The following is a 57,671-nucleotide window of genomic DNA, read 5'->3' on the forward strand; positions in this document are numbered from 1 at the left end:
GCCGCGAGGTCGGCGGAACCGAGGGTCGCGTTGGAATCGATGACCTGCGACATGAGCAGGACGGCAAGGACAGGAGCACCGAGCGAGCGACCTGCGAGAAGGAAGTTCCCGGCTTGTCCGCGGACCTTGCGGGTGGAGTAGAAGCCGGCCCCGAGAAGTACGACGAGGCACACGGCGACACCGGTGATGATCATGGCAGCTCCGTATGGAGAAGGTCAGACGGCAGGAGCGCTGCGTTGGGCTTCGCGTCCGAGCGAGTAGAGGGGGCGTGCATTGTCGGGAAGGGTGATCTCGCCCGCGGCGAGCCGCTTGCGGAGATAGGTGAAGCTCTGGGCCGTCTGGGCGAACAGGTGCTCGCCGGCAGTGACTCCGCCGTAGCGCGGTCCGTCGGCGTCGACGAACCTCTCCAGCGGCTCGACCCGGGTGTCGTGGTCGACGTTGAAGAACAAGGGGAACGAGTAACGTTCCTCGGCAACCTTACGCACCCGATGTGACGTCGCTGTAAATACTCCGTTGGTCCAGATCTCCAGCAGGTCACCGATATTCAGGACGAAGGCATCGTCGCGGTAGGGCACGTCGATCCAGTCGCCGTCGGCGTTGAGGACCTCGAGTCCCGGTGCCGTTGGGAGCAGAAGAGTGAACACCTCGTAGTCGGTGTGGGCACCGATGCCGGGACGGTCCGAGGCGTCGGGATCGTAGGGATAGTGGATCATTCGAAGTTGAGCAGGCGGCGTGGTCACATAGCGGTCGAACCGATCCGCCGACTCGCCGAGCGTTTCGGCGAAGGCGCGCAACAACACACGACCCAGAGCGAAGACGGCTTCGTAGTATGCATTCGCGGGCTTGTCGAAGTCCGGCAGGTCGGGCCACTGGTTCGGGCCGAGCAGCGGATTGCCGGCGACATATTCGGGATGATCGGAGGGAAGGTCGATCGACAGGTCGAACGCTTCCTTGTGGTCCGGCGTGGCACCGGCGAACACTTCCTCACCGGGCGGCACATAGCCGCGGTGGTTCGTGGAATTGCCGATGTACACATCCATTTTCGCTTTGTCGGGAAGAGCGAAGAAGCGTTCGGCCGCGTCCTTCAATCCGCCGACGAGGGTGGGATCGACACCGTGTCCGACGATCTGCGCGAAGCCGACTTCTCGTGCGGCGCGCCCGAGTTCGGCGACGACGGCGTCGCGTCCGATTTCATCGCCGGACACCAGTGCATGCACATCGACGACGGGAATGCTCGTGAACGTCATGCGTCGCTCCTCGGGGTCGGGTCGACCGAACGCCATCGCCGGGTGACGGGCGTTCCGTCGAATGCTGTGTCTCGGGTACGGATCTCGTGACCGAAGACTGGCTGGAGTTTGCTTCCGGCTCGGAACGGAAGGGTCGATGCGGCGATGGTCCACCGGTCGTCCTCGATGCGGCCCACCGCGATCTCGCAGTCCAGCAACGCTCGGGCATCCGACACCGTCGCTGCGCCGAGGATCTGCTCGACCAGCGGTTCGGATCCGATCGCACGATCGCGACCACGTCCGAACGCGAAGCACTCTCCGACCCGCACGAGCACTGCGGTAGCTCCGGTCTCGACGTCCTCGAGGAGATACTCCTCGATGTCGGGCGAGACATCCACGATGCGCCAGTGCTCGGTGTACTCCTCGAACACACCGTGTTCGACGAGCGTGTCGGCGTCGAGGGTCGCCAGGGTGCCGGCATCGGGCGTCGGTCCGAGCGGATGGAACGACACGGCCCGTTCCCATTCGACATGGTCGCTGCTGTCGAGCAGGCGGCCGGCGAATCCGTCCTGGCTCGCGAGAGCGACGAGGTCGTCGATCTCCATCTCGGCGAGGGCAGGAGCCGTCACCGTCGGTAGTGTCGCCGGTCGTCGCAGGTCGCAGTACAACCGCTCACCCTGCAGCCACGTGACGCGGGTGGTGGTGTCCGGGATGGCTCCCGGCCGAGCCAACAGTGTTCGCTCGAACTGGGTTCCCACCGGACGGATCCGTTCGGCGACCGTCATACGCCGTTCGCCTTCCACCGCGCGCGCTCCTGGCCGAAGGCGACGGACTGCGTCGCCTGGAACTCGCTGATCGAAGCAGCGTTGTCCGCGAGGAACTTCCGGTGCGCGGCGAGGGAGAAGGTGCCGTCGGTGATCTCCACTCCCCCACCGCGACCCGCGGCGAGATCTGCTCGCAGATCGAGCAGTTCGTCGGGGTCGACGGGGTACCAGGAGATGCGGTCGAAGAAGCGCAGCAGCCACGGGGTGCCGTCCTCGAACGGTCCGGCCGGCTGCGGGTGCCGGTGATTCCACACCTGGGTGGTGCGGCCGACGAACTGGTAGCCGCCGGGGCCCTCCATACCGTAGATGCACAGGTAGGCGCCGCCGATGCCCACGGCGTTCTCCGGTGTCCAGGTGCGGGCGGGGTTGTACTTGGTGGTGACGAGGCGGTGCCGCGGGTCGAGCGGCGTCGCGACCGGGGCGCCGAGGTAGACGTCGCCGAGACCGAGGACCATGTAGTCGGCGGCGAAAACGGTGTCGAACACGTCCGCGACGGTGTCGAGGCCGTTCATGCGGCGGATGAACTCGATGTTCCACGGGCACCACGGGGCGTCGGAACGCACACCGTGCATGTAGCGCTGGATGGCCTCGCGGGTGGCGGGGTCGTCCCAGGACAGTGGCAAGCGCACCTGTCGGCTGGGGACCTCGAGTTCGTCGCTGTCGCCGATGGTGTCCTCGACCTCGCCGAGCAGGCCGAGCAGGGTCGGCACGGACAGGACGTCGGGGTCGACCTTGACCTGCAGCGACCGGATACCCGGGGTGAGTTCGAGGAGACCGATGGGACGGTCTGCTTCGAGGCGCTGGTGCAGCGCGTGCACGCGGGCCCGCAGCGCCAGGTCGAGGGTCATGTCGCCGTACTCGACGAGGACGTTGTCGTCGCCGCTGCGGCGGTAGGTGACGGCGGTGTGGCCGTCGCGGCGGGTGAGCACCCCGTCGTCGCCGTCGCCGCCGGCCGAGGTGACCAGGGACAGTCCGGCGCGACGCGCGACACCCAGTTCGCGACGGGAGGCAGTGTGCTCGGACTTCACGGGCACGAACCGGACCGTGTTGCCAGGAGCGAGCTGGCCGAGCTTCCAGCGGTCGGCGGCCACGACGGTCACGGGGCACACGAACCCGCCGAGGCTGGGACCGTCGGGACCGAGCAGGATCGGTGTGTCGCCGGTGAAGTCGAGTGCGCCGACGGAATACGCGTTGTCGTGGATGTTCGACGGGTGCAGGCCCGCTTCGCCGCCGTCGGTGCGTGCCCATTCGGGCTTGGGGCCGATGAGCCGCACGCCGGTGCGGTCGGAGTTGAAGTGCACCTCGTAGTCGGTGGCGTAGAGGGCGTCGATGTCGGCGCGGGTGAAGAATTCCGGTGCGCCGTGCGGACCTTCGGTGACCGCGATCTCCCAGCGCGTGCTCAGTGCGGGCACGTGCTCGGACGGGACCGGCGCACTCGTACCGGGAGCGTTCTCCCCCACGACGAGGACGTCACCCTCGCGCAGCGTGCGGCCTTCGTGACCACCGAACGTGCCGAGTGTGAAGGTCGATGCGCTGCCGAGGAATTCAGGGACGTCGAGACCACCGCGAACGAGGACGTAGACGCGCAGGCCCGGCCCGGAGACCGCTCCGACGTCGAGCAGGCCCCCCGCCGGAACGGTGACGGGGCGCCACTGCGGGACGACGACTCCGTCGACGCGCACGGTGACGGGTGCGCCCGTCACGCACACCTCGGTCTTCTCCGTGAACCGCAGGGCGGGGCCGGCCATGGCGGTCTCGAGGCCGGGAGCGCCCTCGTCGTTGCCGAGGGCGACATTGCCGAGGCGGAACGACAGGTCGTCCATCGGGCCGGAGGGTGGCACGCCGATCTGCCAGTAACCGGTGCGTCCGGGATAGTCCTGGACGGTGGTGAGCATTCCGGGACGTTCGACGGTGATCTTGGTGGTCATGACTACCTCATTCCCCGCGGGTGACGATCATGCGGACCGGCGTGGGGTCGAAACCGTTGCACGGGTTGTTGATCTGGGGGCAGTTGGAGACGAGGACGAGCACGTCGCGCTCGGCGCGGATCGCGAGTCGCTTGCCGGGTGCGGACAGACCGTCGACGATGCCGAGGGTGCCGTCGGCCTCGACCGGCACGTTCATGAAGAAGTTGATGTTGGAGACGAGGTCGCGCTTGCCGAGTCCCCACTTGGCGCCCTCGATGAGGAAGTTCTCGACGCAGGCGTGCTGGTGCTTGGTGTGGTGGCCGTAGCGCAGAGTGTTGGACTCCTGCGAGCACGCACCGCCGACGGTGTCGTGGCTGCCCACCTCGTCGGCGACGAGCGTCATCAGCGGCTCACCGTCGGCATCGCGCAGAACCGAACCGGTGGAGATGAAGAGGTTCTGCTGGGCGGCGACGGTGGCTGCGGCGCTGTAGCGGCGGGTGTGGTCGGCGGCGTCGTAGACGAGGGTGTCGACGGCCTGGTTGCCGTGCAGGTCGACGATGGTGAGGATGTCGCCGGCGGCGACGACGGCCGACCAGGGGCCGCGGAGTCCGACGATCTCGTCGAGGACAACGCGACCGGGAACGAGGGCGAGGTCTGCGGTGTCGGCGGTGATGGTCATCGGCGGATCTCCGTTTCGGACGTGGCGGCGGCCCAGGCGTCGTCGGTGTTGAGCACGGCGCGCTGGTATTCGGGGTCGGTGTTCGGCAGCGAGTTCAGTTCGCCGGGCGCCCGCCAGGCGAGGACTTCGAGGCTGCCGGTGGTGAACTCGGGGTTCGGGTCGAGCGGGTGTGCGGTGTTGGCGATCAACGCGATGACCGGCAAGTGGATCAGCAGGTCGACGACGGCGCCCGGACCGGCGTTGCCGGTGCTGACGAGGCTGCCGTCCTTCTCGACGCGGACGCCGTGGAAGAAGGACAGCGAGGGCGGCAGGTCGCGCGGCTGCAGGTCGTGCTTGGCCGCGGCGACCGTGAACAGTTCACGACCCGCAGGAGAACTCGAATGGAGCGATCCCTCACCGTATTTCGCGGTGTTCCCCGCGAGGTGGGTCGTGCCGCACAGCGCGTCGTGGCGACCGGAGGTGTCGGCGACGATCGTGGCGAGCACGCGGCCCTGATCGGAGAGCAGTGGGTGCCCGACACCGAGATAGGCCTGCCACGGCACCTTCACCGTGTCGGCGACGTTGAGCCGCTCGTGCGGGGCGTCGGCGCGGAACAACAGGAGGTTGGCGCAGGCGGAGCCGTGGACGTCCCGCAGGCGCAGGCGGGTGCCGCGGGCGAGGACCTTGCTGGTGTAACGGCCACCGGGAACAGTCTCGGCCCAGGTCATCGACGCCGCGCGACCGCTGGGCGGAGCCGGCCACGAGGATGCCGGGACGATCGGCATGGCGTCGGTGACGGTTCCTGCCTGCGCTCGGGCATGGGCGCGAGCAGCGTGCGTGGTGGCGGTCGCGAGGGTCTCGGTCATGGTGCTCCGATCGGCGGTCGGGGAAACTGTCGATCGACAGTTTTCCGATCGCGCATCTTCGGGGAATGTCCACGGCGTAACGAGTCCGTGACGTGTGTTTCGTCCGTGTGACGAAAACTTCACGCCCGAAGACCGTGGTGCTGCAGCGTCTTTCGTCGTGTCACAGTGGAGGGGTGACCCATGCAGGACCAGGACGCCCCCGCCTCCACGCGCCGCGACGGCCCGGACCGACCGCGCGTGCCGAGATCCTCGACGCCGCCGCGGAGCTGTTCACCACCCGCGGGTTCTCCCCCACGTCGACACGCACGATCGCCGAGGCGGTGGGGATCCGACAGGCATCGCTGTACAACCACTTCGCGACGAAGAACGACATCCTCGTGGCATTGCTCGAGGACACCGTCGAACCGACCCTCGACTTCGACGACAATCTCGACGACGCGCTGCCGCCCGAGGTGCGCCTGTGCGCACTCGCCTGGTTCGACACGGCCCAATTATCCGCGGGCCGATGGAATCTCGGTGCCCTGTACCATCTTCCGGAGATTCGCACCGAGCCGTTCGACAGGTTCCGGGACGAGCGCCGGCAACTGATGGAGCGCTACCGAAGTCTCGCGACGCAGATCGTCGGCGACGGCGATCCCCGCGCGCACCTGCCGTTCCGGATCGTCGAATCGGTCATCGGCATGCGGGCCGACGACGGAGACGTCGATGCCGGGCTACCCGAGGCGCTCGCGACGGCGTCACTGACGGTTCTCGGTGTCAGCGACGTTGCGGCAGTGACGAGCGCTGCTCGGGCACTCGTGGTGGGGGTTCCCGGCGACCTGCTGGGCTCGATGGCCCCGTCGTCTCGGCCACCCGCGTGAAGCGCAGGGCGGGATCGTCGACCGGTCCGCGGCGCAGCCGTCTGCGGTCGAGATAGTAGTTCTGCTCCATCGACCACGGGCCGTCCTCCCCGGACGTGGGGAACACGTCGGCCGATCGCCGGAGATAGTTCGACGTGAGGTCCCAGAACGGTCCCCCACCAACGGTCGGATCGTCGCAGACCGGGGTGACGACGTCGTAGCCGTGGTCGTCCATGTGGTCGAGCAACCGGCACAGATAATGTCCGGTGAGGTCGACCTTGAGAGTCCACGAGTAGTTGGCGTAGCCGAAAGCGAAGACGAAGTTGGGTATGCCGGTGAGCATCGACGCCTTGTAGGTGATGCATTCGTGCCAGTCGACCGGGACGCCGTCGACGTCGAGTGCGACCCGCCCGAACGGCACCATCTTCAGCCCGGTCGCGGTGACGATGACGTCGACCTCGATCTCGCGCCCCGATTCGAGGGCGATCCCCGTGGGTGTGAACCGGACGATCCGATCGGTGACCACCGACGCCTCACCGGTGGCGATGGCATGGAAGAGATCGCTGTCGGTCGCGACGCACAGGCGTTGATCCCAGGGATCGTAGGACGGGTTGAAGTGCACGTCGACGGGATAGTCGTCGGGCAGCACACTGTTCATCCGCAGACGCAGCAGCCGACGGAAGAGGTTCGGCGCCCGTCGGCTCGTCCGGTACATCTCGTGCAGCAGACGGATGCTCAGGGAGCGGACGACGCGGTCGGCCGCCGATGTCGGGAGAGCACTTCGCAACGCGTTGGCGACCTTGTTCTCCTTCGGCCATCCCAGGACGTAGGACGGGGAACGCTGCAGCATCGTCACATGCTCGGCGACCCCGGCCAGCGCCGGAATGAGCGTCACCGCGGTGGCGCCGCTGCCGATGACGACGACGCGCTTGCCCGCACAGTCGAGATCCTCGGGCCAGTGCTGGGGATGGACGATCGTGCCGCGGAAGTCGTCGCTGCCCTCGAACTCCGGGCTGTACCCCTCGTCGTAGTCGTAGTAGCCGGTCGCGGAGAAGAAGAACGAGCAGGTCACCGTGAGCGTGGTGTCGTCGCTCGTGCGCAGGAGCGTGACCGTCCACCTGCCGGTATCGGACGAGAACGACGCGCCGACGACGCGGTGCCCGAGGTGCAGATAGGGACGCAGTCCGTGCTCGTCCACCGTCTCGTGGAGATAGCCGAGGATCTCGCTACCTCCGGCATACGCGTGCTTCTTCCGCCACGGCTTGAACTCGTACGCGAGGGTGTGCAGATCGGAGTCGGAGCGCACGCCGGGATATCGGAACAGGTCCCACGTGCCGCCGAGCGTGTCGCGCGCCTCGACGATCGCGAAGCTCGTCCCCGGTCTCTTCGTCTTCAGGTGGTAGGCCGTGCCGATGCCGGAGATACCGGCGCCGACGATCAGGACGTCCACCTCGGCGGGCAGGCTCCCGCCGGGTTCGATTCCGGTCATGTTCGCTCGGCTCCGTCCCTCGGCGGGTGCGTTCGATCGGCGGTTCTACACGTGTCGATCACTCACGCGGAAGGTCGCCCGGCGTGCGGTCGGCGCCCTCGAGCACATTCACCTCGTGCTTGTCGCTACCGGGACCCACGTGCGCCTCGGCTCGCATCCGCTCGACCATGTCGGGATAGTGCAGTTCGAAGGCGGGACGCTCCGAGCGGATCCGCGGCAGCTCGTAGAAGTTGTGCCGCGGCGGCGGGCAGGTCGTCGCCCATTCGAGCGAGTTGCCGTAGCCCCATGGATCGTCGACCGTGACGACCTGGCCGTAACGGTAGCTCTTGAAGACGTTCCACACGAACGGCAGCGTCGACGCGCCCACGACGAAGGCCCCGATCGACGAGATCGTGTTCAAGGTGGTGAACCCGTCGGACGGCAGGTAGTCGGCGTAACGACGCGGCATGCCTTCGTTACCGAGCCAGTGCTGCACCAGGAAGGTGGTGTGGAAGCCGATGAAGGTCAGCCAGAAGTGCCAGCGGCCGAGCTGCTCGTCCATCAACCTGCCGGTCATCTTCGGGAACCAGAAGTAGATGCCGGCGTAGGTCGCGAACACGATGGTGCCGAAAAGCACGTAGTGGAAGTGCGCCACCACGAAGTACGAGTCGTGCAGGTGGAAGTCCAGCGGCGGGCTCGCCAGGATGACACCGGTCAGACCACCGAAGAGGAAGGTCACGATGAAGCCCACCGCGAAGAGCATCGGCGTCTCGAAGGTGATCTGACCCTTCCACATCGTGCCGATCCAGTTGAAGAACTTCACACCGGTCGGCACCGCGATCAGGAAGGTCATGAAGGAGAAGTACGGCAGCAGCACGGCGCCGGTGGCGTACATGTGGTGCGCCCACACCGCGATGGACAGCGCCGCGATGGCGATGGTCGCGTAGACGAGGCCGCTGTATCCGAAGATCGGCTTGCGCGAGAAGACTGGGAAGATCTCCGAGACGATGCCGAAGAACGGCAGCGCGATGACGTACACCTCGGGGTGACCGAAGAACCAGAACAGGTGCTGGAACAGGATCACGCCGCCGGTGGCGGGATCGTAGATGTTCCCGCCGATCACCCGGTCGACGAAGGCGCCCATGAACGCCGCGGCGAGCAGGGGGAAGACGAGGAGCACGAGGAGCATCGTGATGAAGATGTTCCACGTGAAGATCGGCATCCGGAACATGGTCATGCCCGGTGCGCGCATACACACCACGGTGGTGATCATGTTGACGCCGCCGAGGATGGTGCCCAGACCCATGACGACCAGTCCGAGGAACCAGAGATTGCCGCCGATACCCGGGGAATGGATCTCGTCGGCGAGCGGCATGTAGGACGTCCAGCCGAAGTCGGCGGCACCACCCGGGGTGATGAACCCGAACGCCACGGTGAGTGCGCCGAAGAGGAACAGCCAGTAGCTGAAGGCGTTCAGACGGGGGAAGGCGACGTCGGGGGCGCCGATCTGCAGCGGCAGGATGTAGTTCGCGAAACCGAAGACGACCGGCGTCGCGTACATCAGCAGCATGATGCCGCCGTGGTTGGTGAACAGCTGGTTGTACTGCTCGTTCGACAGGAACTGCAGGCCGGGCACCGCCAGCTCCGCGCGCATCAGCAGAGCGAGCAGACCACCGAACAGGAAGAACGCGAACGATGTGAAGATGTACATCAGCCCGAGCTTCTTCGGATCCGTCGTGGTGATCAGGTCGTAGAGGACGGCACCCTTGGAGTGGAACCGCGGCGGATACGGCCGCGTGGGCTTGACGGGAGCGACAACCGCGTTCATCGGGCCTCCTCGAGCCGCCGTGAGGCGACAACGGTGCGGCGCGGACGGGATCGACGGCGCGCGGCGATCACCACCCGCGATGCTGCAGGTGAACTCAGAGTAGGCGTTCCACCTCACACGCGCACCGGGTTCGCGGACCGAATTGCGACGCGACGACGGGCGACCGGAACAACCCGTGTACACGGAAGAGAACGTGTTCTACATTGTGACCGTCGTCACTGCAGGAAATCGCTCCGAGCACCTGCATCGCAGCCTCGAAGGGACACCATGTCGGCACCTACCACCGCGGTCATCGGCGCCGGTATCAGCGGGTTGACCGCCGGAAAGATGCTGTGCGACTACGGGGTGCCCTACACCTGTTTCGAGAGCTCCGATCGCATCGGCGGCAACTGGGCGTTCGGCAATCCCAACGGCCACAGCAGCGCCTACCGATCGCTGCACATCGACACGTCGAAGCACCAGCTGTCGTTCAAGGACTACCCGATGCCGCAGTCCTATCCCGACTTCCCGCACCACACACAGATCAAGGAGTATCTCGACGGCTACACCGACGCCTTCGGTCTGCGGGGGAACATCGAGTTCCGCAACGGCGTCCGCCACGCGCGGCGACGGTCCGAAGGCGGGTGGGAGCTCGATCTCGAGGACGGCAGCACGCGCGCGTTCGAGTTCCTCGTCGTCGCCAACGGTCACCACTGGGATCCCCGTGTGCCGAAGTTCCCCGGGCACTTCGCCGGCGAGTCGCTCCACTCCCACCACTACATCGACCCGCGCACCCCGATGGACTTCGCGGGCAAGCGCATCCTCGTGGTGGGGCTCGGCAACAGCGCAGCCGACATCGCCGTGGAGCTGTCGTCCAAGGCGTTGCAGACCGAGGTGACGCTGTCGACCCGGTCGAGCGCGTGGATCGTTCCGAAGTACATCGCGGGCCGGCCGGCGGACAAGTTCTACCGCACCGTCCCCTACATACCGATGTCGTGGCAGCGGAAGATCGCGCAGTGGGGCCAGCCGCTGCTGTCGGGACGTCCCGAGCGGTACGGGCTGCCCACTCCGAACCACAAGTTCTTCGAGGCGCACCCCACGCAGTCGGTGGAACTGCCGCTCCGCCTCGGCTCGGGCGACATCGTCGCGAAACCCGACATCGAACGGTTCGACGACCACACGGTCCGCTTCGTGGACGGTACGTCGGCGGAGTTCGACGTTGTCATCTACGCGACCGGCTACAACATCACCTTCCCGTTCTTCGATCCGGAGTTCATCAGCGCTCCCGACAACCACATCGCGCTGTACAAGCGGATCTTCGCACCGGGCATCCCCGACCTCGCGTTCGCCGGTTTCGCTCAGGCCACGCCCACCCTGTTCCCGTTCGTCGAATGCCAGGCGCGACTGATCGCGGCCTATGCGATCGGCCGCTACGCACTTCCGCCCGAGGACGAGATGCACCGCATCATCGTCGAGGACCAGCGCAAGTTCACCGGGCACATGCTCGACCGTCCCCGCCACACGCAACAGCTCGACTATTTCGCCTACGAGTTCGACATCCGGACGCGCGAGATACCCGCCGGAATCGCCCGCGCCGGCCGGGCATCGAAGGAGGACGCCTCGTGCACCCGCGTTCACTGACCTTCCCCTCCGAGGGCGAGACGGTCCACGCCTGGCACTTCACTCCCGGCTCCGACGTTCTCGACAGCACCGACGGGGCACCGGTCGTGGTCATGGCCCACGGTCTGGGCGGGACGAAGGACTCCGGGCTCGTCCCGTTCGCCGAACGGCTCGCCGCCGCGGGCATGCACGTGCTCGCCTTCGACTACCGCGGATTCGGCGAGTCCGGAGGCTCCGACCGTCAACGCGTCGACGTCGCGGGACAGATCGCCGACTACCGCGCAGCCGTCGCGACCGCCCGGCGACTGGACGGCGCCGATGCCCGTCGCGCCGTGCTGTGGGGCGTGTCGTTGTCGGGCGGCCACGTCCTGTCCGTCGCGGCCCAGGACCGGGACGTCGCGGCCGTCGTGTCCATGACACCTCTCGTCGACGGACCGGCCGCGGGGGTTCTCGCCGCACGGCATCACGCGCCCTCTGCGCTCGCCCGCTCGACGGCGACAGGTCTCCGCAGCCGGGTGGGATCGATTGCGCGGCGCTCGTCGACCACCATCCCGATCGTGGGACCACCCGGCACGGTCGCCGCCCTGTCACTGGACGGCTACCACGAGGACTATCTCTCCCTGGCCGGCCCGACCTGGCGCAACGAGATCGACGCCGACGTCGTGCTGTCGCTCGGCACCTACCGTCCCGCGCGACACGCGTCGTCCGTCGCATGTCCCGTCCTCGTGCAGATCGCGGACTTCGATCGCAGCGCTCCCCCGCACGCCGCGGCGCGTGCAGCCTTCCGCGCTCGCGCCGAGGTGCGTCACTATCCGTGCGACCACTTCGACGTCTGGCCCGGCAAGGACTGGTTCGACCGGGCCGTCGAGCATCAGATCCACTTCCTGACCCGACATCTCGCTGCGCAGTAACCCCGAGGGATCCGTCTTCGCCGATCCCTTCCCTTCGCGAATCCGAGGTAGCCATGGCAGAGACCGTCCAGCAGTCACTCCGCGACCTGCTCGAGAACGACACCGCGGCCATCGTCCACGACACCGGCAGGTGGACCTGGCGCGAGCACCTGCAGGAGGCGTCCGCTCAGGCGGCGGCACTGCTGTCGCTGATGGACCGCGACCGGCCGGTGCACGTCGGTGCGCTGCTCGGCAACACCCCCGCCTTCCTCCATGCGATCGCAGGGGCCGGGCTCGCGGGGTTCCCGCTCGTCGGTATCAACAACACCCGACGCGGTGAGGGTCTGGCCCGCGACATCCTGCGGGCGGACTGCCAGATCCTGCTGACCGACGCCGAGCACGCCCCTCTGCTCGACGGCCTGGATCTCGGCGACGTCACCGTCTTCGACGTCGCGAGCCCCGAGTGGCGGGCGCTCGTCGACGGGGCCGGTCCGCTCGAGCCGTACCGGGAGGTCGGGCCGACCGATCCGTTCATGCTGATCTTCACCTCGGGAACGAGCGGAGATCCGAAGCCGGTGATGCTCGCCCACATGATGGTGTTGTTCTCGGGCAGCACGCTCGTCCCGCGGTTCTCGATCACAAGCGACGACGTCGTCTACCTGTCGATGCCGTTGTTCCACTCCAACGCCATTCTCGCCGGGTGGTGCGTGTCGCTGTGCAGCGGCGCGGCGATGGCACCGGCGTCGTTCTCCGCCTCGCACTTCCTCGACGACGTGCGCCGCTACGGCGCGACCTACATGAACTACGTCGGCAAGCCCCTCGCCTACATCCTCGCGACCGTCGAACGACCCGATGACGCCGACAACCCGCTCCGGGTGGCGTTCGGCAACGAGGCCACCGACCGCGACATCGAGGAGTTCGGCCGGCGCTTCGACTGCACCGTCTGGGACGGTTTCGGGTCGACCGAGGCTGCGGTGATCATCACCCGTGACCCGGGCACCCCACCCGGATCGATCGGCCGAGGACTGCCGGGTGTGGACGTCTACGATCCGGAAACCCTCACTCCGTGCGCCCACGCGGAGTTCGACGACAACGGCGCCTTGGTCAATGCCGACAAGGCCGTCGGTCAACTCGTGAACACGCAGGGCGCCGGATTCTTCACCGGTTACTACAACGACAAGGCAGCCACCGACGAGTGTCTGCGGGGTGGCATGTTCTGGTCGGGCGATCTCGCCTACAAGGACGCGGACGGCTGGATCTACCTCGCCGGCCGCACCGCCGACTGGATGCGCGTGGACGGTGAGAACCTCGCCGCCGCCCCCATCGAACGGATCCTCCAACGGCTGCCTCAGCTGAGTCGCGTCGCCGTCTACGGTGTGCCCGACGAACACGTGGGCGATCAGGTCATGACCGCGATCGTACTGCGCGACGAGACGTCGCTCGTCCCCGAGGAATTCGAGAAGTTCCTCTCGGAGCAGGCGGACCTCTCCCCCAAGGCGTGGCCGAGATACGTACGGATCGCGGCGGATCTGCCCACGACCGCCACCAACAAGATCCTCAAGCGCGCACTCGAGAAGGAAGGACCCACAGCGGGCGACGGCGTGCTGTGGGTCCGCGAGAACGAGAAGTACGTCGTGGCCTGACGCCGCGGAGCGCGAAACGGTCGTCGGCGCGGGATTTTTCGCGCTCCGACGACCGTTTCGCGCTCTGCTGTCTCAGCGCTCGTCGAAGTCGCTATCGGGAGTGCGTTCTCACCTGAGGATCTCGCTCCGCCAGAAGGTGTCGCCGTCGGGGACGGTCTCGTGGTCGTCGAAGAAGGTGACGAGCGCACGTGCGGCTGTCACGGCGTCCGGGAACCGGCGCCCCTCCATCGGTCCCCGGGTGATCTCGAGCGTCCCTGAGGCCGGATCGAGGCGCCCCTGCACGCGATACCCGCCGATGTCCGCCACCACTGCGCGCCGCTCGTCGACGACCTCGGGTTCCGCGACCGTACGTACGGCCGGACGTTCGGCGCGGACCCGCGCTGCCGGCACCGGCGCCGCGTCGTGGTCGGGATCCTTGACGGTGTCGAGACCGAGCAGATCCCAATGATCGTGACCGTGAACGACATTGCTGCGCTGGATGGGGTGGCTGCCGGTCGGGGTGCGGCCGGGCCGGTCGGCGAGCCAGAGCGCGACCTCCTCCTCGATCCCCGCTTCGATGTCGTCCGCGTCCACCACGTAGAACTCCGGTACCACGGGTGCGAGATCGACGAACACCCAGTGCGACACGCCTGCGCCGTCGGCGGCGGGAACTCCGTCGCGGCGTCGCGCGAGCCACGGATCGCTCGCCGTCGAGCACACCCGCACCACACGTTCGGATCCGTCCGCGCCCTGTACGCGAACGTCCCGCTGTCCGGGGATCGGCTCGGCCCGGCCGCCGCGCGCCAGAACCTCGGCCAGGAAGGCCACGACTCCCTGTCGAACGATGTCCCCCATATCGACTCCTCTTCTCGGTGCGCACATCGAGCAGCGAGTCGGGATCGACGCTCGGTGTGCCCACGCCTGCGCGGTCTCGTCGAGACCGGAGGCATGGTGCGACCATACGTTGCTAAAAGCAGAAGAAGAACCGTCTGTGACCGATCACCGGAAAGCATCACCCTTCGTGGTGAGCGCCTTGACCCGTTCGACGATGCGGTCCTGCAGCTTGGAGGGGGTACGCCAGCGCATCGCGAGTTTGTCGTAGTCCATGGCGTGCTCGGCGATGATGTCCTTGAGTTGTTCGACCCCGAGGGTCGACAGCTGCTCCCGCAGAGTCGCCTCCCCGCTCTCGCGGAACACCACGAACGGGTCGAAGGCCCCGGGTGCGCGACGGCTGCGACGCGCAGACGTCCGGGCCGCGGCGGGGCGCGCAGCAGGAGCGGGAGCGGCAACGGGTGTCGGGGCACTCGGGTCTGCGGTGACCGAGAGCGCTCCCGCGAGTGCCTTCGCGAAGCGGGGCGTGCGTGCGGCCTCGTCGGCGATCACCTGGACGAGAGCGACGAGCGCGCCGGCCGTGCCGGGTGCCGCCTCGTCGAGACGGAGCAACGCCGAGCTCGCCTCACCGATGCGCACCCGCAGACGCGCCTGTGCCATGTCGGTGTCGGTGCCGGGATTCGTCACAAGTACACCTGCGCATTCATCATGATCGTCTCGGTGAGGATTCGCAGTGCGTCGTACTGACCGGTGTTGCCGTACTTGCGCTTGAGCGTGCCGTAGGGCACGAACTCGGCGGACGCCGCGATCTGGTTGGCCTCGGGCACCCAGGCGGGAACGACGTTCGCGATCCGGGGGTCGCGCTGGAGCTGTTCGATGATCGTGCGGTGCAGGTTCGAGGCACTGCGGTACTTCGTGATGACGAGACCGATCTCCCGCACCGTGTGTCCGGTCCGCGTCGCGAATTCCTGGATCTTCGTCTGCAGCGGCGGAATTCCGTAGGTGGACAGGATGTCGGGAATCGTGGGGATGAGATAACCGTCGGCGAGACGCAAGCCGTTGAGGGTGAGGATCCCGAGATTCGGCGGGCAGTCGATCAGGATGTAGTCGTACCGGTCGGCGATGGGCCGGATAGCGGAGAGCAGCACTTCGACGGGACGGTGTGAGCCGGGATCGGCGTACTGCTGATGGGTGAGACCCTCCTGGATGTCCATGAGATCCAGGGACGACGCGAGCAGGTCGAGATCACGGACCGCACGCACGGGTGAGACGTTCTTCTGGACGGCTTTCTCGATGTCGAACGCGTCGGCGTCGGGCTTGATCGCCTTCTCGAAGAGCGTCGCAAGGGTCAGACCGAGCTCGTTCAGTTCTTCCCAGCGTTCCTCCCCCACCATCATGGTGGTGAGATTGGTCTGCGGGTCGAGATCGATCATGAGCACCCGCTGTCCGAACTCCGCCGCCATGAACTCGCCCAGAGCGGCCGTCGTCGTGGTCTTGCCGACACCACCCTTCAGGTTGATCGTCGCGATTACCCGTGCCACCCCACACCTCTTCGGGAAAGAAATTCACTACTCGTTGTTGCGAGCAAACTACCCGAAGGCGGACATACGGGGCAGCCGGGTGGCAGCTGCCGGGTCAGCGCCCCCTCGACTCGACCGCGAGACGAGGCATGCCGGCGAGTTCATCGGGGGTGACGTACGAATCGGAGGTCGCGAAACCGCTCAGGTACAGTGGCGGCTCACGGTCGGCGACCGCGCGCACGATCTGCCCTTCCGAGACGAAGACGATGAGCCCTTCGGCATCGGATCCCGGCATGTTCCGCCAGGTGGTTCCCGGGGTGTGCATCACGCGGTTGAGTTCGCTCATCAACACCGGGACACGGAAGTAGTACATCCGGTCCCACGACTCGACACCCGCTGCGGCCGCGACCTCCCCGAGTGTTCGGGACCGTCCGGAGACGAGCACCGATTCGAACTCCGCCTCGAGCCTCGGGTCGTCGACGACGGACACGCTCGTCGCCTCCGAGCAACCCGAGACCCCCAGCGCCGCAGCGACAGCCAGCGCAAAACCCGTACGCACGAACCGCGACGCCACCGCGTCCCCCTGTGTATCGACCCCCGACCGGACGCGAGGAAGCTACCACCGGTTCGGACAAATGCACCAGTGAAGCCGATCACTTTTCGCGAGTTCGGGGATCCGGCCCGAAGCGCAGCCGAATCGATGTGACCGATGACAGTAACTCCGAGTTACTCCTTCGCGGTGAGCTCGGCGATGTCCGTCCACAGAGCACTGCGGAGCGCGACCATCGGTTCGGCCGCAGCACCGAGCTGGTCGCCGACGAAATCGGTGTTCTCGGCAGACAACTCGCGCGCACCCGACCTGCCGATCAGATCGTCGATCCGCTGGTCGAGACTCGCGGTGCGCTGCGCGATGTGCGCGAGATGCAGATGGTCCTCCGCCCGCGTGAGCAGGTCGCCGATGCGTGCGAGCGCAGTGACACGCGCAAGGATCTGATCCCATACCGGTTCGAGAGCTGCCACACGGGATTCGAGACCGGACCGCGCCTCGGGCGCCGATCGGATCGCGGACTGCAGCTCGTCGAGCAGGTCGCGCAGGGCGACGGTGTCCACCGCGATCTGGGTGAGTTCCTCGGCGAGGTCGAGCTGGGCTCGTTGAACCTCGAAGTACTCCGAACGCCATGCCGCCGACGCCTCGATGCGGTCGTACAGGGACCCGGCGAGGAAGAGCAGGGTGTCGTAGCGGTCGACGAAGCGGTCGTCACCGGAGGTCACCTCGCGTCCGAGCCGCTCGGCGACGCGACGACCCGCGTCGGCGAGCGGAGTGCGCTCGGACCAGCGGCCCACTCGGTCGACGGCGACACCGAGCACCATCCCTCGGGCCTGCTCGACGGGCGCGACGGGCAGGGGCGCGGGGGTGCGTTGCAGCGCGGCGAACAGCGCCTCGCGTTGGTCGATCTCGAGGTGCAGTCCGTCGCGCCGGTCGCGGCGCACGGCGCGGACGCCCTGGGCGTAGTGCAGCGGGGAGTGCACGACGGTCTGCCGCGCCGCCCGGATGCGTTTGCCGAGCTCGTTGGCCCGGTACTCGAGTGCGAGTCGCGCGGCACCGGGGCGCAGACCGTCGATGCGGGCGCGGAGGCGGGCGTGCTCGTCGGACAGTCGGCGCAGCTCACCGAATCCGTCGAGCGCGGGCAGCCGGCGGCCGACCCGTCGGCGGTTCGCCAGCACCGCACGCGCCGATTCGTCGAGGTGGCCGGCGGCCAGCGCGACCGCTGCAGCATCCGACAGCGGAGCGTGCCTGCCCTCGATGCTGCCGGTCTCGCACCACCGGCGGACCTGCCCGGCGATACGTGTCCGCCGGTCCACCGACGGGATGTCCCGACCGGACGCGTCGTCGCGTCCCGGGAGGTGGGGTCGATCGGCTTCGGACACGGGGATCCTCCTCGCGGCTCGTCCGCAGGCATGTACTGTCCACTGTTCCAGATTCCGCGCGGGCTCGGAGAAATGCCCGGTAACGACCCGGATCCCGCACGCCCGACGGTCACGATCGGACACGTCGACGGCCACACTCCGGTTCGGTTGCGACCTTCACATTTTCGCGTGTCGTGACGGATGTCACAGCATGTCCGGGAGGGTTCGGAGCGATTTACCCGATCCCGGACCGGGCCCGATTCCGGGCGCACGAAAACCGGTGTGTACCAGCGGAAACGAGGAGCCTCCCGAGAGGGGCTCCGAACGCCTCGCAAAGTTACCGATCGGTGTTACTGCACAGTACCGGCGACGCCCGGAGCCGGAGAGCCCCGTCCCGACACCCGCTCCCGAACGAAAGCCCCTGCGTGCGAATATCAGTGAGAAAACTCGACCGGGAGAAGGCCGCCGATCGCTCCGCATGGAAGCAAAACGTGACAAACCCTCATGTTTCCTCCATGCTGTTATCCGAACGGAGCCTTCGCCCAGGGGGACGTGACCGTCACAACCGACGGCCGTAGCTGCGGAGACCTGTTCGAAACGGTCCTTCGGACACCGCGGATGTTGCCCGGTGGATCGACGACGAACACGCATGCCCATGCCAACCACGAGGAGCCGACCGCTACATGTTCCCGCTCGCGTCGCCAACACGAGACGTGGGACGTAGGACCGGTTGATTCGTCCTCCTCATTGGGGTGGAGCTTCGAGACGCGCGCCCGGTGCGTGCACAAACCATGGAGAACGGTGGCAACGAGTATGTTCAAGCGGATCGCAGTGGTCAATCGTGGTGAGGCGGCCGTACGCCTCATCCGGGCAGTCCGGGAGCTCAACTCCGAGCACGGTTACGACATCAGGACCATCGCTCTGCACACCGACGCCGAACGACGGGCGATGTTCGTCCGTCAGGCCGACGAAGGAGTGACCCTCCGTCCGTCGACGACGGCAGCGACCCCCTACCTCGATCATGCAGAACTCGAGCGCGCGCTTCTCGAGGCGAAGGCAGACGCCGTGTGGGTCGGCTGGGGCTTCGTCGCCGAGGACCCCGCCTTCGCCGAGTTGTGCGCCCGCCTCGGGATCACCTTCATCGGCCCCTCCGCCGACGCCATGCGTCTGCTCGGCGACAAGGTCGAGGCGAAGATCCTCGCCGAGAAGGTCGGCGTTCCCGTCGCACCGTGGTCCGGTGGACCGGTCGATTCCCGCGCCGACGCGCGCCGTCATGCGCAGGCCATCGGCTACCCGCTGATCATCAAGGCCCGCTCCGGTGGCGGTGGCCGCGGCATCCGCAAGGTCTACGCCGAGGACGAGCTCGAGCTCGCCCTCGAGCGCACCCAGGGTGAGGCCGAGCGTTCCTTCGGTGACCCCGTCGTGTTCATCGAGCGTCTCGTCACCGACGCGCGCCACGTCGAGGTCCAGGTCATCGCCGACAAGCACGGCAACGTGTGGGCCCCGGGTGTGCGCGACTGCTCGATCCAGCGCAAGAACCAGAAGGTCATCGAGGAGTCCGCCTCGCCGCTGCTCACCAAGGAGCAGTCCGACCACCTGCGCGCGGTCTCGGCCGATCTCGTCCGCGCCGCCGGCTACGCCGGTGCCGGCACCGTCGAGTACCTCTACCAGCCCGACCTGAAGATTTTCACCTTCCTCGAGGTCAACACGCGCCTCCAGGTCGAGCACCCCATCACCGAGGCCACGACCGGCATCGACCTCGTGAAGCTGCAGATCCTCGTCGCTTCCGGCGAGAAGCTGCCCGGCGAGTGCCCCTCCGAGTTCGGCCACGCCGTCGAGGCCCGCCTGAACGCCGAGGACGCCGCCAACGGCTTCGCACCCGCCCCCGGCACCGTGCAGCTGCTGAAGTTCCCGCTCGGGTCCGGTCTGCGTGTCGACACCGGCATCGCCCAGGGCGACGTCATCCCGCCCGACTACGATTCGATGGTCGCCAAGATCATCGCGTGGGGCCGCGACCGCGACGAGGCACTCGCCCGCCTGCGCACCGCTCTGCGCGAGACCACCGTCGTCCTCGACGGCGGCACGACGACCAAGTCGTTCCTGCTCGATCTGCTCGACCGCCCCGAGGTCGTCGACGCCTCCGCCGACACCGGCTGGCTCGACCGCACCGGCGCCGGCACCGAGACGGGTCCGTCCAAGGTCGCCGACGTCGCTCTCATCGCGACCGCCGTCGACGTCTACGACACCGACGAGGCCCGCGAGCGCTCCGCCTTCCTCGCCTCGGCCCGCGGCGGTCGCCCGCGTGCCGGACACGCCGTGGGACGCAAGATCGAGCTCAGCTACCAGGGCCAGGCCTACGAACTCGTCGTCGGCCAGGTCGGCCCGCACCGCTACCGGGTCGACACCGGATCCGCCGAGTTCGACGTCGACGTCGAGCGGCTGGGCGACTACGAGTCGCGCCTGACCCTCGGCGGACGCCGCCACAACGTGGTGTCGATCGCCGGTCCCGCCCACTTCCTCGTCGAGGTCGACGGCATCAGCCACCAGATCAGCCAGGACGAGGCCGGCGTGGTGCGCACGCCCGCCCCGGCCGTGGTCGTCGCGGTTCCCGTCGCCGTCGGTGACGAGGTCGAGGCCGGCCAGACGCTCGTCGTGCTCGAGTCGATGAAGATGGAGACCGCGGTCCGCGCTCCCTTCGCCGGCAAGGTCCGCGAGATCCTCGGCGTCGTCAACGCGCAGGTCGACGCGGGCGCCCCGCTCCTGCGGGTCGACCAGATCGTCGAAGAGGTCGTTACCGAGACCGTCGAGCGCGTCGAGTTCGCCGCACCGGCGCCCTCGGTCAGCGACGACGTCGCGGCCGACGCTCTCGCCCGCCTCGACTCGCTCGCCGCTCTGGTCACCGGATACGACGTGTCCGCCAAGCGCACCGCGGCGCTGCTCGCCGAGTACGAGCGTCTCTCCGGTTCCGTCGATTCGTGCGCACTCGTCCGCGCCGAACTCTCGCTGCTGACGACCTTCGCGGACGTGTGCGAACTGTCGCGCAACCGTCCGACCGAGGAGGAGAAGAACAGCGACGACCGGGTCCACAGCCCCCGCGAGTTCTTCCACGGCTACCTGCAGTCGCTCGACGTCGAGGTCGGGGGTCTGCCCGACAGCTTCCGCGCGCGCCTCGCCCGCGCCCTGCGGCACTACGACGTCCTCGAACTCGATCGCACCCCGGAGCTCGAGGAGGCCGTCTACCGGTTGTTCCTCGCGCTCGAGCGCATCGAGGCCCACGTCCCCGTGGTCACCTCGCTGCTCGACCGCTGGGTCGAGCGCGACGACACCGAGGTGGGGATCTCCCACGAGCTCAACGAGGTCCTCGACCGACTGATCGTCGCGACCCAGGTCCGCTTCCCGGTCATCGGCGACACCGCCCGCAACCTGCGGTACCGCTACTTCGAGGAGCCGGTGATCCGCAAGGCCCGCGAGCAGGCCTACGACGGGGTCCGCGGTTCGCTCGCGTACCTCGCCGAGCATCCGCAGGCGACGGACTACGCGCAGCGCATCGATTCGCTCGTCGCCACGCCCGAGCCGCTGATCGACCTTCTCGCACAGCAGATCACGCGTCCCGAGTCCGTTCCGGGCCCGCTGCTCGAGGTCATCGTCCGACGGGCGTACAAGATCCGCACCCTCGAGGACGTGCGTTCGTGCACGGTCGGCGGGCACCAGTTCGTCACCGGCAACTTCGATCTGCGCGGCACGCGTCTGTACCTGATGTCCGCGGAGGCTCCGCAGGCGGAGTTCGCGTCGCTGCTCGACGCCGTCGAGGAGTCGGCGGCTTCGGTTCCCGACACGAAAAACCTCGTGATCGACCTGTACCTCGCGTGGGACGACGCTCCGGCCGATGCCGACGCCCAGGCCGACGCGCTGCGCGCCGAACTCGCCGCACGCCCGGTGACCGGTGCGGCCCGTCGCGTGACGGTGACGGTCTGCCACACCGACACGGCAGAAGAGCACGTGTTCACCTTCCGCCCCTACGAGACCGGGTACGCGGAAGAGGCCAACATCCGCGACATCCACCCGCTCACGGGTCAGCGTCTGGATCTCTGGCGCCTGAAGAACTTCGACGGCACCCGCCTGCCCGCCAACCCGGACACCTACCTGTATCACCTGGTGTCGCAGGACAATCCGTCCGACGAGCGGTTCATCGCCCTCGCCGAGGTGCGCGACCTGACGCCGCAGCGCGACGAGTCCGGCCGCATCGTCGGACTGCCGGCCTTCGAACGTGCTCTCGCGAGCTCGCTCGACGGCATGCGCCGCGCCCAGGCCAACCGCGGGGGGCGACGTCTCGACGCGAACCGCGTGGTGCTCTACGTGTGGCCTGCCGTCGATCTCGACATGGAGGATCTGCGCCGCATCGGCCGCAACGCCGCGCCGCTGACCGTGGGCGCCGGTCTCGAGGAGATCACCGTCATCGGGTCGTGGCGTGATCGTCAGGACGAGCCGGCACGCGAGGTCGCCCTGCGCTTCTCGTACCGCTCCGGTGCGGGCGTCATCGTGCGGGTCACCGAGCCGCCGAAGGAGCCGCTGAAGCCGCTCGACGAGTACACCCAGAAGGTCCAGCGGTCCCGTGCCCGCGGCACCGTCTACCCGTACGAGCTGATCCCGCTGCTCACCGGCAGCGAGGGCACCTTCGTCGAGTACGACTTCGACGAGCAGGGCGCCCTCGTGCCCGTCGACCGCCCCTACGGCCGCAACACCGCGGGTCTGATCGTCGGTGTCGTCGACACCCCGACCCCGCGCTACCCCGAGGGCATGAAGCGCGTCGCGCTGTTCGGTGATCCCACGAAGGCGCTGGGCACCGTCGCGGAGGCCGAGTGCTCCCGCGTGGTCGCCGCGATCGACCTGGCGGAGAGCCTCGATGCCCCCGTCGAGTGGTTCGCGCTGTCGTCCGGCGCGACGATCTCCATGGACTCGGGCACCGAGAACATGGACTGGGTGTCGCGCGGTCTGCGCCGCATCATCACGTTCACGCAGAACGGCGGCGAGATCAACGTCGTGGTCACCGGCATCAACGTCGGCGCGCAGCCGTACTGGAACGCCGAGGCGACGATGCTCATGCACACCAAGGGCATCCTCGTGATGACCCCGGACAGCGCCATGGTGCTCACCGGCAAGCAGTCGCTCGACTACTCGGGTGGCGTCTCCGCCGAGGACAACTTCGGTATCGGTGGCTACGACCGCGTCATGGGCCCCAACGGTCAGGCGCAGTACTGGGCTCCCAACCTCAGTGCCGCCATCGAGACGCTGTTCGCGCACTATGCCCACGCCTACGTCGCGCCGGGCGAGCGCTTCCCGCGCAAGGCCACGTCCACCGACCCGGTCGACCGCAACGTGTGCGTGTACCCGCACGTGCATCCGTCCAGCGACTTCACCACCGTGGGCGACATCTTCTCGTCCGAGACCAACCCGGATCGCAAGAAGCCGTTCGACATCCGCACGGTGATGCGCTCGGTGGTCGACCAGGACCACGCGGTGCTCGAGCGGTGGGCCGACATGGCCGACGCCGACACCTCGGTCGTCTTCGACGCGCACCTGGGCGGAAACCCGGTGACGGTCATCGGCATCGAGTCCCGCGCGATCCCGCGCAAGGGCTGGTTCCCGGCCGACGGACCGGACCAGTGGACCTCGGGCACGTTGTTCCCCAAGTCGTCGAAGAAGACGGCGCGGGCGATCAACGCGGCGAGCGGCAACCGTCCGCTCGTGGTGCTCGCCAACCTGTCGGGCTTCGACGGCTCCCCCGAGTCGCTGCGCAACCTTCAGCTCGAGTACGGCGCCGAGATCGGCCGGGCCATCGTCAACTTCGACGGTCCGATCGTGTTCGTCGTGGTCTCCCGCTACCACGGTGGTGCCTTCGTGGTGTTCTCGGGCGCACTGAACGAGAACATGGAAGTCCTCGCCGTGGAGGGTTCGTTCGCCTCGGTGCTCGGTGGAGCTCCGGCGGCCGCGGTGGTCTTCACCCGTGACGTCAACAAGCGCACCGCGAGCGATCCGCGGGTCGTGGAACTCGAGGCCCAGCTGCGGGCCGCCGAGGACGGCGACAAGGCGCGACTGGGTGTCGAGCTCACCGCTCTGCGCACCGCGGTGCGGTCGGAGAAGCTCGGTGAGGTGGCAGCCGAGTTCGAGGCGATCCACAACATCCAGCGCGCACAGCAGGTCGGCTCGGTCGACGCGATCGTGCCGGCGGTCGAGCTGCGGCCGCAGATCATCGCGGCCGTCGAGCGCGGCATGGCACGCACGCTCGCGTAACCCACGCAGACGGACCGAGACCCCACCGGAACACTTCCGGTGGGGTCTCGTCGTCGTGGGGCCGTCGTGCCGGTCAATCGTCGTGGTCGTCGTCCCAGTCGTCGTCGTGGTCGTCGTCGTGGTCGTCGTGGTCGTCGTCGTGCAGATCGTCGCAGCGGTCGTCCCACTCGTCGTAGAAGTCCTCGACGTGGTCCGGCACCGTGTCGTCCCAGTCCTCGAACCACGCATCGCACGTCGTGACGTCGATGTAGGGGATGTCGGTGGGCAGTTCTCCCGGCCGCGCATCCCGGGCCGGGTCGACGCCCGCCCGAACGGTTCCGTCCGGGCCGCCGGTCGTCGTCTCGTCCGCCACACGGGCGACGGTGAACGACGACGGTTCGGAGGGAGCGGACTCACCCCGGTTCGCCGACACGAAACCGACTGTGCCGGCGGTCATCGCGACCGCCACAGCGGTCACGGCCCATGCGGTGCGACTCATCGCCATGATCGTTCTCCTCGACTCGGTGTTCGTCCTGGTCACCGATAACTCTGGCGCACGACGATGAGGGGTCGATGAGTCGAAGATGACGAAATCTTCATCCGAGACGCGTACGGATCCACTCGACCAGGATCCGGGCCACCTCGTGAGGAGCCTCCGGGACGAGGGCGTGCCCGCAACCCGGCACGACGGCCGTGGAAACGAGTTCGCTCCCGAACTCGTCCACGAGCTCACCGCGGGTCTCCGCGGGCCGGAAGACGTCCTCTCCTGCTTGTACGTCGAGCAGAGGTGACAGCGCCACCGTCCACCACGATTCCTTGTCGGTCGCAGCCATCGCTGCCCGTTGCGACACGATCGCCTCGGGCCACCACCCGTCGAGCCACACCGCCGGATCGTGTCCTTCGGCGAAGAAGACGTCGCGCAGGTGCACGAGTCGTTCATGATCGGGAAGCGAGAGGTCGGAGCACTTGGCGACACGCTCGGTCAGCGAGGCCGGGAACCGGCGGGCACCGGCGGCGAGCACGGCGACCCCCCGGACGAGTTCGGGCCGATCGGCTGCGAGCACCCGGGCCACGTAGTGCCCGAATGCGTGGCCGGCCACCACGGCAGGTGCGGCGTCGAAATGCTCGACGACGGCGGCGACGTCACCCGCGAGGTCGTGCAGATCGAGGCCGGTCATGGGTCCACGGCTCCTGCCGATTCCTCGGGGTTGCGGTCGCAGAGCGGTGAATCCCGCTGCCGCAAGGTCGCTCGCGATCGGATCGAATTCGTAGGAATCGCGTCCGAGGGAGGGAAGCAGGACGACTACCGGCCCTTCCCCGTCGAGACGCACCTCGAGTTCGGCCACCGGTGTTTCGACAAGACGAGTGTTGCTCACGCGGCCATCCTCTCACCACCGGAAAGAACTGTGCTTCGACACAATCACCCGCCGTAGTGTCGAGAATCACACCGATGCGAGGTGTGGCGCATTTTCGAAAGGGGAATACAGGGAGGCTCGCCTCGGTCGAGCTTCCGCGGCACGGAGTGCGCCTCTCCGCGACGGGTGCCGAGCGGCCACCCCTGTCAGGCGATCGACTCATAACTCGTTTTCCTGCAACACCTTTCGATATAAACGTCGAAGGCCATTCGCATCCACGCCATGTGCACACAGTTGTACCTGACTCCCCGGTAGCACGTTGTGCCATTCTGGAACAATCCGATCCGTACAGGCTGTACGTCCAGGACCGGTACGAACATTCAGCATGTCCGTACCATGAAGTAACCCTGAATCTTCATCTAATTCGATTGCGCTACAACAATTCTCGATCTATTCGGACAAATTGCCGAAATTCGAGGCTCGAATTGTTCCTGGTGACAACATGATCGAGGTGGTGCATGATTGTTGCTGCAGGGAGTTACGAGTCAATAAAGGCCCGTATCAGGGGACACGCGTTCGAATCAGGGGGATTCGAAACGTGCTCCTCCACAGGGAAATCAACGCGCAGGGGGCGTTTGTGCGACGTCGGCGAACAGCCGCGCCCGTCGCCCCCTCGCACAGCGAGGAGATCAGCATGACCAGCACCATCGAACCCACTTCGCAGATCGCTGCCGGCGGAAACAAGCTCCGCGGACGCGTCGCCTTCGTCACCGGCGGCACGCGCGGCATCGGTGCGGCGATCAGCCGCAGCCTGGCGAGCCAGGGTGCCACCGTCGCCGCAGGCTACGGACGCAACACGGCTCAGGCGGATCAGTTCCTCGCAGACCTGAACGAGAAGGGCCGCAAGGACGTCCGTTACTCGGTGCACCGCGGCGACGTCGCGAACGCCGACGACTGCCGCCGCACCATCGATGAGGTCATCGACACGCACGGTCGCCTCGACATCCTGGTCAACAACGCCGGCATCACCATCGACCGCACGGTGCTGAAGATGCAGGACGAGGACTGGGACACCGTCCTCGGCGTGAACCTCTCGGGCGCGTTCTACCTGGCACAGGCCGCGCTGCGGCACATGCTCGAGCGCGGCACCGGACGCATCGTCAACGTCTCCTCCGTCATCGGCGAGACCGGCAACATCGGGCAGGCCAACTACGCGGCATCGAAGGCCGGCCTGTTCGGTCTGACCAAGACCCTCGCCAAGGAAGCGGCCTTCCACCTGGCCAAGAACGACAAGCTGGACCCGAACGGCATCGGCGTCACCGTCAACACCGTCACCCCGGGCTTCGTCGCCACCGAGATGGTCGAGTCCATCCCCGAGAAGGTTCTCGCGCGCATCACCGACACCATCCCCGTGAAGCGACTCGCCGACCCGCAGGAGATCGCCCGGGTCGTGCATTTCCTCGCCGCGGACGCCTCCTCGTACATCACCGGTCAGGTGTGGGGCGTCAACGGCGGCCTGGACATGTGATCCGCCCTCCCCACCCATTACTTCGAATCGAACGGTCCCCTCGCACATGCAGCCATTCGAGCTCAATCGGCACGGCCGAATAGTCTTCCCTTCCAACTTTGTTCCCGAACTCGACTTCTCCACGCTGAGCAGCGTCGACCACCTCGACGCCGTCATCCGTCGCGACTTCGACACCAAGGCACCCACTGTCTCGGAGATCCTCTCCCGGCACGAACTGGGCAAGTACGGTTCGAAGTTCGAGATCATGCGGGACATGGCCCTCAACGTCTTCTGGGCCGACCGCTTCCCGCTGATGATGTTCGAGCGGCGCGTCACCCGCTGGGGCGACGTGCCCCGCAACCGTGACGACGTCTACATGCCGCGCCTGACTCCCTGGCCCGAGGCCGAAGAGCGGCTGGGCGCGGTCGAGGAGGCCTACCGCGCTCTCCCCCGCGCGTGGGACAGTGCCGCCGAGGACCGTATCTTCGATCGGCTCTTCGCGGTCTTCGGTTCGCGTCGCCACTTCGCCGGCGACCTGCCCACGGTCAAGCCGACTGTGCCGCAGCTGGTCTCCGATCCGGAGAACATCACCCTGCGTGTTCGCCACTACGATCCGAACCATCCCGTCTTCGGATACGACGAGATCCTCGACTGCCACGAGGACGTCGCCGAACTCGAGGCCCTGAGCCGCTGGTCGATGGTTCTGCACAACCAGCAGCCCTGGGACGGAAGCGAAACCGAACTCGTCCGGGTCGCGGACCTGAAGGACGACGACTACGTCGTGGTCTCCCATCCACGCAATCGCGAGGTCCAGCGGTTCATCAACCGGGTCATGTCGGGCAAGACCCGCAAGGCCACCTCGTACACGCGGCACGAACCGGTGGCACCGTCTGCGCCCTACCCGGCCGTCGACGTGCGCTCGGAGTTCGCGATCGCACCCCGCATCGACGCGATCGCGGTCGCGCACGGCGACCAGGTGTGCACCAACGAGGACCTGATCCGCAACACCGCCTACAACTGGTCGCCCATGTCGGCCGACGAGATCACGGCCAAGACCGGGATCGAGCAGCGCCGGTACACCTCGGGAACCTTCGAGGACCTGGCCCTGACGGCGGCGAAGCAGGCGGTCGCCCACGCCGGTGTCGGCCCGCAGGACATCGGCGCGGTCATCACCTGCACGTGCACGAGCGGGCGGCTGATCCCGTCGCTGGCCACGTGGATCTCGGGCGAACTGGGCATCGGGCAGACCCATGCCTCGTTCGACCTGATCGCGGCGTGCGCGGGATTGCCCTACGGCCTGGCCGAGGCGACCCGCATCCTCCAGCAGGTCAAGCGTCCCGTCCTCGTGGTGTGCGTCGAGAAGTTCTCGGACAAGATCGGCACGGTCCGGCCGTCCCGCATGATCTTCGGTGACGGCGCCGCGGCAATGGTGATCTCGCCGGCCGCCGAGGGCGAAGCACCCGATCTCGAGTTCTTCAACAGCTACGCGAGCGGACCGACGAGCGAGGTCAACTCGATCATCTGGCCGAATCCGGACTTCGACAACTTCATCACGGTCTACGGACCCGAAGTGAAGACGCTCGCCGGTCGCTATCTGGCGCAGATGCTCGACGAGATCAAGGCCCTCCCGTCCCCCGACGACGCCGAGCGTTCGCTGCTCGACGACATCGATCTCATCGTTCCCCACCAGGCGAACAAGACGATGGTCATCGAGCTCGCCGCGAACGCCGGACTCTCGGCCGACCGGTTGTACTTCAACATCGAGAAGGTCGGCAACACGTCGTCGGCGAGCATCCCGCTCGCGATCCACGACGCGGTCCGCGACGGGGTCATCACCGAACCGGTTCGCATCTTCGCTCCCGGCTTCGGCGCCGGAGCGGTGGCGGGGTACACCGTCATGCGGATCGACCCGAAGGTGGTCGTGCCGTTCGAGGAGACTGACGCCGGCTGATCCCGGCGTACGACAGGCATCCGGGCCGTCCCCCGGCAGGCCCGGAGTACATCGGCCCGTTCGCGACATCCGGTCGCGAGCGGGCCGATCGTCGTCTGCGACCGGGCGACGTAACACCCGCGCCGCCCAGGCCGACATTTCGATCGGATCCGACAAATCGGATCCGGACGAAGTACAGAAAGGCCTCGCGCATGAAGTTCCGCCGCATCGTCGCTGCGACGCTGGGGTGTGTGGCTCTGACGGTCGCCGCACCGTCGACCGCCACCGCCTTCCCTCTCGTGGACCTGCTCCCGAAGGGCATCGCCGATCTCGTTCCGAGCGGATCGTTCAATCCGTTCGCTCCGCCGCCGGCACCTCCGGCTCCCCCTGCCCCGCCGGCACCCCAGGCGGCTCCGCAGGTCGCGCCGGCACCCCCGGCCCGTCAGGCTCCGGCCGCACCGAGCGGTGGGTTCGAGAACTGCACCGAGGCATGGAATGCGGGCGCTGCTCCGGTCCACCGCAACGACCCCGGATACGCTCCGCGTCTCGACCGCGACAACGACGGGATCGGTTGCGAGCGCGATCCGCGCTGATCGGTCCGTCCGGTAGACGGACGAGAGCTCTTCCATTCCCGCAGAAGGGCGAAGGCCCTTCCATCCTCGGGGATGGAAGGGCCTTCGTCGTTCGTACGTGCAGGAACCTCAGAGCCAGCGCGGCGGCGTGAGTTCTCCGCCGGTGACGCCGACGGCGCCGCGACCGGCCGCCCAGCGGACGACACCGGCGAGATCGCCTCGGACGGTGTGGGTGGTCTCGGCGTCGCCGTTCACCCGGACCGCGTCGCGTCCCTCGACCTCGAGCGCGATGCCCGCACCGAGCTCCTTCTTGCGCCACATGCCGACGATGTCGTCGAGCAGCGAGTCGAGGACGACGGGCGGGAAGTCGCCGAAGCGCCCACCGTTGTCGAGATCGACCGCGTGGATCCACACTTCGCGCGTGCGCATCCAGGCGGTCTCCTCGGCCGGCACGAGCCGGCCCTGCGCGGTGCGCACCTGCGACTGCCACGCCGCCTCCGGCAGGTGCCGCCACTTCTCGTCGAGGCGGGCAACGGTGTGCGAGAACAGGTTCCGCAGAGCGGCGGGATTCAGCGTCGCGCCCTCGGCGATCTCCTGCGCCCGCTGCTCGGTGGAGGAGTACATCGGGGTCTCGACACCGGTCGCCGCCCAGTCCATGAGGCGGCACAATGCTGCGGCGTTGTAGCCGATGTGCGCGACGAGATGCCGGCGCGTCCACCCGTCGAGCAGGGTGGGACCGTCGAGTTCGTCGTCGGTGAGCTCGGCGAGCCGCTGCGACAGGTACGCCGTGCCCCGCCGGGCGATGAGGAGCCGCTCGGACAGGTCGAGATCGTTGAATCCCACGGTTCGGCTTCTCCTACTTGATGATCGTCTTGTTCCGGACGGTGCCGAGGCCCTCGATGGTGACCTCGCAGACCTCACCGTTCTGGATGTAGCGAGCGGGCTTGCGGGCGTGGCCGACACCGCCGGTGGTGCCGGTGATGATGACATCGCCCGGCTGCAGGGTCACGATGTGCGAGATGTAGTCGACGAGCTTGGCCGGGGTGAACACCAGATCGTTGGTGTTCGACGACTGCATGACCTCGCCCTCGAGGCGGGTCTCGATGGCGGTGCCGAGCTGGTAGTCGGTGTCGAGGAAGGGACCGAAACCGCTGGTCTTCTCGAAGGTCTTGCCCTGATCCCACTGCAGCGTGCGGTACTGGTAGTCGCGCATCGTGTAGTCGTTGATCACGGAGTAGCCGGCGATGTACTCGGCGGCGTCGGCTTCGGAGACCTGGTAGGCCTGCTTGCCGATGACCACGGCGAGTTCGGCCTCCCAGTCGAGCTGCGACCCCGCGTAGGAGGGAACGACCACATCGTCGTAGGGGCCGGTGAGGGCTTCCTTGAACTTCGAGAACAGGGTCGGGTACTCCGGCAGGTCGCGGCCCATCTCCTTGATGTGGGTCGCGTAGTTCAGGCCGACGCACACGATCTTGCCCGGCGCGGGGACGACCGGGGCGTAGTCGGCGGAGCCGAGGTCGACGGTCTTTCCGGATGCCTGCTCGGCGACCGACTCCCAGTTCGAATCGGCGAGCAGCGCGGACAGATCGGCGTAACCGTCGATGACGGTGGCGCTGGAGTCGCTGTCGACACGGACGGCGGCGGTGCCGCCGTCGAGGCGGAGGGTGGCGAGACGCATGGGGTTCAGGCTCCTTCGGAGATGATGGTGCGGTTGAAGTGCAGACGCTCGACGATCGGCGCGTCGGAGAAGGCGAAGAGATCGACACCCTTGTCGGTCTCGAGCGACCACTCGACCCAGGACGGGACGACGATCATGTCGCCCTTGGTGACGTCGTGGCTCTTGTCTGCGAGATGGAAGCGGCCCTCACCGTCGAAGACCTGGAAGACCACGGATCCGACGTCACGGCGGGCGCGGGTGTGCGCGCCGGCGCGCAGTCGGTGGAACTCGGCGCGGATCGTCGGCATGACGTCGCCGCCGGTGGTGGGGTTGGTGTAGCGGACGGCGGCGTGGCCGGGTTCCGGGGTGGCGGCGTAACCCTCGTCCTCGAGGGCGAGCTGCTCGTTCAGCGCACGGTCGGTGTGCTCCCAGCGGTAGCACGCGATCGGCGAGCTGGTCTTGCGGTCGAGGCCCACGAGCGGGCGCAGACCGGGGTGGACCCACAGTCGCTCGGACCGGGAGATGTCCGGGGTGCCCTCGTCGGTGACACCGTCGGAGCCGAACTCGAAGAAGCCGGTGTCGGTGTAGTGCACGAACGGGATGTCGAGGCCGTCGATCCACGCCATCGGCTGATCGGTCTCGTTGTGGTGACCATGGAAGTTCCAGCCCGGAGTGAGCAGGAAGTCACCGCGGCGCATGGCGACCGGGTCGCCGTTGACCACGGTCCACACCCCCTCGCCCTCGACGACGAAGCGGAAGGCATTCTGGGAGTGCCGGTGCTCGGGAGCGGTTTCCTTCGGGCCGAGGTACTGGATCGCCGCCCACAGCGTGGGGGTGACGTGCGGGACACCACCGAGGCCGGGGTTCGCGAGCGCGATCGCGCGACGCTCACCGCCGCGGCCGACCGGCACGAGATCACCGGCGCGCTGGGCCAGCGGGTACAGCGTCGACCATTTCCAGACGAACGGAACCGCCTTGGATGTCGGGGCCATCGGCATCAGATCGCCGAGCTGGGTCCACAACGGGTTCAGGTGTTCGGTCTCGAAGTCGTCGTACAGCTTCTGGAGCTCGGGATCGACAGGCTCGGTGGCAGTCATGAAATCTCCTTGTCCGGCGTTGTCTCCAAACTAGGGGCGCCGGAACCGGGGAATCCATCTATTTCTGCACAGTGGAATTCGAGACGTCCGGTCCGGCGATATCGGCGACGTCGACCTCGATGCCCCGCACCGCCGCCTGCATCTGCGCGACCAATTTGCCGCGCAGATGCTGGCGGTAGCGGTTGATGGGCACGGCCACCGTGAGGGCACCGACAGCCGCGCCCCGACCGTTGCGGATCACCACCCCGAGCGCCGCGACGCCCTCCTCCGTCTGCTCGACATTGACCGCGAAACCCAGCTTCCGTGCCGCCTCGAGTTCGTGTGCGAACTCCTCGAACTCCCCGATCGCCATCCGGCGGTCGGTCTCGTAGGCGGGGCTCGGCCCGTGACTGATGTGGGGCTCGTCCGCGGGCCGTAGATAGAGCTGTTCGAGTACCGCGCGAGGAAGCTCGGCCAGGAGGATGCGTCCGCCCGCCGTGAGCTCGGCGGGGAGCACCTGACCTCGGCGATCACCCACACGCAGGATCGATGCCGCCTCTGCCGTCCACAGGAAGCGCGCTTGCGATCCCACCCGGATCACGAGGTTGACGGTCTCGTCGGCGAGCGCGGCGAGGGCTTCCATGTGCGGGCGGCAGAGGTCGGTGAAGTCCCGCGTCCACCCCTGACTCGCCGGCCCGACACCGAGCGCCGGGCCCGGGTGGTACATCCGTTTCTCGTCCTGCACGGCGAAGCCGCGGTAGACGAGCATGGCGAGCAGGCGGTGCGCGGTGGATGGCGCCGTCCCGAGTTCCGCGGCCGCATCCTTGAGCCGGATCGCACCTGCATCGCGGAGCAGCTGGAGCAGTAGCAGCGCGTTGTCGACCGACTCGAGCATGTAGGTCGGCTTGCGGATCGTGCCCATCGGCTTGTTCTGCATAGCAGAACTTTATTGCATCGCCGGGTGGCGCGCGCCCACCGTTGAGGAATGCATCTCCCCAACGAGGCTTCACCGACGCGGGCCGGTGGCAACATCACCCTCCCCCGGGCCCACGTCATCGCGGTGATCGTCTGCTGGCTGTTCGTCGTCTTCGACGGATACGACCTCATCGTCTACGGCAACGTCATATCGAGCCTCCAGGACGAATGGGGCATCAGCGCCTCCACCGCCGGCACACTGGGAAGCCTCGCGTTCGTGGGCATGATGATCGGCGCGGTCCTCGCAGGCCGACTCTCCGACGCGATCGGCCGCAAGAACGCCGTCATCGGGTGCGTCGTCGTCCTCTCCGTCTTCACCGCCCTGTGCGCGGTAGCGCCCGGCCCCGTGATCTTCGGTCTGCTGCGTCTCGTCGCCGGCATCGGACTCGGCGGACTCGTGCCGACCTCGAACGCACTTGCCGCCGAACTGGTGCCGGACAAGTGGCGCGCCGCGGTCGCGACGATGATGATGTCGGGCGTCCCGATCGGCGGCTCGATCGCCGCTCTCGTCGGTATCCCGGTGATCCCCAACTGGGGCTGGCGTCCGATGTTCGCCTTCGCGTTGATCCCCCTGTTCGTCCTCGTTCCGCTGGCGCTCAAGGTGCTGCCCGCGCATGCCGTGCCGAAGACCCATCCGGACAACTCCCAGGGTGGTTTCAAGGAACTGCTCGGGTCCCGTTTCCGCACCATCAGCATCATGTTCGCGGCCGTCACCGTCGTGACACTGCTCGCCTGGTACGGCCTCGGGACCTGGCTGCCCAAGCTCATGCAGGGTGAGGGCACCGACCTCGGCAACGCTCTCACGTTCTCGCTGGCCCTGAACCTCGGTGCGGTCGCCGGATCCTTCATCACCGCCTGGGGTGGCGTGCGGTGGGGTTCGGTCCCGACCAGCATCATCGCCGCGCTGATCGCCGGTGTCGCGCTGCTGACCCTGCTGCTCGACCCTCCGGTCGCCGCGGTGTACCTGATCTTCGTGTTCGCCGGTGTGGGCACCCACGGCACGCAGGCCCTGATCATCGCTGCGGTCGCGTCCTACTATCCCGACCACCTGCGCGGTACCGCGCTCGGCTGGGCCCTCGGTGTCGGCCGTATCGGCGCGGTGGCGGCCCCGCAGATCGGTGGCTGGTTGCTTGCCGCCGGCCTCGGCGCCGACTCCAACTTCGTCCTCTTCGGCGTCAGCGCACTGATCTCATCGCTGCTGCTGACGGTGGTCTGGAAGAAGTTCCCCGCACGTCACGATTCGCTCCGCCCGGTCGCCGCGCACTGATCGCACCGCGATCGCCGCGCACTGATCGCACCGCGCCCGACCTTCCCCTCTGCTTCACACGATACGAAGGAGTGTCATGTCCGATCTGAAGGACGCACGAGTTCTCATTGCCGGTGGCGGCATCGGCGGTGTCGCCAATGCCCTCGCCCTCGCGCAGAAGGGTGCTCAGGTCACGTTGTTCGAGCGTGCTCCCGAGTTCGGCGAGGTGGGCGCGGGCCTTCAGATCGGCCCGCACGGTTCGCGCATCCTGCAGTCGCTCGGTGTCTACGACGAAGTCATCGCGAAGGGCGTGCTGCCCAAGAACCTCGTCTTCCGTGATGCCGTGACCGCGGAGATCCTCACGAAGGTCGATCTCGGACACGACTACCAGCAGCACTACGGCGGCGTGTACTTCGTGGTGCACCGTTCGGATCTGCACTCGGTGCTCGTCGAGGCGGCCCGCGAGGCCGGTGCGGATCTGCGGACGAACTCGACGGTGACCGACGTGGTCACCGAGGGCGACACCGTGCGGGTCGTGCTGGAGAACGGTGAGGAGCACGTCGGTGACGTCGCTCTCGGCATGGACGGCCTGCACTCGCACCTGCGCCCGAAGTTGTCCGACGACAAGCCCGTCGGCTCGGGTTACGTCGCCTTCCGCGGCACCTTCCCGATGAACGAGGTTCCGCTCGAGGAGGAGATCGAGGATGTCGTGGGCTACATCGGCCCGCGCTGCCACTTCATCCAGTACCCGCTGCGCCAGGGCGAGATGCTCAACCAGGTGGCGGTCTTCCAGTCCCCCGCCTTCCTCCGCGGTGAGGAAATTTGGGGCAGCCCCGACGAACTCGCGCACGCCTACGACCACTGCCACGAGAGCGTGCAGGCCGCGCTGAAGTACCTGTGGACCGACCGTTGGTGGCCGATGTTCGACCGCGACCCCATCGACAACTGGGTCGACGGCCGCATGATCCTGCTCGGCGACGCCGCGCACCCGCCGCTGCAGTACCTCGCCTCCGGGGCCGTGATGGCCCTCGAGGATGCGAAGTGCTTCGCCGACTACGCCGCCGAGGACCTGCAGGGCGACAGCGCGAACTGGCCGAAGATCCTGAGGGACGTCAACGCCGAACGCGCACCGCGCTGCAACCGCATCCTCACCACGGGACGCATGTGGGGCGACCTGTGGCACCTCGACGGTGCCGGTCGCGAGGCCCGCAACGAACTGTTCCGCACCCGCGACACCTCGAGCTACAAGTACACGGACTGGCTCTGGGGCTACAGCTCCGATCGCAACCGCTGAGCACTCACACAGCGCCGCAGAGGAATTCGTCCCGTTCCGGACAATGCCGTCCCCGATCCACCGATCGGGGACGGCATTCGCCGCATATGCGTCGTTCGTCCCGCGCCGAAGGGTGCCGAATCGATTGTGACCAGCACATACTGGGAGCATGACCGCGTCACGGCAGGCGTCGGCGCTCCGCAGCGAGGTTCGGGACATCGCACTCGGAACCGCCGACCCGGTCGAGTTCCGGCACGCCGTCCTCGACACGATCCGGCGGCGCATCCGCTACGACATCGGATGTATCGCTCTCGTCGATCCGGCGAGCATGTTGTTCACGTCCGTGACCATGCTCGACGCCGACGCCCCGGCCGGACGTGCCGCGGAGACGGTGGCGCACATCGAGTACGGCACGTCGCGCTTCGCGAACACCTACCGCAAGCTCGCCCGGACGCGCACCGGTGTCCAGACGATCCGCGAGGCGATCGACTGCGACATCCGCGATTCCCTGCCCTACAGCGAGATCCTCGAACCGCAGGGGATGGACGACGAGGTGCGCCTCGTCTTCCGAGGCCGTGACGGGCGCGTCTGGGGCGGCGGCACTCTCATGCGCGGCCCCGGCCGACGCTTCGACGCCGACGACGTGGCGGCACTCGCGGGATGCGTGGGCGAGATCAGCGACGGACTGCGGTTGTCGTTGCTCCGCGAATCCCCTCGACTCGCGGCGGACGCATCGCCCGGCGGTTCCGGTCCCGCAGTCGTGGTCGTGGGCGCGGACAACGAGATCGAATCGGCCACTCCCCAGGCGGTGGAGTATCTGGAGCGACTCGGTGCCGAAGGTTCCTTCATGCTCCCCGCGGTGGTCGTCGCCGTCCGCTTCCGCTACGAGGGGGCTGCCGCGCGCGTCGTCCGTGCCCGTACGGAGGACGGTCAGTGGCTCGTCCTGCGGGCCGGGTTGCTCGACGGCCGAGGAGAATCGGCCCGGATCGTCGTCGCGATCGAACCGGCGCAGCCCGGTCAGCTCGTGGCTCTGACCGCTGCCCTTCACGGTCTCACCGAACGGGAGACCGATGTCCTCGCCCGCGTTCTCGCGGGCGAGACACGCACCGAGATCGCACGTGGACTGTTCATCAGTCCGTACACCGCACAGGACCACTTGAAGAGCATCTATGCGAAGACGGGTGTGAACAGTCGCCAGGAACTCGTCGCACGACTGTTCTTCACGCACTGCCTCCCCCGGGTCGGTACGGAGATCGGGCCGGACGGGTGGTTCGTCGAGAAGCCGGCGCCGACGAACGTCCCGGTCGGTGCACATCGGAAGAGGTGAACCGTGGCACGCATCCTGATCGTCACCCTGGAGGGCGGCGGGAACTACCCGCCCGAAGCAGCGCTCGGATGCGAGTTGCACCGCCGCGGACATCACGTTCGGGTTCTCGGTCACGAATCGCAACGGAAGGTCGCGGAGGATGCCGGCCTCGTCTTCTGCGGCTACCGGCAATCGCCGACCTGGACCCCGCACGTAGAACTGAGCACCCCGAAAGTGCTGACCATGGCCTACGCCATGATGACCGACCCCGCCGTCGCGCGGGATGTGGAGGACGAGATCACGAGGGAGCCGACCGATCTGGTGATCGTCGATTGCATGCTGTTCAACGCCCAGGACGCTGCGGCACGCACCGGGGTGCCGCACGTGGTGCTGTTCCATTCCTTCTTCGCCGCATTCGACGGCGCCTTCCGGCACGGACCTTTCGGGATCGGTTCGCGACTACGCGGTCTGGGTCCGAAGCGACTGTGGGAACAGGCCGACATGCGACTCGTGTGCTCGGACCCAGTGCTCGACCCGGCCGCGCGCCGGCCCACGGACGACTCGCTGACCTGGACCGGTGCGATCCACGACGCGACGGCTGCCGCGATCGGACGAACACCGCCGCGCGTGCTGATCAGTCTGAGCACCGCCGGCTTCCCGGGTCAGCGCCGCACCTACCAGAACATCTTCGACGCCGCGGCGGAGATGGACGCGGAGTTCGTCGTCACGACCGGGCCGGCGATCGACCCCACCGGGTTGCGCGTACCACCCAATGCGACCGTCCACCGATACGTTCCGCACCACGAACTGATGCCGACCTGCTCGGCGGTCGTCGGGCACGGCGGGCACGCGACCGCTTTCCGGGCTCTCGCACACGGACTTCCGATACTGATCATGCCCATGTCGGCGGTCACGGATCAGGCGATCATCGGCCGCGAGGTCGCGAAGGCGGGTGCGGGCATCCGTCTCCGGAAGACCGCTTCGCCCGAGCAGATACGCGCAGCTCTGGAGAGTCTGCTGACCGACGACGGTTATCGCACGGCGGCAGCAGAACTCGGCGCCCGTCTCCGAACCGTCGACGGTGCGTCGGCTGCGGCCGACCGGGTGCTGGCGCTCGTCGACCACTGACGGACACACGAAGGACCGGCACCCTGTGAGTGCCGGTCGATCCTTCGCATCACCCTTCGACCGCATCTCCCTCCTCCAGAAGCTGTTTCGCGTGTTCGAGGTTGTTCCGCACATCGCGCGCGTACAGCTTCTCCACGACCGGCTGGGTGAACTTGCCGAAGAAGCTCACGACGTCCTCGGTGTCCTGGTGGAAGGTGACGCGGGTTCCCGTCTCCACCGGCTCGAAGCGATAGACGGTCTCGTACCGGATCGGGCTCTTCACACTGCGGCGGTGCTGGGCTCTGCCGGGCTCGACGCGGGCCAGTTCCTCGGTGAGTTCGATTCGCCGCCCGGCAACCTTGACGGTGGCGCGCGCGAGCGATCCCTCCTTGCCGCCCTCGCCCGAGACCAGCTCGTAGTCCATCACGTTCGTCATGTACACCGGGGCGTTCTCCGGGTCGGCGAAGAAGGCGAAGACTTCGTCGACCGGCTTGTCGATGACGACGGATTCCTCGGTTACGGGCATGACTTTCCTCCGTTCGGATCGGTGTCGCAGCAAACTTTTCCTGATGTCCTGCAACAGTTTTCGTAGATTTCCCGGTCAGGACGCCTGCCGCGGAACCATCCCACCGAGTGCGATGTCGTATTCCTGCGCCTGCTCGTCGAATCCGACGCTGTAGACGGTGGGATACCAGGCCGAGTGCTGATAGGCGGCCGGCAACTTGATCTGTTCGCGGATCGTCGGACGGGTCAGCAGCCACTCCCGCGTGATCATCGGTTCCATGAAGGTGTAGTCGCCGTCCCACGAGCCGTTGACGAACGTCTCGGTGAAGTCGTAGACACCGGGAACCATTCCCTCCGTGATGTCGAGCCAGTGCACACCCATGAACGGCACCGCGAGTTGCGACGCGAGCATCCCCGGCGGAGTCACGTAGTCGCCGGGCATGTACTTCGGGTCCGGGAGTCGTTCGGCGCGAGCGGCGTAATCCGGTGCGGCCGGGTCGATTGCCTCGATCGCCGCCATGTCGGTCATGTAGAAGTGCACGTCGAAATGGGGTTTCCCGAACAGCACGGTCGGGTCGTGCCCACGCGGATTCCAGTTCAGCATGACGTGGTCGAACACAGTGTCGGATGCCTGAACGGGCAGGTGCAGCATGTACATCCCGTCGGCATCGGGCAGTCCGTCGAGGGCCGCCGGCGAGAATCGGATACCGACGGCGGTCGGGGCGCCGTCCGCATCCACGGTCGCATACGCACGCGCAGTTCCGTCACCGACGCTCACGGCCTGACCGAAATGCAGGTGGGCAGGTGTGGGCACTGCCGATGCCACACCACCGACCGCCACGGCAATACAAGAGGCGAGGAGCACTGCGATGGAACGAGATGATCGATGTTTCTTCATGGTGATATCCGATCGACGAGGGTTCTCGGTGAACCTCTCCATTCCGTGGATCCAGTCTCGACCGGTGTTCGTGACCCCGGCCATCCCTCACTCGGGGGATTTCGCCGACTATCTCGGAACAACCATGTCGTCCCGGAACGACCCTGTCCTCACAGGGTCGCGACATATACTCGCCGGACTGCGGACGGACGTCACGATCCGCGGAGAACAGGGAGCGGCCCTTGAGTATTCGCAGCCTTCGCGTCGCGGTGGTCGGTGGGGGCATCATCGGTGCCGCGACCGCCCGGCAACTCGCCCTCACGGACGCCGACGTCACGCTGTTCGAGAAGGAGGACCGGCTCGCCGCGCACCAGACGGGGCACAACAGTGGCGTCGTCCACGCCGGCCTCTACTACACGCCCGGAAGTCTCAAAGCCCGGTTGTGCAGGCGCGGGGTGGAGTTGTTGCAGACGTTCACCACGGACAAGGGCCTGCCCTACGACGAGTGCGGCAAGGTCGTCGTCGCCCTCGACGAGTCGGAACTCGGCCGCCTCGACGCGATCTTCTCGCGGGCCACGGCGAACGGGGTCCCCGGCATCAGGCGTCTCGGCGCCGACGAGATCACCGCGATCGAGCCGCACGCCGTCGGGATCGCAGCCCTTCATTCCCCGCACACGGCGATCATCGACTTCGTCGCCGTCACCCGCGCGCTCGCGGACGACGTCGTCGCCGCGGGCGGCACGGTGCGAACCGGTACCGCCGTGACGGCGATCCGTGAGGCGGGCGAGCAGGTCGTCGTCGACATCCCGGGCGATCAACTGGCCTTCGACCTGGTGATCACGTGCGCGGGACTGCAGTCCGACCGCCTCGCCCACACCTCGGGCGACACCCGCGACCCGCGGATCGTCCCGTTCCTCGGCGACTATCTGCTGCTCGAACCCGACGCGGCGGCGAAGGTGCGCGGATTGATCTATCCGGTGCCCGACCCCCGCTATCCGTTCCTCGGTGTGCATCTCACCCGGCGGATCGACGGTGAGGTGATGGTGGGACCCAACGCCTTCCTCTCCCCCGGCCGCGAGGCCTATCGCGGCGGGCGCGGATCGTGGCGAGATCTGCGCGATGCCGTCGTCTGGCCCGGTTTCTGGCGGTTCGCCGCGAACAACCTGCCCGCAGCGGGTCGGGAACTGCGCACGGCCACCAGTACTCGGCGGTTCGTCGCCGATGCGGCCGCGTACATGCCCGGGCTGACCGTCGACGACGTGCGGCCGGGTCCGCGTGGCATCCGCGCTCAGGCGATGAACTCCGACGGAGGCCTCGAGGACGACTTCGTCGTCACCGGGCACGGACGGGTCGTGCACCTGCGCAATGCCCCGTCGCCCGGCGCCACCTCCTCGATGGCGATCGCGGAGTATCTCGCCGACCGCGCATTCGAACGCATCGCCTGATCGGGCATCCGGCGGCGGACGTCACGGTTCGCAGTGACCGCTTCGGGGCATGCTGCACGGGAACCACTTCATCGTCAGGAGGTCTCCATGGCACGAATCGCACTCTTCGGAGGACACGGCAAGGTGGCGTTGCATCTCGAGCGACTGCTGGCCGATGCCGGTCACGAGACCAGTGCGTTCATCCGCAATCCCGATCACGCCGACGATGTCCGCGCTGCCGGTGGCACGCCCGTCGTCGCCGACGTCGAGAAGATGGACATCGCCGAGATCACCGAGCTGCTGCGCGGCCACGACGCGGTGGTCTGGTCTGCAGGCGCGGGCGGAGGGAATCCCGAACGCACCTATGCGGTGGACCGCGACGCGGCGATCGCCTCGATGACCGCCGCGCAGGAGGCCGGGGTCCGCCGGTACGTGATGGTGTCGTACTTCGGGGCCCGCCCCGACCACGGTGTCCCCGAGGACAACAGTTTCTACGCCTATGCCGAGGCCAAGTCGGCTGCGGACACCCATCTGCGGGGTACCGACCTCGACTGGACGATCCTCGGTCCGAGCGCGCTGACCCTCGACCCGCCCACCGGCCGCATCGAGATCGAGGGGCACGGGGCGAGCGACAAGGGACAGGTCTCGCGCGCCGACGTCGCGGCCGTCGCCGCAGCGGTGCTCGAACGGCCGGAGACGGTGGGACGCACCATCGAGTTCAACAACGGCGACGTTCCGATCGACGAGGCACTCGACGCGCTGCGGTAACCCCTTACACAGCAGTCCGCCCCCGGTTGCAGGGGGCAACCGGGGACGGACACTCGAGCGATGTCATCGCTCAGACCTGCGGGGCGAGTTCCTCCACGCGCAGCGGCGAGGTGTCCGCGGCGGCCGCGATGGCCTCCTCGAACTGCCGGCGGTCGACCTGCGAGCCGAGCACCAGCGCGAGTCGCGCCAGGAAGCCCTCGCGGTCGTCCTCGGCGGCCTGATCCAGGGCGGTGGACAGGCCGAGCCAGACGTTCTCACGCCGCTGATCGTCCTCGGTGACCTGCTCGGCAGGGCGGGCCGGGAGTTCCGCGCCGGCCGGAGCGGCACCGGAGCGCAGGGACGCCGCGACACCGTCCAGGTCGGCGACCGGCACACGGCACAGCAGCAGACCGTCGGGGCGGATCACGAAGGCCTCGCCGGCCGTCGCGCCGAGCGCCTCGCCGAGATCGGGCGCCTCGAGGAGTGTCACACCGTCCACCTCTGCGCTGTCGACGGCCAGGGCCGCGACACTCTCGGGTGCGAGCGCCTGCGCCAGGCCGGCTGCGGCGTTCGCGAGGGCAGCCGAGCCCGCCGCATCGAGACCGACTCCGAGCACGGCGAATCCGGTTCCGCGGGCGTCGTTCAGCGACGTCTCGCGATCGGCGATGCGGATCCGGCGGTCCTCGACGGGATCACCCGGGAGCACACCTTCGGTGCCGGGGGTGACAGACCAGGTCAGCGGAGACAGGCGTGCGTGCGTAGCGCTGGACTGGCGCGGGTTGATCAGGTGCCCGAACTCGGGACGGCCCACGGCGAGCGCGAGGATCGCGTCGCGCGTGGTGCGGTAGCCGTGGCTGCCGGGGCTCATGATGAGCGTGGACTTGCCGGCGTTGGCGACGTTCTGCTCCCACGCGTTGTGGCGTTCGAACGAGTACGCCTTCAGCAGGGCGGGCTCGGCGTTGCCGTTCACGACCGCGGCGAGCTGCCACGCGAGGGTCTCGGCGTCCTCCATGCCCGAGTTGAGTCCGCGCACACCGAAGATCGGCACCAGATGGGCCGCGTCCCCGGCGAAGAGGAGACGGTCGTGGGTGAACTCGTCGAGGGCGAGTGCGCGGGCACTGTAGAAGCCCTTCCACTCGAGGGTCCACGGCAGGTCGTTCTGCAGCCAGTCGAGGTGCTTGGCGATGCGGGCGCGGATCGCCTCCTCCTGCGTCTCGATCTCGGCATCCTCGGACGGGTCGAGCTGGTAGTCGATGCGCCAGATGTTGCCGGGCTGCTTGTGCATGATGATCGTCGAGCCGGGGTTGCTCGGCGGGTCGAACCAGACCATGCGCTCCGCAGGGAGATCGGACTCCCAGTGGATGTCGGCGATGACGTAGCGGCCCTCGTAGCTGGTGCCCTGCAGACGCAGGCCCGCGAGTTCGCGCATGCGGCTGCGGCCACCGTCGGCGGCGACGACCCAGCGTGCGCGCAGGTGCCGCTTGCCGGCGGCGGTGTCGACCTCGAGGGTGACCTCGTCCTCGCCGCGCAGGATCCCGGCGATCGGTGCCTGCCAATGCAGGGTGATGAGCGGGTTCTGCTCGATGGTGTCGACCATGATCTGCTCGAACTCCGACTGGGAGACGTTGATCATGGGCGGGCGGACGTCGAAGTCACGCTGCGGCATCTGGAAGTGCAGGACCTGCTGGTCGCGGTAGAAGCTGCGACCGCCGACCCACGGCAGCACGATCTTCTCGAGTTCCTCGCCGAAACCGAGGCGGGCGGCGGCCTCGAGGCTGTGGCGCGAGATGCAGATGGCGCGCGACCCGAAGGACACCTGATCGGCGGCCTCGAGGATGGTGACGGGCACACCGCGCTGGGCCAGTCCGAGGGCGACGGCCATGCCGACCGGTCCGGCCCCGACCACGACGACGGGCAGCGTCTCGTCGGCGGGAGTCATCGACTCGAACTCCGACGCGGGGTACTTGGGCGGCTGGTAGTAGGTCGACATGGTCAGGCACCTTCCTCGGGAGAACGGCGGGAGTCGGTGATGTTCGCGTGCCCGGCGGACGGCACGCGCAGCAGCAGGATGCTCATGAGGCTGATCAGCGCGATCAGCACGAAGTAGCCGGTGATGGACATCGAGGTGCCCGTCGCGGCGAACAGGGAGGTCGCCACCATCGGTGCGAGACCGCCGCCGAGGATCGCGCCGACCTGGTAGCCGAGCGACGCCCCGCTGTAGCGGATCTTGGCGGGGAACAGTTCGGCGAACAGGGCCGACTGCGGGCCGGCGCAGCAGCCGAGGGTGAAGCCGAGGCCGACCATCGCAAGGAGCATGACCGGCAGGAGCGCCGTGTCCATCAGGGGGAAGAACAGGGCGGCCGCGACGACCAGGGCGGCCGAGGACCGGATGTAGACGGTGCGGCGTCCGACGAGATCCGAGCGCCAGGCCGCGAAGGCCATACCGGCCATCCAGAACGGGCACGAAGCGATCAGCAGCGCGAGCATCGTGGTCTTGCTGAACCCGAGCGTGGCCTCGCCGTACTTGAGGACGTAGACCATGTAGGCGTAGGCGATGCCGTTGGTGGCGATGAAGGTGCCGCCGGCGAGCAGCACGGTCTTCCAGTGCTGGGTGAGCACCTCGAGGATCGGCAGCTTCTCTTCGGTCGCGGGGGCGTCCTTGGCGGCCTTGAACTCCGCGCTCTCCTCGAGACCCAGGCGGATCCACATGGCGACGAAGACGAGCACCGCCGAGGCGATGAACGGGATGCGCCAACCCCACGCGTTGAACGTCTCCTCGCTGAGGAAGGCGGTCAGCGGCAGGTAGACCAGGTTCGCGAGCAAGACACCGGCCGGCACACCGATCTGCGGTGCCGCGCCGTAGAGGCCGCGCTTGCCGGCGGGAGCGTTCTCGGTGGCGACGAGCACCGCTCCGCCCCACTCACCGCCGACGCCGAGCCCCTGGATGAACCGCAGGGCGACGAGCAGGATGGGGGCCGCGACGCCGATGGCCGCGTAGTTCGGGAGCACGCCGATCGCCACGGTCGCGAAGCCCATCAGCAGCAGCGAGACGACGAGCATCGACTTGCGGCCGATGCGGTCGCCGAAGTGGCCCATCACGACGCCACCGATGGGGCGGGCGATGAAGCCGACGGCGAGCGTGGCGAAGGCAGCCAGAGTTCCCGCGACCTCGGACGAGCCGGGGAAGAACTGCGGGCCGAGCACGAGCGCCGCAGCGGTGCCGTAGATGAAGAAGTCGTACCACTCGATGGCGGTACCGACGAAGCTGCCGAGCGCGGCTTTGCGTGCGGCTCTTGCCGACGTCTGCGGCGTCGAGTCAAGGACGGTCATGTTCAGTGCCCTCTCCGGCGGTCGATCCGAGGCATCCGATTAACGAGCGTTCGGACGCAGTGGGACCAATCATGAGAGCGGTCACATCGTTTGCAAAGCGCACAAAGTCGGTGAATATCCCCGGAAATTCCGTGGAGGGGGCCGTTCGGCCACGTCAGAGTGCCTGAGAGGTCCTCGCGACGTCGACGACGAAGTCCGCGAAAGTTTGGGCAACACGGCTCGGAAGGGCGTCCTTGCGCCACGCGAGCACGACGCGCACGGGTTCCGGAGTCGGGTCGACGACGGGCAGCAGAACGAGTTTCCGGCCCTCGTAGGTGACGTCGACGGCGGGTCGCTGGACCAGCAGGGTCCACCCCAGCCCGCGCCCCACGAACGACCGCGCCGTCTCGAAGGTCTGCGTCCGATACGCGATGGACGGGGTGAAGCCGGCCTCCGCGCACACCCGCAGGGCGTGCCCCGAACTCGGCGGGGCGTCGAGGAGCACCATCGGCTCGTCGGCGAGGTCGCGCAGGCGCACCTGCGAGCCTCCGGCGAGCGGATGATCGGCCGAGACGAGCACCATCGGCTCACGCACGTCGAGGGTGACCGTCTCGAGTCCCGGTTCGAGATCGAGGTCGTAGAGGAAGGCCACGTCGAGCTCGTGCGAGTCGAGCAGCATCCGCAGACGGTTCTGGGTGTCCTCACGGAAGTCGACGTCGGCGCGCGGGTGGGAGCGGGTGAACTCGGCGATGAGGGCGGGCAACAGCGTCGGCGCGAGGGAGAGATAACACCCCACCGCCACCGGACCGACGACGTCCCCCGCCTCCGACCGCGCGTCGCTCTCGAGTTCGCTCGCGTGGTGCAGCAGCATCTTCGCCCGCTCGAGCACTGCGTGACCGGTCGGTGTGAGCTTGACACCCCGGGCGCGTTGCCGGACGAGGAGCTTGACCGCGAGGGCCTTCTCCAGGTCGGTGATCGCGGACGAGAGCGCCGAGTGGGACATGTGCATCGCGTCGGCGGCCGCGGTGATGGTGCCCCACTCGGCGACGGCGACGAACGCCGCGAGTTGCCTCATCGTGTACGTGGGCACCGCGTCCGTCCTGGCCATGGTCCTACCGTAGTCCCGGGCCTCCGACCGTCGTCCCGGGCGGAAGCGCTCACACGAACCGGAAGAGCGGCGGGATCGCGACGACCGCCAGTGCCGCCCACCCGCAGTAGACGGGCAGGTACCGCATCTGCCACCGCTCGACCGCCGCGAAACCGGTGCGGCCCCGCAGGAACGAGGCGCCGAGCCACGCCGCCCACACCAGGTTCACCAGGAGGACGAGGTTCAGACCGAGGGCGGTGACCTTGTTGGCGGTGAAGCCGAACTCGGCGATGCGGGTGGCCATCGCGGTGAGCATCAGCAGGTCGACGGCGAGCGCCGCGGCGATCAGCACGACCTGCAGCAGATCGAAGACGTCCGGTGCGGCGTGCGGGTCGCGGGCGGAGATCGAGTAGAGCAGGAGCCCGAGGACGAGCACGAGGATCAGGTCCATGAGGATCAGCAGGCCGCGGTCGACGTCGACGACACTGTGGGACGCGATCACCGCGACGAACAGCGCGACCAGCATGAGGATCGTGACGGGCGTGAAGACCCGGGTGAGAACGGGAGCGATGTTCTCCACGACCTGCTGTTTCGCCTCGACGAGCCAGGCCGCGACGACGATCGCTCCGGCCGGCCCGAACGGGACGATCCACTGTTCGAAGAACGGTTCGATATCGATCCCCAGGGCGCTAAAGGCACCTGCGGTCAGCCCCATGAGCACGCCGCCGCCGAGCGCGAGCAGCGCCAGGTACACGGCGAACTCCCCGGTGAAACGCACGAAGTCCATGCGACGGCGATGGGATCGCCACTGCCCTGCGACATAGGCCGCACCGACGACGAACCACAGGGCGACCGGGGCGTGGATCGCCGCGATGATCTCGGTGGCGCCGCCCGGTTCGAACGGGAAGACGTTGAGCACGATCGCCGCGAGGACGAACGGAACGGCAAGGAGCGCACTGCTCTTCGGGCTCATCTGACGCTTCCACGCGAAATACAGCGTGAGGAAGGGCAGCACGAGCACGGCGGCGTTGCGTACCAGCGCGGTTTCGGAGAGCCACTCGAATCCGGCCCGGACGGCCAGACCTGCACCCAGCGCGCAAGCGAGCACGACCGCGAGTTCCCTACGGCGACGCGGGGTTCCGGATTCCTCACCGCGACCGCCACCGGTGAGGACGAGCTGCTTCCACAGCCGGTCGGAGTGCTCCTGGGCGAACTCGCGGGAGACCTCGTCGAGACCACCCATCCGGCCGACCGCGACGAGGAATGCCTCGTCGGCCGTCAGTCCGACCGACACGAGATCCGAGATCTGTTCCCGGAGATGATCTTCCATCTCGTCGATGTCCGAGGACGAGATGACCCGATGATCGGCGACGTAGCTGCGCCAGCCGGCGATCCGGTCCTCGAGATGCGCGTCGAGTGTCATCACGACCACCCCGGTGCGACAGCAGGAGGCAACTGGGCCGACTGCCACACCTGGTGCAGCGCCTCGGCGACGACCGTCCACTGCGCCGCCCGTTCGGCGAGGACCTCGCGGCCCGCGTCGGTGATGGCGTAGTGCTTCCGGCGTCGCCCGTTGTCGGCGACACGCCAGGCGGCGGACACGTGCCCCGCCCGCTCGAGACGGTGCAGGAGGGGATAGAGCATCCCGTCGGTCCACTGCATCCGGCCCTGCGACAACTCGTTGACGCGCTTGATGATCGCGTACCCGTACGACTCACCCTCGGCGAGGATGCCGAGCACGAGCGGGGTGGCGGACGCGGCCACCAGATCCTTCTCGATGAACATGTCGTCCTCATACCTAGAAGTTCTATGGATAACGGTGACCCTAGCAGATCTAGGTATGAGGACCGAGAGATCTCCGCGAAGCGGTCCGGTGGCGTCTACTGCCGGTCGTCGGCTCCGGCGGTTGCGGAATCGTCGGAGCCGGAGTCGGTCGATCCGGAATCCGCAGATCCCGAAGCGGCAGATTCCGAAGCCTCGGAGCGACTCCACGTCTCCGTCACCCGCGCGCGGCCGCGTTCGAACACGTCGCCGAGGACTCCCCCGACCGCCTTGAGCGGGCTGCTCATCGAGTCCAGGGCCTCGGCGATCACCGGGTCCTCAGCGTCGAGCCAGCCCGCCTCGTCGGCGCGGCACGCCCACCGGAAGTCGTCGAAGTCCTGACGCAGACCCGCGAGCACCTTCGTCGTCCGTCCCGACGACAGGCGTCGGACGACCTCGATCGGGGTGCCCTCCGCGAACCGGGCGAGCGCGGCACGGGCGCGGCGCAGCAGTTCGGCGTCCTGCGTGAAATGGTCGGCCAGGACCTGCCGCGCGGAGGCCAGCGCGTCGCGCAGTTCCTCGTCGGGCGTGCGCGCCAGGTGCACGCGATGCCACAGGAACAGGCAGTCCTCGACGATCACGAGCAACTGCAGCGTCTCCCCCAGCGCCTCCTCCACCGCGACCTTCTGCAGCAGTTCGACGTGCTCGCCCACCGCCGCGTCGAGTCCGAGATCGTCGAGCGACGACGAGACGTGCCCGCGCAGACGCGTCACCGTCCGGGCGAGGACCTCCCCGAGGCCGGCGATCGCCTGCCAGTCCCGGTCGGGCAGACCGCCCGTGTGGTCGACGATCGATGCCGCCCTGGTCAGAGCATTGTGGGTCGCGACGATGTCGCCGGCCGGCTCCGCCCCGGCCAGGGCGAGCACGCGGTCGACGGTTCCGGGCGCCGCGTCGTCGCCTTCGAGACGCACGACGGCGGCCTCCACCGACGCGACTGCTCCCCGCAACGCCTCGAGGACCGCGTCGGGGGCGGTGGGGACTGCGGCGGTGGGTTTCGACGTGTCGGCCATTCCCCAATCGTGCTACGTCGGAGGGCCGGATGCATCACGTCCTCCGGGTCGGTTCGGGACGCGTACCCACTTCCCGCTCAGTTCGGGACGCGTACCCAAGCCTGTTCGAGCAGGGCCACTACTTCCGTCTCCCTGCGGGCTCGGTAGGCCGACAGGATCCGGCGCGGGCGCGACTCCCCGTCGAGGCCGAGAGCGGCCGCCAGGGCCGACGCGATCCGCTCTTCGGGGACCGTCTCCGGTTCGGTGTGGCCGATGAGCGAGAGCGCCTTGCGCAGAGGTTCAGCGTTGTCTGCGACGGTGCGCAGTGGCAGGACGTCGAACCGGCCGTCGGTGCGGACCTCGAGCAGCAGCTCGTTGTCCTCCTCCACCCCGATGTCCTCGAGGAACCGGCGGATCGAGGACAGACGCGGCACCGGTCCCGTCCAGCGCAGGGTCTGGCCGCCCAGCCGCGACGGGAGCACCACGTGCCCACCCGGTGCGCACCCGGCGATCGCGGCGACGGCGGACGGAACCGTGAACTCGGCTCCCCGCAGGTGGTCGCGGGTCGCGGGGATCCGCAGTCGCCAGGCCTCGCCCAGCCGGTAGAGGCGGCGCGTGCGCTCGGGCACGGCGATCGGGACGTGCGAGCGGTGACGACGCCGGACACGACCGTCGACGACCTCGAAATCTCCTCCGGCCGTGAACGTCCGGGCGGAATCCTCGGAGATGCCGAACCGGTCGACGAGCGCGGAGACCACCATGTCGCGATCGGCACTTCCGCCGCGGGAATCGACCAGCCGTGCGATGCGGGTGCGGATGGCGGTGACCACGTCGACGTCCCACTCGGCCAGCGCCCAACGTTCACCGTCGGACGTGAAGCGCTCGTCGTCGGCGAGTTCGGAGACGAGGGTGTGGACGTCGGCGTTGACCCCCATGCGCGCGACGAGCGTGTCGGCGGTCAGCGGGTCGCCGAGAACCTCGAGGACCTGAGCGGCGCGACCGGCGAGCCCGTCCGGCGGGGACAGCAGACGGCCTTCGAAGGTCGTCGTGCCGCAGTACCGGGTCCACGCCTCGAACTCGTCGTCGGGAAGCGACCACACGGCCTTCACGGCGGCGGGCTCGACCACACCGTTCGGCGATTCGAACTCCGAGAGCAGCCCGCGGGTCTGCTTCTCGGCGTCGGGCAGATCCGGGACCGCGACCCACCCGTCCGCGACCTCGAAACGGTCGTCGAGGCGGTGCAGCACCCGCCACAGGGGCACGTCGAAACCCGGGACGGTCCGGCCCAGCACCGGGTGGGTGCGCACCATCCGGTCGAAGGCCGCCACCGGCCGCACGTCGACGCGCAGCGCCGCGAGCAGGTCGCCGACCGCCGTGCCGAACGGGAAGGTGGACGGCGCGGCCGGGTCGTCGACGTCGTCGTGGACGCGGCGCCGCAGGGCCGTGCGTTCCGCGTCGGGCAAGCCCTTCAGGTAGTCGATGAGTTCGGCGATCGGGTCGGCCGGCGCCGCCACCGGCAGGTCGCGGGCGGTGAGTGCCCGCAGCCGGGCCGCGGCGTCCTGGATCTCCTCCGGCGCCCCGTCGTCGATCACGGCCTGCAGGAGAGGCGCATCGTCGCGGCCGCACACGCGACTCCACCGCGCCAGCGCCGCCAGGTCGTCGAGGAGCAGGGCCGCGGCAGGCACCCGCGCGGTACGCGGATCGGCTTCGAGGGTGGCCGGTTCGCGGAGCACCGTCGTGACGAGCGCGGCGCAGACGATCTCCTCCACCGCGTCGCGGTCGGCGCCGCGGATCCCGAGCAGATCGGCCGGACTGCGGCTGAACAACTCGGCAGTGGTGGGTGCGTGTGGAAGGCGCGCGACGAGGGTCGCGGCGGCAGGACCGAGATCGAGTGCGGCCACGGGCACTTCGTCCTCACGCAGCAGACCGTCCGCGAAGCGCAGCTCCGGGTGGTCGGTGACGTAGATGTGGGCGAGTTCGGCGCACAGCTCGGGGATCTCGGTGTGCTCGCAGGTCTCGGCGGGCGACTCGTTCTCCCACCAGCGGGACGACGACACGAGCGTCCCGAGAGCGGCGGTGCGGGCCGATCCGTAGCGGTCGATCCACGGCATCAGATCCACCCAGCGACGACTGTCGAGTTCGTCCGACGACAAGGCACGAGACCACAGCGACACTGACCGTTGCTCCTCTTCCACGCCCGGCGGAGGCCGCGGGCCCCCTCTCCGGCGTCGACGCCGCGCTCGTGCAGCGCGTCCACGCGAGGCGCCCTCGACCCGGACGCCGGTTCTCACCCTACAGTCCGAACACCCTGTTTCCCGTCAGGTGAGGGCGATGTCGGAGTCGGAGTCGTCACGCGCCTCCGGGCGCAGCCGCAGCAGGACGAGTCCCGTCACCGACGCGACGATGAGCGAGGCCACCAGCCCGTTCACGTGCAGCGCCCACACGGCGATCACCGCTCCGGCCAATCCCCCCAGCAGAGCGATCCAGAGCAGTACTTTTCCCAGGACCGAAGCCATTTCCCCGCACCTTCCGGCAAGTCACGATCAGAACGGTGAGGATAGTGTCATCTGTCACAGTCCTCGCGAAAGTCCATCGGTGTGTCGACGGATCGTGCCCGCACGGTGACCGGGGCATACTGGTGCGGTTCGAGACGGTGGGGTCGGCAGGAACACGACGGGGAGGCGGAAACTGTGGCGGGACCGACGAGTGACCGAGCGCGCACGGACGTGATCCTGCGGGACGTGACGCTGCGCGACGGACTGCAACTGACCGGCAAGCTGCTCCCGACCGAACGCAAGGTGGAGATCGTCCGGGCGCTGCTCGCCGCGGGCGTGCCCGAACTCGAGATCGGGTCCCTGGCCCGCGCCGACCTCGTGCCGCCGATGGCGAACACCCTCGACCTCGTGGCGGCGCTGACCGAGGAGGAACTCGACCGCTGCTGGATCTGGGTCGCCACACCGCGCCACGTCGAGAAGGCGATCGCGGCCGGTGCCCGCCGGTTCCAGTACTGCTTCTCGGTCTCCGACGCCCACAACCGCGCCAACATCGGCCGCGACACCGAGGACAGCATCGCCGCGATGCCGGCGGCGATCGAACGCGCCCACGCCGTCGGCGGCAGCATCCAGTTGTGCCTGGCCACTTCGTTCACGTGCCCGTTCGACGGGCCGGTCGACCCCGACCGCGTCGTGGAGATCGCGTGCGACCCGCGCACCGACGGAGCCGCCGACATCGTCGTCGCCGACACCCTGGGCCAGGCCGTGCCCGGCCAGGTGTCGTCGCTGGTCGCGCGGCTGGCCGCCGAATCCCCCGACCGACGGATCGTCTACCACGGTCACGACACGTGGGGCCTCGGTGTCGCCAACAGCCTCGCCGCGATCGACGCCGGAGCGACCGTCGTCGACGGCGCGCTCGCCGGCCTGGGCGGCTGCCCGTTCGCACCGGGTGCGAGTGGCAACACCGCGAGCGAGGACCTGCTCTTCGCGACCCGTCCGTCGTGGCTGGACCCGGAGGTCTTCGGCTCTCTGGTCCGCCTCGGTGAGGACATCGTCGCCGAACTGGACGAACCGAACCGGTCGCGTGCCCGGCAGGGCGCCCGCTCCGAGGCCGAGGCCTTCGACTGGGTGCTCCGGTGACCCGCATCCTGATCGCCCCCGACAGCTTCAAGGGCACCTACACCGCCGTCGAGGTCGCCGACGCGATCGCCTCCGGTGTGGAGAGCGCCGGGCACACCGCGATCCGGATGCCCGTCGCGGACGGCGGGGAGGGCACACTCGACGCACTCGCCGGGCCGCTCGGTCTCGCCCGGATCGAGGTCGAGGCCGTGAATCCGTGGCGAGCACCGTGCCGCGGGCTGCTGGGGATGTCGCCGGACGGCACGGCGGTCGTCGAACTCGCGACCGCGAGCGGCATCACCACCCCGCACGACGGTCCGCGCGACGCGGTCACCGCCGACACCTACGGCACCGGGATGGTCATGGCCGAAGCGGTCCGGCGCGGAGCACGGCACATCGTCGTCGCGGCCGGTGGATCGGCGACGACCGACGGTGGAGCGGGGGCGATCGCCGCGATCGACGAGCGGGGTGGGCTCGGCGATACCCGCGTGACCGTGCTGTCCGACGTGACGACCCGTTATACCGATGCGGCACGGATCTTCGGGCCGCAGAAGGGCGCCGACGCGGCGGCCGTCGCGCTGCTCACGCGCCGCCTCGAGGAGACCGCGCTGACACTCCCTCGCGACCCGCGGGAGGTCGACGGCTCGGGTGCGGCCGGTGGTTTCTCCGGTGGGATGTGGTCGCGGTTCGGTGCCGAACTGCGGTCGGGAGCCGACTTCGTGCTCGACGCAGTGGGCTTCGACGACGCCGTGCGCACCGCCGATCTCGTGGTGGTCGGCGAGGGACGGCTCGACGGCCAGTCGCGGGCAGGCAAGATCGTCTCAGTGGTCCTCGCGCGCTGCGGCGACGTTCCGGTGGTCGCGGTGGTCGGTTCGGTCGGCGACGATCTCGGCGACTACCGCGAGCGGTTCGCCGAGGTCGTCGTCGCGTCCGATGCGGAGGCGCTGACGCGCGCCGGCCGGGCACTGCGAGTCTGAGCGGCGCGCCCGATCACCGGCCGGTCACGGAGCGATGGGAGGTGCGCTGCCGCAGCGTATCTCGGTGGGAGTCTCGGGCGTCTGCACCGGGTCGACGGGATCGGACGCGTGGGCCGGCCACGATGCCGGTCGCGCCTCGGAGCACGGATCGGCGACGGGTGCGCGGTCGGGAGACGGCACCGGCGACGGCGGCGGTGCCACGGCGGTCTGCAACCCCGGCGCGGAGCGTTCCGCCTGCACGCCACTGCTCACCGCGACGGCCAGCCCCCCACCCAGCAGGGCGACGAGCGCGACGAGCGTGGCCAGCAGGACGGTGCCGCGACGGCGGTTCGTGGGCGCGGCGACCACCGTCGGGGTACGGCGGGCGGCTGCGACGAGCGCGGCACCGGTCGCGCGGTGCCAAGGCACCCCGTGCGGAGTCACGAAGGGAACACCGAGGACGGTGGCGAGTTCTCGTGCCGGACGGGCATCGCCGGGACGCAGATCGAGGAACACCACAGCGTCGGGCGAGGTTCCGGCGCGGGCGACCGCTTCGTCCATCGCCTCGGGCAGAGACTGTGTGTAGGGCCCGAACTCGTCGCCGTCGGGGCTGACCGTCGACAGCACCGTGCGTGAAGGGACGTCGACCATCGATGCCGATTCGACGCCGTAGGTGCGGGTGTGCAAGGCCAGGACCGGCAGTTCCGCGAGTTCGGGTGCTCCGGCGAGGAAGGCCAGTCGCGCTTCGTCGAGCAGGACCGAGTCGACGTCGATACCGAGCACGGCTCGCACCGCCTCGGTGACCGGTTCGGCGTCCTCGTCGTTCTCGGGACCGGTCACCACCGCGGCCGCGGACAGGGTCAGCGACGCCGCGGCGGCACGTTCCGCCATGGCGGAGGCGGCAGCGGCGGCGGCCTCGGCCGGTGTGTCCCCGGGTGCGCCGAAGCCTCGCTGGGAGTCGAACGGACCGAGACTCGGAACGTCGGCATCGACGAGGACCGCGCACACTTCACCGTCGTCGACGGAGATGCCGAGCATCGGGCGCATCTGTTCGTCCCTCCACGGCTGCCAGCACGAATCACGACGGCCCGAGCGGCCGTCGCTCGGACGAGCCTAACCGACATCCGGGCCTACTCCCGGTAACAACCGACGGTGAGTCCGACGGTCGCGGCGACGTAACTGCCGAAGGTGATGTACGAGCCGTCGGCCGCGAACATCCGGACGGCGAAACCGGTGTCCGGAGGCAGCACATGGCGACCGTGGAAGCCCGCCCGCGCGGCGGTGTCCTCGAAGACCCTGGCCGCGCGGTCGAGTTCGTCGACCGGCACCGGTCGGCCGGAGCCGTGGATCGGAAGGTGCACCGTGAGCCCCGAGGTGCCGTCGGGCAGCGTGCATCCCGCCGTGGTGCTCGCGTACTTCGGTTCGAAGCGCACGCCGGGGAACTCGGCGGACAGTGCGGTGAGGACGTCGCGCTGCACGGCGGCGTAGAACTCGACCGCGCCCGCGCTGGTCGTGGCGACCGGTTCGGGCATCGCGACCGGGGTCACCGTGGTGGTGCATGCGGCGAGCAGTACTGCCGGCAGGACGACGCTCGCCCCGAGCCGGGAACTCCACGCAGCGGTCACGGCGTACTCCGTTCTGCGGTGCCTGCGACGACACCGGCGATGTGGTGGGAACTCGACGTTCCGGGGGTGAGATACGAGCTGTGGCCGGTGATGCCCGCGAGCGGGGCTCCGGCGGCGGTGCTGCCGGGACCGGCGGGAAGATGCGTCAGGCCGTCGAGGAAGCTCGGGTCGCCGCCGAAGGTTCCGACGTCGGCGACGATGTCGCATTCGGCTTCGACGAGATAGGCGGAGCCGGGTGGGATCCGCAGGTCGGTCACGTCGCCGGTCCCGATCCCCGGAGCCCCGACGAACACCGCGGCATCGACCGCACCGGTCTCCCTCAGCGCCAGACCGGAGACGACGGCTCCGTAGGAATGCCCGACCGTGGTGATATGCGGGTCGTCGGGGCGCGAGGCCGCGATACCGTCGAGGAAGTCGACCAGGCGAGGCGCGGCGATCCGGGCGGCGAGGTCGGAGACCGGACTGCGCTCGGTGAACGCGAGACCCCATCCCCAGTGGGGCGCCTGGTAGTTCAGCCAGGTGACCGCCGCGACGGAGGGATCGCCGTCGGTGTGGTCGGTGAGGTGGAGGCGAGCGGAGTCGCCGGTGAGGTGGAGCCGAGCAGAGTCGCGCAGCGCCGCGACCTGCGTGTCGTAACCCTGCAGATTGCCCTGCACGGTCGAGCCGGCGCCGGGGACGAAGACGGCCAGGTGGTCGGCGGTGTCGACGTCCCCGACGGCCACGGCTGCCATCGCTTCGCGCCCGGACAGGTCGAGGGCGAGCAATTGCCGGTCGCCGTGGGCGAGGGTCGCGTCGATCGCGTCGAGGGCCTCGATCTTCCGTACTGTCTGTTCGAGGCCCGCATCGGCGTCGGTGAACAGTCCGGTGACGCCGAGACGGTCGATCACGGTGCCACCGAGGAACATCGCGTCGAGTTCGGCCTGCAACTGCGTCGCCACGGATTCGAGGCGGCGGCGTTCGTCGTCGAGCAGGGCACGATTGGCGAGATCGCGAGCCGCGGCGGGCAGTCCGTCGAGAGCGCCGATCCGTTGGGGATGTTCGGCGACGAGCGCGGTGCGTGCCGTGTCGTCGAGACCGTTCCACCACTGCGCGACCTGCACGGGTTCGGCGGCCGGATCCGGCAGGGCCGGCAGCGTCGTCGATCCGGACCGCGGAATCGCGGTGTGGAGGCGATCCTGTTCGCCGAGAATTGTTGCCGACAGTTCGGATTCGGCACTCAGGCGAGCGGCGGCCTCACGGTCGAGCCCCTCGGCGCGGACGAGCAGCGATCGCAGCGACGCGGCGAGCAGTTCGTCGGCGTCGAGCGGGAAACCCCGTGCAGCGGCCCTGACCTGCAGCTCGCCCAGTTCGGCGTGCAGTGTCCGCAGTCGCGGCACGACGAACCGCGCACACGCGGACACCTGCCGATACGCCTCGGCCTGCGCCGCGAGATCCCGCCCGTACGAGGAGAATACGAACCTCGCTTCCTCGTGAGCCGCACCGCTCCAGGCCTCGCCGAAGGATGCCGACCGCACCACGTCGCCGGCCACGGCGTCCACCGCGTCGGCACACGCAGCGAGTTCGGTCGCCATGCGCTCGAGCGCATCCGGATCCCACCCCGCCAGATCGTCCACCCGCACACCACCACCCCCTGCCGCGGAAGCATAGGGGGCACCGACGACGACCGGCCCGCGGATCGCTCCGCGGGCCGGTTGCTGTGGACAACTCCACTGCCTGTGGACAACTCGTATCCACAGGCACTTTCTGCCTACATGTCGCTGATCGCTTCGAGCGGCGGCGTCTTCGCCGCACGCTGGCCGGGCCACAGCGCCGCGAGGACACCGATGATTCCGGACGCGACGAGCATGCCGACGACCTGCGACCACGGCACCGAGATGATGTCGAGTCCCTGATCGGCGAGGGTGCGCACGAATGCCCAGCCGAACGCGAGACCGAGCACGACACCCACGACCGCACCGAAGACCGCGATGAGCAGCGACTCCAGGTAGATCGTGCGACGCACCTGGGCGCGTTGCATACCGACGGCGCGGAGCATGCCGATCTCCCGTCGCCGTTCCACCACCGACAGCGCCAGGGTGTTGACGATGCCCAGGATGGCGATGACCACGGCGAGGGCGAGCAGGCCGTAGAGGATCGCGAGGAGCATGTCGATCTGCTGCGCCTGCTGCCCCTTGAACTGCTCTCGGTCGAGGACCTGCACGATCACGTAGTCCTTGACGGCCTCCTCGATCGACGCGCGCACGGTCTCCGGATCGGCACCGTCGACGGTGTTCATGAGGACGACGAGCGCCGACCGGTTGTTCGGCGGCGTGAACTGCTCGAACAGCTCCTGCGAGACGACCCACGGACCGATCAGCTGGTTGTCGGTGAAGATGCCGGCGACCGTGGTGTCGACGGTGTCGCCGTCGCGGCTGGTGAGCGGAACGGTGGAGCCCACCTCCCAGCCTCGGTCGTCCGCCGA

Annotated in this window: 49 protein-coding genes (2 of these 49 cut by a window edge); 16 read left to right on the forward strand and 33 right to left on the reverse strand. The window is 68.2% G+C overall.

The genetic code is table 11. From position 1 onward, the window contains the following. The 6 genes in view from ACWPOC_RS07950 to ACWPOC_RS07975 are tightly spaced (at most 21 nt apart) and all read right to left on the reverse strand, a layout consistent with a single transcriptional unit that may run on beyond the window. Window positions 1-194, reverse strand: partial view of a sodium:solute symporter family protein gene (locus ACWPOC_RS07950; RefSeq protein WP_455408374.1) — the start only. The gene continues 1,288 nt to the left of window position 1, outside the view; 194 of the gene's 1,482 nt are visible here — the first part of the coding sequence; it begins with the start codon at window positions 192-194; the stop codon falls past the left edge of the window. Between the two features lie 21 nt (window positions 195-215). Then, window positions 216-1,247, reverse strand: a complete 1,032-nt coding sequence (locus ACWPOC_RS07955) for an isopenicillin N synthase family dioxygenase (RefSeq protein WP_455408375.1) — start codon at window positions 1,245-1,247, stop codon at window positions 216-218. Then, a complete protein-coding gene (locus ACWPOC_RS07960; RefSeq protein WP_455408376.1) occupies window positions 1,244-2,011 on the reverse strand; it encodes a hypothetical protein in 768 nt (255 codons plus the stop codon). Before ACWPOC_RS07960 ends, ACWPOC_RS07955 begins: the two co-directional genes overlap by 4 nt. Beyond that, window positions 2,008-3,978, reverse strand: coding sequence for a 5-oxoprolinase/urea amidolyase family protein (locus ACWPOC_RS07965; RefSeq protein WP_455408377.1), 1,971 nt, complete (start codon window positions 3,976-3,978; stop codon window positions 2,008-2,010). The genes ACWPOC_RS07960 and ACWPOC_RS07965 overlap by 4 nt, the downstream gene beginning before the upstream one ends. Before the next feature lie 7 nt (window positions 3,979-3,985). Further along, the gene (locus tag ACWPOC_RS07970; RefSeq protein ID WP_455408378.1) at window positions 3,986-4,636 is read right to left on the reverse strand and encodes an urea amidolyase associated protein UAAP2; all 651 of its coding nucleotides are present in this window, start codon (window positions 4,634-4,636) and stop codon (window positions 3,986-3,988) included. After that, entirely contained in the window at window positions 4,633-5,481 is an 849-nt protein-coding gene (locus ACWPOC_RS07975) for an urea amidolyase associated protein UAAP1 (RefSeq protein WP_268655410.1), read from the reverse strand. Before ACWPOC_RS07975 ends, ACWPOC_RS07970 begins: the two co-directional genes overlap by 4 nt. Before the next feature lie 173 nt (window positions 5,482-5,654). Between ACWPOC_RS07975 and ACWPOC_RS07980 the strand changes: the two genes are divergently transcribed. Continuing rightward, complete coding sequence (locus ACWPOC_RS07980) at window positions 5,655-6,341, forward strand: TetR/AcrR family transcriptional regulator (RefSeq protein ID WP_268655409.1); 687 nt, start codon at window positions 5,655-5,657, stop codon at window positions 6,339-6,341. On the opposite strand, the gene ACWPOC_RS07985 is transcribed toward ACWPOC_RS07980, so the two are convergent. Together ACWPOC_RS07985 and ctaD are read right to left on the reverse strand one after the other, a co-directional pair. Continuing rightward, window positions 6,238-7,809, reverse strand: coding sequence for a flavin-containing monooxygenase (locus tag ACWPOC_RS07985; RefSeq protein WP_455408379.1), 1,572 nt, complete (start codon window positions 7,807-7,809; stop codon window positions 6,238-6,240). The two genes, ACWPOC_RS07980 and ACWPOC_RS07985, sit on opposite strands and share 104 nt — an antisense overlap. A gap of 58 nt (window positions 7,810-7,867) precedes the next feature. Next, window positions 7,868-9,616: an aa3-type cytochrome oxidase subunit I gene (gene ctaD / locus ACWPOC_RS07990; RefSeq protein WP_455408380.1), complete on the reverse strand. Its 1,749-nt coding sequence runs from the start codon at window positions 9,614-9,616 to the stop codon at window positions 7,868-7,870. A 267-nt stretch (window positions 9,617-9,883) separates the two neighbouring features. Here ctaD and ACWPOC_RS07995 point away from each other — a divergent pair, with 267 nt between their 5' ends. The 3 genes from ACWPOC_RS07995 to fadD1 are packed head-to-tail and all read left to right on the forward strand — an operon-like array spanning window position 9,884 to window position 13,748. Beyond that, window positions 9,884-11,236, forward strand: a complete 1,353-nt coding sequence (locus ACWPOC_RS07995; protein ID WP_455408381.1) for a flavin-containing monooxygenase — start codon at window positions 9,884-9,886, stop codon at window positions 11,234-11,236. Beyond that, window positions 11,218-12,126, forward strand: a complete 909-nt coding sequence (locus ACWPOC_RS08000; protein ID WP_455408382.1) for an alpha/beta hydrolase — start codon at window positions 11,218-11,220, stop codon at window positions 12,124-12,126. Before ACWPOC_RS07995 ends, ACWPOC_RS08000 begins: the two co-directional genes overlap by 19 nt. Window positions 12,127-12,179: 53 nt before the next feature. Beyond that, a complete protein-coding gene (gene fadD1 / locus ACWPOC_RS08005) occupies window positions 12,180-13,748 on the forward strand; it encodes a fatty-acid--CoA ligase FadD1 (RefSeq protein WP_455408383.1) in 1,569 nt (522 codons plus the stop codon). A gap of 108 nt (window positions 13,749-13,856) precedes the next feature. On the opposite strand, the gene ACWPOC_RS08010 is transcribed toward fadD1, so the two are convergent. The 5 genes from ACWPOC_RS08010 to ACWPOC_RS08030 all read right to left on the reverse strand — a co-directional run bounded on the left by ACWPOC_RS08010 (window position 13,857) and on the right by ACWPOC_RS08030 (window position 18,007). Then, window positions 13,857-14,582: a hypothetical protein gene (locus ACWPOC_RS08010; protein WP_455408384.1), complete on the reverse strand. Its 726-nt coding sequence runs from the start codon at window positions 14,580-14,582 to the stop codon at window positions 13,857-13,859. 144 nt (window positions 14,583-14,726) lie between these two features. Next, window positions 14,727-15,245, reverse strand: coding sequence for a hypothetical protein (locus tag ACWPOC_RS08015; protein ID WP_455408385.1), 519 nt, complete (start codon window positions 15,243-15,245; stop codon window positions 14,727-14,729). Further along, window positions 15,242-16,099, reverse strand: coding sequence for an AAA family ATPase (locus tag ACWPOC_RS08020; protein ID WP_120281943.1), 858 nt, complete (start codon window positions 16,097-16,099; stop codon window positions 15,242-15,244). Before ACWPOC_RS08020 ends, ACWPOC_RS08015 begins: the two co-directional genes overlap by 4 nt. Before the next feature lie 94 nt (window positions 16,100-16,193). After that, window positions 16,194-16,637 (reverse strand): hypothetical protein, encoded by a 444-nt coding sequence (locus ACWPOC_RS08025; protein ID WP_455408386.1) that lies wholly within the window; start codon window positions 16,635-16,637, stop codon window positions 16,194-16,196. A 167-nt stretch (window positions 16,638-16,804) separates the two neighbouring features. Next, a complete protein-coding gene (locus ACWPOC_RS08030) occupies window positions 16,805-18,007 on the reverse strand; it encodes a hypothetical protein (RefSeq protein WP_455408387.1) in 1,203 nt (400 codons plus the stop codon). 792 nt (window positions 18,008-18,799) lie between these two features. Here ACWPOC_RS08030 and ACWPOC_RS08035 point away from each other — a divergent pair. Beyond that, window positions 18,800-24,277 (forward strand): ATP-binding protein, encoded by a 5,478-nt coding sequence (locus tag ACWPOC_RS08035; protein ID WP_120281940.1) that lies wholly within the window; start codon window positions 18,800-18,802, stop codon window positions 24,275-24,277. Window positions 24,278-24,350: 73 nt separating this feature from the next. Here ACWPOC_RS08035 and ACWPOC_RS08040 read toward each other — a convergent pair whose 3' ends face one another. Both ACWPOC_RS08040 and ACWPOC_RS08045 read right to left on the reverse strand, forming a co-directional pair. After that, window positions 24,351-24,755 (reverse strand): hypothetical protein, encoded by a 405-nt coding sequence (locus tag ACWPOC_RS08040; protein WP_254584010.1) that lies wholly within the window; start codon window positions 24,753-24,755, stop codon window positions 24,351-24,353. A gap of 97 nt (window positions 24,756-24,852) precedes the next feature. After that, on the reverse strand, window positions 24,853-25,632 hold the full coding sequence (locus tag ACWPOC_RS08045) for an alpha/beta fold hydrolase (RefSeq protein ID WP_455408388.1): 780 nt from the start codon (window positions 25,630-25,632) through the stop codon (window positions 24,853-24,855). 673 nt (window positions 25,633-26,305) lie between these two features. Here ACWPOC_RS08045 and ACWPOC_RS08050 point away from each other — a divergent pair. From ACWPOC_RS08050 to ACWPOC_RS08060, 3 genes are all read left to right on the forward strand, one after another. Continuing rightward, window positions 26,306-27,139, forward strand: coding sequence for a 3-oxoacyl-ACP reductase family protein (locus ACWPOC_RS08050; protein ID WP_120281939.1), 834 nt, complete (start codon window positions 26,306-26,308; stop codon window positions 27,137-27,139). A gap of 46 nt (window positions 27,140-27,185) precedes the next feature. After that, the gene (locus ACWPOC_RS08055; RefSeq protein ID WP_120281938.1) at window positions 27,186-29,069 is read left to right on the forward strand and encodes a ketoacyl-ACP synthase III; all 1,884 of its coding nucleotides are present in this window, start codon (window positions 27,186-27,188) and stop codon (window positions 29,067-29,069) included. Between the two features lie 191 nt (window positions 29,070-29,260). Further along, window positions 29,261-29,641: an excalibur calcium-binding domain-containing protein gene (locus ACWPOC_RS08060; RefSeq protein WP_120281937.1), complete on the forward strand. Its 381-nt coding sequence runs from the start codon at window positions 29,261-29,263 to the stop codon at window positions 29,639-29,641. A 108-nt stretch (window positions 29,642-29,749) separates the two neighbouring features. Here the strand turns inward: ACWPOC_RS08060 and ACWPOC_RS08065 are convergent, their stop codons facing one another. From ACWPOC_RS08065 to ACWPOC_RS08080, 4 genes are read right to left on the reverse strand one after another with little or no spacing between them, the layout of a single operon-like run. Then, a complete protein-coding gene (locus tag ACWPOC_RS08065; RefSeq protein WP_120281936.1) occupies window positions 29,750-30,463 on the reverse strand; it encodes a maleylpyruvate isomerase family mycothiol-dependent enzyme in 714 nt (237 codons plus the stop codon). A 13-nt stretch (window positions 30,464-30,476) separates the two neighbouring features. Next, a complete protein-coding gene (locus ACWPOC_RS08070; RefSeq protein ID WP_120281935.1) occupies window positions 30,477-31,298 on the reverse strand; it encodes a fumarylacetoacetate hydrolase family protein in 822 nt (273 codons plus the stop codon). A gap of 5 nt (window positions 31,299-31,303) precedes the next feature. Beyond that, entirely contained in the window at window positions 31,304-32,374 is a 1,071-nt protein-coding gene (locus ACWPOC_RS08075) for a cupin domain-containing protein (protein ID WP_120281934.1), read from the reverse strand. A 58-nt stretch (window positions 32,375-32,432) separates the two neighbouring features. Further along, window positions 32,433-33,290, reverse strand: a complete 858-nt coding sequence (locus tag ACWPOC_RS08080) for an IclR family transcriptional regulator (protein WP_120281933.1) — start codon at window positions 33,288-33,290, stop codon at window positions 32,433-32,435. A 48-nt stretch (window positions 33,291-33,338) separates the two neighbouring features. On the opposite strand from ACWPOC_RS08080, the gene ACWPOC_RS08085 reads away from it, so the two are divergent. The 4 genes from ACWPOC_RS08085 to ACWPOC_RS08100 all read left to right on the forward strand — a co-directional run bounded on the left by ACWPOC_RS08085 (window position 33,339) and on the right by ACWPOC_RS08100 (window position 38,281). After that, complete coding sequence (locus tag ACWPOC_RS08085) at window positions 33,339-34,595, forward strand: MFS transporter (RefSeq protein ID WP_230790749.1); 1,257 nt, start codon at window positions 33,339-33,341, stop codon at window positions 34,593-34,595. A gap of 76 nt (window positions 34,596-34,671) precedes the next feature. Beyond that, the gene (locus tag ACWPOC_RS08090) at window positions 34,672-35,868 is read left to right on the forward strand and encodes an FAD-dependent monooxygenase (RefSeq protein WP_120281932.1); all 1,197 of its coding nucleotides are present in this window, start codon (window positions 34,672-34,674) and stop codon (window positions 35,866-35,868) included. A 148-nt stretch (window positions 35,869-36,016) separates the two neighbouring features. Beyond that, window positions 36,017-37,174, forward strand: a complete 1,158-nt coding sequence (locus tag ACWPOC_RS08095; RefSeq protein ID WP_120281931.1) for a LuxR family transcriptional regulator — start codon at window positions 36,017-36,019, stop codon at window positions 37,172-37,174. Window positions 37,175-37,177: 3 nt separating this feature from the next. Then, window positions 37,178-38,281, forward strand: a complete 1,104-nt coding sequence (locus tag ACWPOC_RS08100) for a glycosyltransferase (RefSeq protein WP_120281930.1) — start codon at window positions 37,178-37,180, stop codon at window positions 38,279-38,281. Window positions 38,282-38,330: 49 nt separating this feature from the next. On the opposite strand, the gene ACWPOC_RS08105 is transcribed toward ACWPOC_RS08100, so the two are convergent. Together ACWPOC_RS08105 and ACWPOC_RS08110 are read right to left on the reverse strand one after the other, a co-directional pair. After that, entirely contained in the window at window positions 38,331-38,786 is a 456-nt protein-coding gene (locus ACWPOC_RS08105) for an SRPBCC family protein (protein ID WP_455408389.1), read from the reverse strand. Window positions 38,787-38,861: 75 nt separating this feature from the next. Beyond that, entirely contained in the window at window positions 38,862-39,662 is an 801-nt protein-coding gene (locus ACWPOC_RS08110) for a DUF5602 domain-containing protein (protein ID WP_159419286.1), read from the reverse strand. A gap of 227 nt (window positions 39,663-39,889) precedes the next feature. Here ACWPOC_RS08110 and lhgO point away from each other — a divergent pair, with 227 nt between their 5' ends. Further along, window positions 39,890-41,086, forward strand: a complete 1,197-nt coding sequence (gene lhgO / locus ACWPOC_RS08115) for an L-2-hydroxyglutarate oxidase (protein ID WP_120284090.1) — start codon at window positions 39,890-39,892, stop codon at window positions 41,084-41,086. A gap of 87 nt (window positions 41,087-41,173) precedes the next feature. Continuing rightward, window positions 41,174-41,833 carry an SDR family oxidoreductase gene (locus tag ACWPOC_RS08120; RefSeq protein WP_006553946.1) on the forward strand — a complete coding sequence of 220 codons (660 nt, stop codon included), beginning with the start codon at window positions 41,174-41,176 and terminating at the stop codon, window positions 41,831-41,833. A 70-nt stretch (window positions 41,834-41,903) separates the two neighbouring features. Here the strand turns inward: ACWPOC_RS08120 and ACWPOC_RS08125 are convergent, their stop codons facing one another. From ACWPOC_RS08125 to ACWPOC_RS08160, 8 genes are all read right to left on the reverse strand, one after another. Next, window positions 41,904-43,802, reverse strand: coding sequence for an FAD-dependent monooxygenase (locus tag ACWPOC_RS08125; protein ID WP_120281928.1), 1,899 nt, complete (start codon window positions 43,800-43,802; stop codon window positions 41,904-41,906). A 2-nt stretch (window positions 43,803-43,804) separates the two neighbouring features. Then, entirely contained in the window at window positions 43,805-45,142 is a 1,338-nt protein-coding gene (locus tag ACWPOC_RS08130; RefSeq protein WP_120281927.1) for an MFS transporter, read from the reverse strand. Window positions 45,143-45,296: 154 nt separating this feature from the next. Beyond that, window positions 45,297-46,229, reverse strand: coding sequence for a LysR family transcriptional regulator (locus ACWPOC_RS08135; protein ID WP_268655395.1), 933 nt, complete (start codon window positions 46,227-46,229; stop codon window positions 45,297-45,299). Window positions 46,230-46,278: 49 nt separating this feature from the next. After that, on the reverse strand, window positions 46,279-47,631 hold the full coding sequence (locus tag ACWPOC_RS08140) for a permease prefix domain 1-containing protein (RefSeq protein ID WP_120281925.1): 1,353 nt from the start codon (window positions 47,629-47,631) through the stop codon (window positions 46,279-46,281). After that, window positions 47,631-47,993, reverse strand: a complete 363-nt coding sequence (locus ACWPOC_RS08145) for a PadR family transcriptional regulator (RefSeq protein WP_016691962.1) — start codon at window positions 47,991-47,993, stop codon at window positions 47,631-47,633. Before ACWPOC_RS08145 ends, ACWPOC_RS08140 begins: the two co-directional genes overlap by 1 nt. 95 nt (window positions 47,994-48,088) lie before the next feature. After that, a complete protein-coding gene (locus ACWPOC_RS08150; RefSeq protein WP_120281924.1) occupies window positions 48,089-49,039 on the reverse strand; it encodes a hypothetical protein in 951 nt (316 codons plus the stop codon). Window positions 49,040-49,116: 77 nt separating this feature from the next. Then, window positions 49,117-51,192 (reverse strand): hypothetical protein, encoded by a 2,076-nt coding sequence (locus tag ACWPOC_RS08155; RefSeq protein ID WP_455408390.1) that lies wholly within the window; start codon window positions 51,190-51,192, stop codon window positions 49,117-49,119. 144 nt (window positions 51,193-51,336) lie between these two features. Next, window positions 51,337-51,534, reverse strand: a complete 198-nt coding sequence (locus tag ACWPOC_RS08160; protein ID WP_059382923.1) for a hypothetical protein — start codon at window positions 51,532-51,534, stop codon at window positions 51,337-51,339. 210 nt (window positions 51,535-51,744) lie between these two features. On the opposite strand from ACWPOC_RS08160, the gene ACWPOC_RS08165 reads away from it, so the two are divergent. Together ACWPOC_RS08165 and ACWPOC_RS08170 are read left to right on the forward strand one after the other, a co-directional pair. Further along, window positions 51,745-52,650, forward strand: coding sequence for a beta/alpha barrel domain-containing protein (locus ACWPOC_RS08165; protein ID WP_159418854.1), 906 nt, complete (start codon window positions 51,745-51,747; stop codon window positions 52,648-52,650). Beyond that, window positions 52,647-53,606, forward strand: a complete 960-nt coding sequence (locus ACWPOC_RS08170; protein WP_455408391.1) for a glycerate kinase family protein — start codon at window positions 52,647-52,649, stop codon at window positions 53,604-53,606. Before ACWPOC_RS08165 ends, ACWPOC_RS08170 begins: the two co-directional genes overlap by 4 nt. Before the next feature lie 24 nt (window positions 53,607-53,630). Here the strand turns inward: ACWPOC_RS08170 and ACWPOC_RS08175 are convergent, their stop codons facing one another. The 4 genes from ACWPOC_RS08175 to ACWPOC_RS08190 form a co-directional block, all read right to left on the reverse strand. Next, window positions 53,631-54,632, reverse strand: a complete 1,002-nt coding sequence (locus ACWPOC_RS08175) for a hypothetical protein (protein ID WP_455408392.1) — start codon at window positions 54,630-54,632, stop codon at window positions 53,631-53,633. An 83-nt stretch (window positions 54,633-54,715) separates the two neighbouring features. Then, window positions 54,716-55,210 carry an LppA family lipoprotein gene (locus ACWPOC_RS08180; RefSeq protein WP_120281920.1) on the reverse strand — a complete coding sequence of 165 codons (495 nt, stop codon included), beginning with the start codon at window positions 55,208-55,210 and terminating at the stop codon, window positions 54,716-54,718. Beyond that, complete coding sequence (locus ACWPOC_RS08185; protein WP_455408393.1) at window positions 55,207-56,823, reverse strand: alpha/beta hydrolase; 1,617 nt, start codon at window positions 56,821-56,823, stop codon at window positions 55,207-55,209. Before ACWPOC_RS08185 ends, ACWPOC_RS08180 begins: the two co-directional genes overlap by 4 nt. A gap of 134 nt (window positions 56,824-56,957) precedes the next feature. After that, a protein-coding gene (locus ACWPOC_RS08190) for an FtsX-like permease family protein (protein ID WP_120281919.1) crosses the window boundary here: on the reverse strand, window positions 56,958-57,671 show its 3' portion. Its footprint extends 1,812 nt past the window's final position; the window shows 714 of its 2,526 coding nt (coding positions 1,813-2,526); its start codon lies off the right edge, out of view; its stop codon occupies window positions 56,958-56,960.

It is taken from the genome of Rhodococcus sp. 5G237 (assembly GCF_053764735.1).

What these genes read in the sequence shown, in the direction of transcription:
- ACWPOC_RS07955 (WP_455408375.1), bottom strand. Translation starts at nt 1,247, where the DNA reads ATGACGTTCACGAGCATTCCCGTCGTCGATGTGCATGCACTGGTGTCC.
- ACWPOC_RS07960 (WP_455408376.1), bottom strand. Translation starts at nt 2,011, where the DNA reads ATGACGGTCGCCGAACGGATCCGTCCGGTGGGAACCCAGTTCGAGCGA.
- ACWPOC_RS07965 (WP_455408377.1), bottom strand. Translation starts at nt 3,978, where the DNA reads ATGACCACCAAGATCACCGTCGAACGTCCCGGAATGCTCACCACCGTC.
- ACWPOC_RS07970 (WP_455408378.1), bottom strand. Translation starts at nt 4,636, where the DNA reads ATGACCATCACCGCCGACACCGCAGACCTCGCCCTCGTTCCCGGTCGC.
- ACWPOC_RS07975 (WP_268655410.1), bottom strand. Translation starts at nt 5,481, where the DNA reads ATGACCGAGACCCTCGCGACCGCCACCACGCACGCTGCTCGCGCCCAT.
- ACWPOC_RS07985 (WP_455408379.1), bottom strand. Translation starts at nt 7,809, where the DNA reads ATGACCGGAATCGAACCCGGCGGGAGCCTGCCCGCCGAGGTGGACGTC.
- ctaD (WP_455408380.1), bottom strand. Translation starts at nt 9,616, where the DNA reads ATGAACGCGGTTGTCGCTCCCGTCAAGCCCACGCGGCCGTATCCGCCG.
- ACWPOC_RS07995 (WP_455408381.1), top strand. Translation starts at nt 9,884, where the DNA reads ATGTCGGCACCTACCACCGCGGTCATCGGCGCCGGTATCAGCGGGTTG.
- fadD1 (WP_455408383.1), top strand. Translation starts at nt 12,180, where the DNA reads ATGGCAGAGACCGTCCAGCAGTCACTCCGCGACCTGCTCGAGAACGAC.
- ACWPOC_RS08010 (WP_455408384.1), bottom strand. Translation starts at nt 14,582, where the DNA reads ATGGGGGACATCGTTCGACAGGGAGTCGTGGCCTTCCTGGCCGAGGTT.
- ACWPOC_RS08035 (WP_120281940.1), top strand. Translation starts at nt 18,800, where the DNA reads ATGTTCAAGCGGATCGCAGTGGTCAATCGTGGTGAGGCGGCCGTACGC.
- ACWPOC_RS08040 (WP_254584010.1), bottom strand. Translation starts at nt 24,755, where the DNA reads ATGAGTCGCACCGCATGGGCCGTGACCGCTGTGGCGGTCGCGATGACC.
- ACWPOC_RS08050 (WP_120281939.1), top strand. Translation starts at nt 26,306, where the DNA reads ATGACCAGCACCATCGAACCCACTTCGCAGATCGCTGCCGGCGGAAAC.
- ACWPOC_RS08055 (WP_120281938.1), top strand. Translation starts at nt 27,186, where the DNA reads ATGCAGCCATTCGAGCTCAATCGGCACGGCCGAATAGTCTTCCCTTCC.
- ACWPOC_RS08060 (WP_120281937.1), top strand. Translation starts at nt 29,261, where the DNA reads ATGAAGTTCCGCCGCATCGTCGCTGCGACGCTGGGGTGTGTGGCTCTG.
- ACWPOC_RS08070 (WP_120281935.1), bottom strand. Translation starts at nt 31,298, where the DNA reads ATGCGTCTCGCCACCCTCCGCCTCGACGGCGGCACCGCCGCCGTCCGT.
- ACWPOC_RS08075 (WP_120281934.1), bottom strand. Translation starts at nt 32,374, where the DNA reads ATGACTGCCACCGAGCCTGTCGATCCCGAGCTCCAGAAGCTGTACGAC.
- ACWPOC_RS08080 (WP_120281933.1), bottom strand. Translation starts at nt 33,290, where the DNA reads ATGCAGAACAAGCCGATGGGCACGATCCGCAAGCCGACCTACATGCTC.
- ACWPOC_RS08085 (WP_230790749.1), top strand. Translation starts at nt 33,339, where the DNA reads ATGCATCTCCCCAACGAGGCTTCACCGACGCGGGCCGGTGGCAACATC.
- ACWPOC_RS08090 (WP_120281932.1), top strand. Translation starts at nt 34,672, where the DNA reads ATGTCCGATCTGAAGGACGCACGAGTTCTCATTGCCGGTGGCGGCATC.
- ACWPOC_RS08095 (WP_120281931.1), top strand. Translation starts at nt 36,017, where the DNA reads ATGACCGCGTCACGGCAGGCGTCGGCGCTCCGCAGCGAGGTTCGGGAC.
- ACWPOC_RS08105 (WP_455408389.1), bottom strand. Translation starts at nt 38,786, where the DNA reads ATGCCCGTAACCGAGGAATCCGTCGTCATCGACAAGCCGGTCGACGAA.
- ACWPOC_RS08110 (WP_159419286.1), bottom strand. Translation starts at nt 39,662, where the DNA reads ATGAAGAAACATCGATCATCTCGTTCCATCGCAGTGCTCCTCGCCTCT.
- ACWPOC_RS08120 (WP_006553946.1), top strand. Translation starts at nt 41,174, where the DNA reads ATGGCACGAATCGCACTCTTCGGAGGACACGGCAAGGTGGCGTTGCAT.
- ACWPOC_RS08125 (WP_120281928.1), bottom strand. Translation starts at nt 43,802, where the DNA reads ATGTCGACCTACTACCAGCCGCCCAAGTACCCCGCGTCGGAGTTCGAG.
- ACWPOC_RS08130 (WP_120281927.1), bottom strand. Translation starts at nt 45,142, where the DNA reads ATGACCGTCCTTGACTCGACGCCGCAGACGTCGGCAAGAGCCGCACGC.
- ACWPOC_RS08135 (WP_268655395.1), bottom strand. Translation starts at nt 46,229, where the DNA reads ATGGCCAGGACGGACGCGGTGCCCACGTACACGATGAGGCAACTCGCG.
- ACWPOC_RS08140 (WP_120281925.1), bottom strand. Translation starts at nt 47,631, where the DNA reads ATGACACTCGACGCGCATCTCGAGGACCGGATCGCCGGCTGGCGCAGC.
- ACWPOC_RS08145 (WP_016691962.1), bottom strand. Translation starts at nt 47,993, where the DNA reads ATGTTCATCGAGAAGGATCTGGTGGCCGCGTCCGCCACCCCGCTCGTG.
- ACWPOC_RS08150 (WP_120281924.1), bottom strand. Translation starts at nt 49,039, where the DNA reads ATGGCCGACACGTCGAAACCCACCGCCGCAGTCCCCACCGCCCCCGAC.
- ACWPOC_RS08160 (WP_059382923.1), bottom strand. Translation starts at nt 51,534, where the DNA reads ATGGCTTCGGTCCTGGGAAAAGTACTGCTCTGGATCGCTCTGCTGGGG.
- ACWPOC_RS08175 (WP_455408392.1), bottom strand. Translation starts at nt 54,632, where the DNA reads ATGCGCCCGATGCTCGGCATCTCCGTCGACGACGGTGAAGTGTGCGCG.